This is a genomic window from Leptothoe spongobia TAU-MAC 1115, from assembly GCF_018739885.1.
GTDB classification, from domain to species: domain Bacteria; phylum Cyanobacteriota; class Cyanobacteriia; order Phormidesmidales; family Phormidesmidaceae; genus Leptothoe; species Leptothoe spongobia.
Genome location: NZ_JADOES010000028.1, coordinates 1 through 57,671, shown reverse-complemented (window position 1 = coordinate 57,671; position 57,671 = coordinate 1). Strand labels below are relative to the sequence as shown.

The following is a 57,671-nucleotide window of genomic DNA, read 5'->3' as shown; positions in this document are numbered from 1 at the left end:
TCACGCAATCAGCCGCTGCTCTAGTATCTGCAACTCGCGATCGCATCCGCAATATTCTCTACAACGAGGATCGTCGCCTGCTAGTGATTGTGGGGCCTTGCTCAGTACATGATGTTGCCGCCGCTCACGACTATGGGAAACGCCTCGCTAAATTGCGATCATCACTATCTAACCAGCTAGAAATTGTCATGCGGGTTTACTTTGAAAAACCTCGCACTAATATCGGTTGGAAGGGATTGATCAACGATCCACATCTGGATGGGAGCTATGACATCAACCAGGGTTTGAGATTAGCTCGCAAACTCTTAATTGACCTAGCTGAGATGGGTTTACCTGCCGCCACCGAACTATTGGATCCCATCACACCACAGTACATTGCCGATGTCATTTCCTGGACCGCCATCGGAGCCCGCACTACCGAAAGTCAAACGCATCGGGAAATGGCTTCTGGTCTCTCCATGCCCATCGGCTTTAAAAATAATACTGACGGCAGTTTACAGGCTGCTACCAACGCTATGTTGGCCGCCAGTCGAGCCCATCATTTTCTAGGGATCAACCACAGTGGTCTGGCCAGTATCGTAGCAACCACCGGCAACCCCGACGGACATTTAGTACTGCGAGGCGGCAAAAATGGCCCTAACTATGATAAAACAAGCGTCAAACAAGCAGTCGCTGAGCTCTCAAAAGCTGGCCTCAATCCTCGCCTTATGGTGGATTGCAGCCATGCTAATGCCAATAAGCAACATCAGCAACAAAGTGTGGTGATCGAAAATGTAGCAACGCAGCTCAATACAGGCTCACGTAACATTTTAGGGGTTATGATTGAAAGCCATATCCGAGCCGGTCGTCAGTCTATTCCTGAAAACCTGGATGATTTGGTATATGGTCAAAGCATCACAGATGCTTGTGTTGACTTTGAAACCACCCAAACTATGCTGGAAAAGCTGGCTACAGCCGTTGGCCCTCACCTATCAACTGCATCCCTCTAAAAGAGCGGAACATTCACATTAATACTCGCACCATAAATTGTGTCATCGAAGTTGATAACCGATAGGGATGAATCACCAAATCTAAACCCAGTAAACAAACTAAGACGTGTAGTACTCGATAGGTCATGACTCACCTGGGCAAGTACCTGATGATAAGTATCAAACCGAACAATTTCTGTGTAATCATCCAAAAATAATTGATACAGCAAACTGACACGGGTTTGAGGGTCAAATCCATAATTTAAAGAGCCAGTAGCAATATGGCTAAACCGGCTAAATGCTTTTGGATCGCTCTGACTTAACCGTGCTTGATAATAGGTATCAAGCCAGACACGATTACTCAAAATATCACGCCGACTAAGTAACAGCTCTATGTAGTTAGCCGTAAAAAAGGAGTCGCTACCAGGAGTACTGAGGTCTTGAAAACGCCAGTTGAGTTGGCCATAACTACTCCGACCCAAACGCTGACGAATACCTGCCTGAAACTGTAGCTCGTTATAATCAACCACTGACAGGTCTTCGTACCTAGCCAGGTTTGCTTCAGCACTGATTACCAAATTAGTGCGGTCAGAAAGCCGTGGAAAAGCAAAAATACCAACACCCGCTTGATAAATACGATCATCAATAGGGTTGGGAGTACGAAATAAATTATTTCCCCCATAGACATTAGACCGCGCAGTTAAAAAGACACTGGTTTGGCGGGTAGGCTCAGGCTCAACTTCTAAGGGGACCTCATTATTGGGGTTATTTTGGCGAACTCGCAGTAAACCTAGCTCGCTATCAAGACCAACGGGCTGCGCTCTAACCCGCAAAATGCCTAACTCATCATCACCTAACTCATCATTACCCTTATCGTCATCATCAGGCTGCTGGTCACCAGACGACTCTGGCTCACGATCCTCATCAGAATCTAAAAAACGTCTACCATCGCCATCATGGCCATCGGCCACTTGCCAGAACTTTTCTTGAGAAGCTTGCTTCTGACACTTGCAGCGACCAGCAGACGTCTCGATCAACTTTGATACGGATAAAGTAGTAGGTGTGGAAAAACTACGTCTATCTGTACATGTAGAATTTGGATCATATGTAGGCTCTGGTTCCAGCAACTCTGGTGATGACAAGCCTACAATCTGGTCATCTTGAACCAGTTCCACCAGTTCACTCGTCAAGTCAGTCAGAAGAATTGATTCCTGAGCAACCGCACTCGATGCCAAGGCTCCCCAACTACCCAGGCACATTGCTAAGAACTGTATTCTTCCCAATGGCCTAGAAAACAGACCCATCATTAATATTCCATAGTTCCAAAATCAGCCTATTTGCCGATGTACAGATAGTCCACTGTTATGCAATCCAGAACGCTGACAGTGTTTTGAGCAAAACATGGCATTTGTAACTATAGTCCAGAAGAACCATTGTCGTTAATGCCGTGCGCTCAAATACCTAAACCTAATAAGACATTTTTCCCAAAATCTGAAAAACGCTTACATATCAGGATAAAGACCGAATAAATCACAAAAACTAGGCTGCACTTTGAAGAAAGCGTAAACAAACTGTGGCCATGATGATAGAAAGTTGGGTAGTATTACTAGTGGAGCAGAGTAAAAGTTCCTGCTCAATGCATTTGCCCAGTACTTCTGCCCATGAGCCCCTATCTGACTATGCGCAAAGTTTCTGCACGCTGGTGCTCACTATTATTAGGTACCTCCTTTATTTTTGGTATCCCTGGTGCCGCCTTAGCCCAAACATCGCTTACCTCAGCTAGAGTGGAGCGATTACGCAATCGGGTACACCTTATCCCCAGCGGTCACAATGCACGCTTGGCGCGTGTTGCTGATGTGATGAATATTGGAGATGCGCTGCGTACCTCTTCATCGGCTCGCGCAGAACTCCGTTTCAATGATGGCTCTTTGGCACGGGTTGGCGAGCAAGCAACCTTCCGATTCACGCCTAACACCCGAAATTTTCAGCTTTCAAACGGTACGGTTTTACTCTTGATTCCACCTGGCCAAGGGCGTACCACGATACAAACGCCCAATGCGGTGACAGGAATCCAAGGGTCTGCTCTATTTGTTAGGGTAAAGTGCTTAGCTGAATTAACAGCTGAAGGTTATTGTAATTCCCCGATAACTTTTGTTGGAGCCCTAACCAATAATCCAGCAGGAGCTATGCTCGCCTACAATCAAAGCGGTTCGCAGCAGCAGCCTATCTACGCTGGAGAGATGGTTGTAATCGAAGGCGATACGATTACTCAAAGGCTTGAATTTGATCTCAAAACGTTCTATCAGACTAGTGGGCTGGTAGAAGGCTTACAGCTTGACAGCTCTACACCACCTGCAGAATTATCTGAGGATCTTCAAGGTGTGTGGCAGGAAATTCAGGATGCCCTAAAGCTACAAGGTGATTTTGATAATGACGTCCCAGCTGAAGAAATCGTTGAAAATCCTGGATTTATCGCTCTCAGTGGGATTAACGATACTTTTAATGAATTAGATGAGTCATCTAGCAGCAGTGTTTTTGCTAGCTTTCCTGGGTTTGCATCATCACCAGCAGCCTCCTTTCATGGTTTAGGTCAACCCATTACAACCGCCTCATCAGAAGGAACATCTTCAGTGGTTAATGCTCTGGCACCAGAGACGTTAGCTGGCGGTGACGCAAATATTGATAACACTGTCACAAGTGCCAGTATCAGAGAATCTCAGGCAGATTTAACACCTCCAGCTGCACCTGCACCTGTAGCAGTGACAAGTAGTAGTAGTTCTGCAACAACATCGACAGTTTCATCGATTTCCTCTACTAATACTAATCTTCCAGCAATTTCAACGGTAACGCCAACAGGAGCTGAAGCTTCAATAGAAACATCGACTCCCCCCTCGGTCGTGACCACCCCGAATACGGTTGAACAACCCATCACATCTGTTGTAAATACACCTGCTCCGGTCGAGCAGCCACCAACTCCGGTTGTAACCACCCCGAATCCAGTTGAGCAGCCCATCACATCTGTTGTAAATACACCTGCTCCGGTCGAGCAGCCACCAACTCCGGTCGTAACCACCCCGAATCCAGTTGAGCAGCCCATCACATCTGTTGTAAATACACCTGCCTCGATTGATAAGCCAGAAACGCCAGTCGTAAACACACCTAATCCAGTCGATACACCCACCGTTGCATCAACAATCCCTGAGGAAGTAGTCCCTACTTTAGAAGCTGACCAAATTCCAGAACGGCCAGAAGTTACAATTGAGGACTTTGAGCGACAACAGCCAGCTGGTGCAAATGATCCTGAAGTAGTACTACAGTCACCAGATTTATCAATCAATGGTCCTAATTCTGACCCAGCATCAGCTCCTAACTAGATACATAAAATTTGATAATTTTTGATGCTCTTTACGTATCTAGCGAGGTCTACTGCAATAAAGCATATGCAACTTATAAAATGCTTCTACTCACGTTAAACATTTAACTGATTTCTATTGCATCATTATCGTCGGGATCTATAGCAGTAGTAGCATCTGGGAGTTTATAGCTTTTATCCCAGTCCTTCGGTAAAATTACTGTCGAAAGCTTAGCATCTTGCTCGTTAACCAACTCTAGCTCAGGCACCACTTTTTCGAGCGATTCCTCAGACAATCCGTCTAGTTTTAACTCTCGTAGATCTTGAAGTACAGCTTGAGCCGTTGAATAACGTTGGTTAAAGTCATAGCGCACCATCTTACCAAGCACTGTAGCCAGGCCAGGATTTAAATCCGAGACCTTATCAGCCCAAAGAATTTCTCCATGCTTATCTCGCTGCAACGCATGGGGTGGCAACCCAGTCAAAGCCTCGATAGCAGTAATGCCAAGAGCATACAGGTCACTGCTAAAGTTAGGTAATCCAGCAGACTGCTCACTAGGCATATAGCCCTGGGTACCAATCCCAACCGTTGATGTAATGCGAGCATTAGTATCCGTCAAACGATTAGAAATTTGCTTGACTGCCCCAAAGTCGATCAGCACATAACTGTGATCATTATGGCGAGAAATAATGTTAGATGGTTTTATATCTCGATGGATAACACCTTGAGTATGAACCGCCTCGATCACCGGTAGGAGATCTAATAAAAACCGAGCTACTGATCGTTGAGACATCGGTCGCTGAGGGTCAAGCAAATCTTTGAGCAAAGTTCCTTCAATCATTTCTTGCACTAGATAGAAGGAATAGTTAGCTTCAAAGTATGCTAACAGACGTGGTATTTGATCGTGTTCACCTAGACGTTCTAAGGTGGCAGCTTCTGCTGCGAACAGACGCTGGGCTAATTGGTGAGCCCGAGGATTATCACTAACAATCTTCAACTGCTTAACAACACAAATTGGATTACCCGGTCGCTGGGTATCTTCAGCTAGATAAGTATCCCCAAAACCACCCGCTCCCAGAATTTTGCTAATCCGATAGCGATCGCTCAGGACAGTACCGATCATCTCACTCTCATGAACCGCCAATAGATCCTTGAAATCATCCTGTTGACTAATAATCTCTTGAACAATGGGAGAAGTGACATAACGAGCTAATGTACTGCGTAATGTCTTTTTCTGTAACTGCTCACTAAAGAAACCAATGGAAAAATCTGCAGTAGCAAAACCCAACACACTAAAGATTGGCACTGCCATGGGGATGATAACACCACCGGTTATAAAAACAACAAAAGCAACTATTCCCCATGCAGCTGATCCTGTGGCTGCCCAAACTAATCGATAAAATGGTCGGCGAGATGAGATTTTACTCATTACTATAACCATTCCACCCAACCATCCACCCACCACCAACGCACTCAGCCAAGGCTTTTGAGCTAGAGAATACAGAGCTAAATCATCACGTAATGTCGCAACAGTATTAGCCAGGATCTCTACGCCAGCCATCGGCGTAGAGTACAGTAAACTTTTAGAGAAAGGAGCTGCATGAAAGTCTTGATGAAGCGAAGCAGTAGAACCGACCAGAACAATTTTGTCCTCAAAGAAACGACCATTATCTAACTGAGATCGCCAAAGTTCATCATCTAATATGTACCAAAAGGGAACATGCTGAAAAGTCTTAGCAGGCCCATGGAAGAAGATATGATTGCCCTTAGTCTGTGTGTAATCGCCCTGAGCCGCAGTCAAAGTTGCTTCTGAAAAGCTCAAGACTGGCGGTTCAGTCTGATCTTCTGCAGGAAATTCTTCACCTAATAGATTGGACTCTACCTCTTTAAGCGTATTCAAAAATTCCCGACTAAGACGATGGATTTTACCATTGGGTTCCATCGGAAAGTTAATAGCTCCGACTTGAATCGGCATCTCACGAAAGTCAGGCAACGGTAGCGTTGGCTGTATCAAAGACCCCTGTCTCAGATCAATATCGCCATATTCTGCCGCCAGCACTACCTGTTCTCCATGTTTAGCAAGAACGTTAGCAAAGGCTATATCATCTTCTGGTCCGTAGCTACTAGGCTGAGCAAAAACAATATCTAAGGCAATTGCATCGGCACCTGCATCCAAAAGTTTTTCTATAGCAGAGGCATAGGTTGCCCGTGGCCATGGCCATGAACTAATCGCTGCTAGTTCAGGATAAGCTTCAGGCTGATCTAAATAATGCTGCCCCTGAGATAGAGATTCCTCATCAATGGCTAAGATAACGATATCGCTTGGAGCCGATACGACTCCTCGCAGCTCCCACATTAGAGCTTGCGCCTGATGCTCTAATGAACGAACAAAGCTAAGATTACATCCTGTAATTAATGCGGTTGTACCAATCAGCACTACATTCAGGCAAGCGCGCCATCGCTGTGCAAGATTGATGGTTGGCAAAAGACTACGCAGACGATCTTGAGATGTCAACGTAGCCGTGATATCAGCCCCATCTTGTTTCATCCGTATAAAAGTATTTAGACACCGTACAAATCAAAGCAATATGATGATGCAACCTGTATGAAATCAAGGATTTCCTTAGTTAGGCGAACAATTTGAATAATTTCAGTATTTAATAAAGTGGCGTGTATAAAATCACATAAAGTGTGGGATAGTGTTACGGTTATAAACTGGAATTAAAACCATAATAGCCTGAAGCTATCGCTAGTATCCCATCCTCATAATATGACGCTGGGTAAGTCGTTGATGTCAGTATGTGTATATTAAAGGTCAAACTTATAAGCTGGGAGATTTGAGCAAGGCGGCAGGAATAGAGAGAGGCGTCCGCACGATAGCCAAATCTGGCTTATAGTAGTAACTTGACCTATTTCAAAGAGAACTGACCATAGACTCCAAACATAATTTAGTGACAAATGTGACAACTTATTTAGATAACCACTACGGTTTGCTTGGCAAACAGTCCGTACAACGAAGCTAATTTATGTACTGAAACTGTCTATTCTAATTGAAAAGGTATGGATACAAAGCTCTATGAAATTTTATAAGTGCTCTACCAATATGGGGAAAATTGTAACCATCTAGCTAATCAGTCAATTTTAAGTTAAGAAACTCAAGGACATCTCCAGTTTTGATTATTTATATATCGTCACCGTCAAGCTCTTTATAAATTAGTTATGGTTACCTACCACTAATTAAATCCATGTATCATTTCATGCCTTAGTAATTGCGTCGTGATTTGGTAGGTAGTTGTATCGAAATTCGTATTTAGTTGCTTTTCTGCTCTTATATTTAGGTTTCGGACTATTTCTAAGTAGCTGTGCTGACTATTTACTTTGAGGCCTAGCTATTTAGTTTCTAGTTAATGTTATTGTTTTTACTTCTATGCATACGCAACCGTTAAGCCGACTTTCTATATTTGTAGACGGGAATAATATGTTTTATGCCCAGCAAAAAAATGGCTGGTTTTTTGACCCTAAGCGTGTTCTTGAGTACTTTACTAACGAAACAGTTCCTTCAACCTTAATCAATGCATTTTGGTATACAGGTCTAAAAGATCCACAAGATCAGCGCGGTTTTCGGGATGCTCTCATTAGTCTTGGCTACACCGTACGCACTAAGATTTTGAAAGAATATTACGACGATAACTCCGGACGCTATTCTCAAAAGGCAAACCTGGATATCGAAATCGTCGTTGATATGTTTAACACCGCTGCCCAATATGATCGAGTTGTCTTATTCAGTGGTGATGGTGACTTTGAGCGAGCAATTGAGTTGCTGCGTTCTAAGAACACCCATATTACTGTAGTGTCCACAGAGGGCATGATTGCTCGGGAGCTACGTAACGCAACGGATCGATACATCGATTTGAACTCGGTTAGACGTTACATCGAAAAAGATTGATGTTAAGTTCCTCGTCTATGGGGGACTGTCATACTTTCTAAGTCTGGTCCTAGAGGAATGATGCCACCTGGGTTGAGGGGAAATAAATTGCCAAAATAGTCTCGCTTAATGGCATCAACATCACAGGTTTTGGCTACCCCAGGAAGCTGATAAATATCTCGTAAATAGCCGCTGAGATGTTCGTATTCGGAGATCCGGCGGCGATTACATTTAAAGAGGCCATAGTAGGCTACATCAAAACGAATCAAGGTGGTAAATAAGCGTATATCTGCCAGAGTTATTGAACTACCACACAAATAGCGAGAGGTTGCTAGAGTAGTATCAATGACGTCTAAGGTCTCAAATAAATCGTTGCAAGCAGCTTCATAGGCGGCTTGGGTTTGGGCAAACCCACAGCGATAGACGCCGTTATTTACGGCACTATAGATTCGCTTATTCCATTGGTCAATGTCGGAACGTAGCTCAACAGGATAAAGTTCAAGGTTAGGTTGAGTGGCCCAGTTATTAAAGGCTGCGTTCAAAATCTCAATAATTTCAGAACTCTCATTATTGACAATAGTATTTGTCTGGCTATCCCAAAGGACAGGGACTGTAGCTCGACCCTGATATCCAAGCTGAGCCTTGGCATAAAACTGAGGCATGGTACGACAGTCGAGGGAGTCCTGTTTGGAAGGTTGATCAAAGATCCAACAGCCTTCATCACCCGACGGGGAAACAACAGTAATCGCAATAGCTGAATCTAAACCTTTAATAGCACGAACAATCAGGGTGCGATGGGCCCAGGGACATCCCATGCCAACAATCAACCGATAACGTTGAGTGCTTGCAGGAAATTTTTCGGAGGGGATGCGATCGCAAAATACACTTTTCGGTCTCTGATAAGCCCCTCCCTGGTCGCTAGGAGCCATCTGGGACATCATAGTCCGCCATAGAAGCGTCCAAATGGTTTTAGCAGTACGAATGAGTAGGCTAGGAGGAAGCGCCATGGGAAATAGTAGAAGAAAGGAGAACGGAGAAATACGGAGGTTGAGTAGACGATGCTCGCCAAACTACGCTCTTTAAATACGTTGTTTTGTCCAAGCTCCAAGAATTGGAATATTGGTAGTTTGATCTGGTTGGATCCTATCCCAATCAAGCCCAGTAGGTTTGGAATGGATATTGTCAGTCACCAAACACCGGGTTGGCGTCACCACCAAATCCAAGCCCCAATCATGGTCCTGCATGGGTAACTCTGATGCAGGAACGACTTGCAAGTCATGAACAGTCGTAACAATCGGCGTAGTTTCAGAAATTAGCTCACATTCTCGGAGCATCGCCAGCTCTAAATCGGCAAAGCCTGCTCCTTTGCCCATGCGACCACCGTTGGCAGCCACAGCCACACAACCAACGACGACCAAGTCAATAGCCTGCATTTCTTCAAAAGCCACCAGTCGTCCATGGACCATGGCTCCACGCATAGAAGCAGCCTCTCGTAGCATCACAGCTTTTGCCTCAAGGTCCGCAGCCTTTAACTCAACAAAACATTTTTCACAAGAGAGTCTAGGCACCGCCATATAAAGAATCTTGCCATCAGCCAAGGCTCGCAAACGTACAGCTGTATGAGGGGAATCAGGATTACATTTAATCACCTGAGCCTGTTGCCATATTTCAGTCTTGGCCAGACAATTCGCTGCAACATCAGCACCAATAAAATCAGGAATATGCCCCACTGGATCACGAGATACAGCATTATGGTGCTTGAGGGTAGACCACACCCGCTGACGGAGGAGGTCTTTAGCAATATGGCGACCGGACCAAGTTAACGTAGACATTGGCACACAGAAACAACCTTTTCTACTTATACATCAGTCATCACTTGCTAAATGTTTCCTAAATCTTTAGAGCTTGGGTCAGCACTGGCCTCTAAGGTTGATAAATCTACTGATGAGTCCTATGGCAAAGAAAACGAAGAAGAAAAAGAAACCAGTTAATCCCAGCCTTGGTTTTGGTAGTCAGTCGTTAACCACGGAGCTTGCCCATGCTGAAGCATTGCTGCGCCGAGAGCAATGGTCAGAGGCAAATTCTCTTCTCACTCAGCTGAAAGTTTCTCACCCTAAGAACTTAGATGTATTAGCCCATTTGTTAGAAGTGTATTACAAGCTGGGGCTGCTGTTACAGTATCAGGCCACCTGCGAAGATTTTTTGGCCATTAAACCCAACGATGCCAGGGTTAATTTTTTGCTGGGATATGCCTATGTGCTCAACTACTATCCGCTATTGGCTGTAAAACAATATCGCCATGCCATTGAACGTTGGCCCGACCATGTCGGCAGTATTGAGGGCAGAGAACATTTAGACATGATTGAGCCCAATTTGTCAGACGTGTTGGGATCCATGGGGCTACGTCACCCGGATGATTGGGAGGTGGGAATTCTCTATGAACAGACGCGAGCCTATACGGAGACCAGTCGATCGGCAAAGGCTATAGAGACAGCACAGTTGCTCATTGAGCTGCGTCCTGACTTTGTTGCTGGTTATAACAGTTTGGCTTTAGCCTATATGGCCAATGATCAATATGGGGATGCAGTCTCCCTACTTCAAACCACTTTAAAAAAGCACTCGGACAGTGTTCTCCTACGAGCAAATCTGATACGGTTTCTTTGCTTGCGGGGTAATTTTGCCGAGGCCGAGGCCCACAAATCACAGTTAATAGCTAACTCTAGTACTGACCTAGATGACTTAACCCGCAAGGCCGAGGCCCTGGCATATTTAGATGATATGGGAGCTATTGTAGACCTGCTGACAACAGTACCACCAGATCCAACCAAGGATGATCGTCCCTTGGTGTCAGGTCTCTTTCATCACTTAGCAGCGGTTGCCTTAGTACACCAAGGGGAACCAGTCACAGCCAGAAAACAGTGGAATATCGCCCTAGAACTACACCCGGACATGGAGGTCGCTAAGGAAAATTTAGATAATTTTGATATGACGTCTACCTTTAAGGAAGGGCCATGGGCGTTTGAGCTCAATAGCTGGGTGGAGAATGGTGCATATCAAGATCTACGGCAGGTGGCTCTGGCAATGACTCCGGAGAGGGAACCACAGCCTGCGCTAGTAGCGGCGGTGGATAAGCTGTTGGCCGACTATCCGTTTGTGAGTGAGATGGTATCAGTGTGGTTAAAGCGGGGCAGTCCCAGAGCACGGATGCTGGCGATGATAATTGCGAAGAGTTGTCCGCATGAGACTCATATTGCAGCTGTAAATGAGTTTGTGGCTGGTACTTACGGCAGTGATTCTCAGCGCTATCATATGGCGGCTTATTTATTGGGTCAACAGAAGTTAAAGACAACAAAGCTGTGGTTCAACGGTGAATGGTGTGACAATCCACCATTAGCGAGTTATGAAATTGTGCCAGAACCACCAGCGGTGGAGTCTCCTGAGGTAAATGAGCTGTTGGATAAAGCGATGAAGAAAATTGCTTTAGAATCTCCTAAAGCAGCGGAAACAGCTGAGGAGTATTTGAAACAGGCATTGATATTAGAACCAGATAATGCTGTGTTGTTGAATAATTTGGCATTGGCATATACACATCAGGGGCAGTTGGTGGAGTCTCGTCAGCTGACGCAGCGGATTATTGATGAGCATCCTGAAGATGTGGATAGCCGAGTAGCGATGGCTCAACTTTATTTACAAGAGGAGAATTTGGCGGCGGCTGAGACTATTTTGGATGGGTTATTACGGCAGCCGCAGTTGACCGAGGATAGTTTGGTAAGTTTGATGCTGACACGGAGTCGGTTGTTGATGTTGCAAGGGAAAGAAGAGATGGCCCGATTATGGTTTCAGGAAGTGTTACCGATGGTGAAAGAACATCCACTGATTCGACAGCTCGGGTTTGGGGTATCCGCGTAAGCCGGGAAATTCTGATCAGGTAAGGAAGTTAGTAGTTCGTGGTTGGTAGTTAGTCCCTAACTGGAGTTTAACGACTAACTACCAACCACCATCTTCCAGAAAACGTCCCGCATTAAGTTGATACCACGGGTTTGGACAAAGCAAATAAAACCATAATCGGAACATCACAAAGGGCGTAATCCTCATTGTTATATTTAGGATCGAGTTCTTTTTACGGACTAAAGATACGAGCAGGATTGGTGGTTGGGAAAAACTGACAAATATCTAGCAGAGGCTTATCAAGGGCCAAGGCAAAGCTTATCGATTTCTAACGCTTCTATAGCTTGCCGTCGCTAAACTAAGCTCCCAAAGGTGATCCCCAACATCGTAATATTATGTAACAGGTTAATTTTCTAGTTATCTCGAACCTTGAACTTTTGTATTCATGAATTTCCTACCGCCGAACGATTGTCTGTTCTGAAACAGGCTGTGAATCCATGAATAACTAATTGCACATCGGCTATATCCCTATTTAGCAGCTGCTCTCTAAAACAGCTAAACCTCATCTTCCTCGAACACCGCTTGTGAACGCTATGAACTCAACTAACTGGCGCTGGAAGCCACTATCAATTCTGCTCTTTGGATTTTCCTTATTGGCAGCGATTGCGCTACATACCATCAATCCGGCAATAGCGATGACCCGAACCACACCAGCCCAAGAGATTCGTGGAGTATGGCTCACCACAAACGATACTGATGTACTCATAGATCAGCCCAAGCTCCATAGTGCCATTGACCAACTGGCCGAGCTGAACTTCAATACCTTATATCCAGTGGTTTGGAATGGAGGCTATGCCTTCTTCGATAGCGGGACAGCTAAGCGAGCTAATATTCAACACTTTGTACGTCGTGGCATCCAAGATTACGACATTCTGACAGAGCTAACCACTAAGGCTCATAGCCAAGGGATGTCCGTCATTCCCTGGTTTGAGTTTGGCTTTATGGCACCGGCCACCTCTGAGCTAGCAACTGTCCATAGTAGTTGGCTGACTGAAAAGCGTAATGGTAGCCGCATAGACACCCGTAGAGACGGTGGCGATATGGTCTGGCTCAATCCCTACAAGCCAGAGGTACAGCAGTTTATTACCCACATGATCTTGGAGCTGATCAGCCGTTACGATGTTGACGGTATTCAGTTTGATGATCACTTTATCTTGCCAGTGGAGTTTGGCTACGATAGCTATACCCGCGCCCTATATAGAGAAGAAACTGGTAAAGATGTCCCCAATGATCCCCATAATCCGTCCTGGGTCAAGTGGCGCGCCGACAAACTAACTGCCTTTGTCAAAACTCTAAATGCGGATCTGAAAGCTCGACGCCGAGACATTATTTTCTCAGTAGCCCCCAATCCCTATGATTTTGCCTACAAAGGACAATTGCAAGATTGGCTAACTTGGGTGCGTCAAGGCTGGGTCGACGAACTGATCGTCCAAATCTATCGAAACAACCTGAACGATTTTCGTCACCAGCTCTATACGTCATCCATCCGGGAAACCCAGCAAAAAATCCCTACTGCAGCAGGCATCTTAACTGGACTACGGAATACCCCTGTGCGGATGAGTTTTATCGAATCAAAAGTTCGAGCAGCTCGATCTGCTGGCTTAGGGATGACATTCTTCTTTTACGAAAGTCTTTGGGAAGATGCACCTGAACCTGCAGATACACGGCAGGCCAGTTTCCGCAATCTGTTTGCAACGCCAACACAACGAGGAGATTATCGGGCAGCGGCGGCTTAACCCCTACGCCAACAACCACGCTATCCTAAAACCGGTAACCCTCCTTATCAGCGACGACTCAATGGCAGTATTAAACCAGCAGCGTGTTGTAATTTTGGGTGGCGGCTTCGGCGGCCTGTATACGGCTCTTGCCCTGAGCAAACTACCTTGGGATAAGACAGCCAAACCAGAGATTACTTTGGTCGATCAGCGAGATCGCTTCTTATTCGCACCATTGCTATATGAGCTGGTAACCGACGAGTTACAAACCTGGGAAATTGCACCACCCTACGCTGAGCTATTAGCAGGCACCGGTATTAAGTTTCATCAGAGTGGGGTGACGGGTATTGATACAACCGCTAATTCAGTCTTTTTAGAGGATGCTGCTGTACTGCCTTACGATCGGCTAGTGCTAGCTCTCGGGGGTGAAACACCGATGGATATGGCACCGGGGGTACAAGAACATGCGATCGCATTTCGCACCCTCAAGGATACCTATGCCCTCAAAGAACGCCTCCGGGAGATCGAAAGCTCCGACACCGATAAAATTCGGGTAGCGGTCGTCGGCGGTGGCTATAGTGGCGTAGAACTCGTCTGTAAAATCGCTGAACGTCTGGGTGAGCGAGGTCGGTTGCGGATTGTTGAACGCGGCACCGCTATCCTGCAAAATTCACCAGAGTTTAACCAAAAAGCGGCCCAAGATGCCCTCACAGATAAAGGCATCTGGATCGACTACGAAACTACCGTGACCGAAGTCGGCGTCGATACCATTTCACTACGATACAAAGATCAAACTGATGTTCTACCTGTAGATCTCGTGCTCTGGACTGTCGGCAACCGGGTCAATCCTCTAATCATGAGCCTGCCCTTCGAAAAAAACGAGCGTCAGCAACTCAAAATTCAACCTACTCTACAGCTGCAAGACCAAGACCATATCTTTGCCCTTGGGGATCTAGCCGATGGCAAAGATGCCGATGACAATACCGTACCCACTACTGCTCAGGCTGCACTTCAGCAAGCCGACTACACTGCCTGGAATATCTGGGCATCCCTCACAGGAAGGCCCCCCCTTCCCTTCAGATATCAGCATCTGGGAGAAATGATGACCCTAGGCAATGACACTGCCACACTCACAGGTCTAGGACTCAAATTAGACGGCACTACTGCCCACATCGTTCGACGACTAACCTATCTATACCGCATGCCCACCTTTGAACATCAGCTACGAGTGGGCCTAAATTGGATTAGTCAGCCTCTGAGAGAGCTATTGTCAGTGTCATAAAGACTGGTTTAATTTTCACTATTGCCACTTGCCCATGTCTAAGCCCAAAGTCATCTTCCTCGACGCCGTCGGCACTCTCTTTGGTGTCAAGGGTAGCGTCGGTGAGGTATATCAAACTCTGTCTAATCAAGCAGGGGTAGGTGCCTCAGCAAAGCAGCTCGATCAAGCATTTTACCGAAGCTTTGCTGCAGCCAATGCCATGGCATTCCCTGATGTGTCTAACGTTGAAATCCCACACCGTGAATATCTATGGTGGTTGGCCATTGCCAAAGATACATTCCAACGAGCCGGTATCTTTCAGGAGTTTTCGGACTTTGAGGGATTCTTTGAAGGGGTCTATCAATACTTTGCCACTGCTGAACCTTGGATAGTCTATGACGATACGCTGAGTTCACTACAGCGTTGGCAAACCATGGACATTTCCCTCGGCATCATTTCCAACTTTGACTCCCGCATATATGCAGTTTTAGAGGCCCTCAACCTCAAACAATACTTTGAGAGCATTACCATCTCCACTGAAGCAGGTGCAGCCAAGCCTGCCCCCCTGATATTTACCACCGCTTTGGAAAAGCATGGTTGCAGACCTCAAGAAGCATGGCATGTAGGCGATAGTCGCAAAGATGATGTCAAAGGAGCTGAAGCAGTTGGAATCAGGGGGATATGGCTCAAACGTCCCAGTCAAACTAAAATTCAAGCTCCTAGAATTGCCTAACTCAAGCCCATGATGAAAGGCTAAGGCTCTCCCCTCCCACTTGCCCTTTCACCTGAACTATGGTCAAACATAACCCGACCAATGACTGAAGTTAAAAGGGGCCAGCATAGTCCCTCAACCTATGGTTTCCGTCAACAATGTCAGTCCGACTCCAATCACCATAAAGCGCAGGCTATAAAACCTGTCCCCTGGCCATTTCGGCCATAAGTTTACTATGATCCTGCCAGGTCACCCTTGACAACAGTACATAGATTTATTCGATAGCTAATCTAAACTAAAGATTGAGTTTGTTCTGGAGAACCCACGACTCATCACAAGTTACGCTTGTCATTAACCCAATCCCATCGTTTCTAGTCGTCAACTGTGTCTCAAAAACAACAAAATCCCTGGATCGAAGGTCTCCAAACTATCGGCCTTAGCATTGCACTTGCTCTAGGTATTCGTCAATTTGTAGCCGAAGCACGCTATATTCCCTCCGAGTCCATGAAGCCCACCTTGCAGATTAATGATCGCTTGGTTATCGAAAAACTCAGTTATCGCTTTCAAGAACCCCAGAGAGGCGATATCGTTGTTTTTTGGCCCCCGTCAGAAATTGTGCCTGCCGGACAAAAGAAGGATGCATTTATTAAGCGAATTGTGGGACTGCCGGGCGATACCGTAGAAGTCACTGAAGGCATTGTTCTAGTCAATGGTGAGGCCCAGGATGAAAGCTATATTCAGTCTCCGCCTACCTATGAGCAGGATCCGCTAACCATTCCAGCAGGTAACTATTTTGTGCTCGGCGACAACCGCAATGCCAGCTACGACAGTCATGCATGGGATATTTCTAAACCCTTTGTGCCCGAGGATCAGATTATCGGCAAGGCCATTGTCCGGTTTTGGCCCCCCACTCGTGTTGGTGGTTTAGATTAATAAAATGTACTAGGGTGCTCCTATCTAACTGGGATCAATTGCCGTGGCTGATCAAAACCAAACCTCAAAAGACTCAAAAGATACGAACATTTGGATTGAAAGTCTGCAAACGATTGGTCTTAGCGTCGTGCTTGCTCTGGGTATTCGTCAGTTTGTGGCCGAAGCTCGCTACATTCCAACGGGGTCTATGGAACCCACTCTGCAGGTAAACGATCGACTGGTAGTCGAAAAAATCAGCTATCACCTTACTGTCCCCAAACGTGGAGATATTGTAGTTTTTTGGCCTCCTGAGGAAATAACTCCGGCAGGGAAGCCACGCAACGCCTTTATTAAACGGGTCATTGGTTTACCTGGGGATACAGTGGAAGTTGCAAATGGAAAAGTACTGATCAACGATGAACCCATTGATGAGAAGTACATCAAATCCCCTCCTAACTATCCATGGGGGCCCACAACGGTACCCGAAGGAAATTACCTCGTCTTTGGCGACAATCGTAATAACAGTGTTGATAGCCATGCCTGGCCGCGACCGTTTTTGCCAGAAGATCAAATTATCGGTAAGGCCGTTGTGAGGTTTTGGCCTCCAAATCGGATCGGGTTACTCAAACGGGATTAGAGGGCAACAAAATCGCATATCTAGATCCAAATATGCTTGGCATGACCGTAGATAGTTTGCTGACTATAGGGTGTATTGATGGCATCACAGCCCAGGGTCTCTGATGTCGCTAACCACTCGTAGTTTGGGTCAAAGAGTACTAAATTGGCAGGGGCACCCACTTCTATGGCTGCTGTTTCAAGGCCTAAGCACCGAGCAGGATGCAAACTAAGATAACTCCATAACTGCAAGGCAGTCCATCGGTTAGTGGTGACAAAGGCCCGCCAAAGGGCAGGCAATGCTAGCTGTAAGCCAATCGCCCCCGGAGGAGCAATACTAAATGGCACAGCTTTTTCTTCATAGGTATGGGCACAGTGATCGACTGCGATCGCATCCAACGTCCCATCTTCCAACCCGGCAATCAGTGCTTCGCGGTCTTCAGGCGTACCCAAAGGAGGAGCTAAACGTAAACTAGGCGCATAGCTATCCAAATCAGCCGTACTAAACAGCAAATGTAACCAAGTCACACTGGCAGTAATTGGCAGCCCCCGGTCTTTAGCATCCCGAATCAACTCAACACTACGAGCAGTGGAAATCCTCATGAGATGCACCGGGCGTAAACTAAGAGCCACTTCTTCTAGAAGGGCAGTTAACGGTCTTGTTTCAGACGTCATCGGTAAGGGCAATAGACCTAGACGAATAGCATCTGCACCGTCACGGCAAATACCCATTTGAGCGAGATCACATGGCCATAAGCCTAAAGGTAAAGACAGCGACTGCGCATATTCCAACAACCGCTGTACCATTCGCCCGTTACCGAGGGATTGACCATCGGACAATCCCACAACCCCAGTCATACTTAGTTCCAGCAAATTCGTTAGCCGTTCACCTTGGGTGCCCTGAGTAATCGCCCCCCAAGGGATCACTTGGGGCTTGCCTGGATCATTACTGGCCAACCGCTGCACCACCTGGGCCGGACTATCAACGGCAGGGATAGTATTCGGCAAAACTCCAACGCGAGTAAATCCACCTCGGGCAGCTGCCTGTTGCAACTGCTCTAGAGTTTCTCGGGATTCATGCCCTGGCTCACCGGTCTGACTATAAAGGTCAACCAAACCAGGCCCCAATAAACAGCCCTGACCATCAATCTCTGGAATATCATCCCCAGACAGATCAAGAAATGGCTCTATCGCCTGAATAAAACCATCTCGTATGAGTACATCCTTCAGATGATCCCCCTGATATAGCGGATCTAGTATGCGCACCCCTCGTATCCAACTATCCATGATTTTCAGGCCACGATTTTCAGGAATTCTCAATCGTTGACTTACAGCGCACCTGCTGCAGTCATATCAAACAGGCTGCCCGATAAGTGGGCCGTAATATTAGCCGCACTCAGCATTGGTTCACTATCCACCCCCTCTGGATAATCAATCACACTAACCGCGCCATTACCCTGCTTAAACTGCCAGAAAGCCTCTGGCCCCAAGCCAGTGACATAGCACAAAATCGCCTTATTAATAGCATCATGGGCCACCACAAGTACGGTTTTAGGTGTTTCTTGCTGACTGTACTGGGCCACAATCTCATGCCAAGCCTTAACCGCCCGGTCCCAAACATCCTGCAAATTTTCACCATCCGGCATCTGTACCGTTTCAGGCTTTGTTTGCCAAGCTGCCAACATGCCAGGAAAACCGGCCTCAATTTCATGTTCAAACTTGCCTTCCCATTGGCCATGGCTGATTTCCCATAGACCTTTGGTTACGGCCAAGGACACATCAGAATGCTGATTCAAAATGATCTCAGCGGTTTCCTTAGGTCGCATCATCGAGCTGGAGACTGCTCCATCAATAGGAATCCCTTTTAGGAATGCTCCCGCCTGAGATGCCTGGGCGCGCCCATTATCATTCAAAGGAATATCAATCTGGCCTTGGAAGCGCGATTCACGGTTCCACTCGGTTTCTCCGTGACGTACCAACAACAATCGCGGTCCTTTAAAACCGCTACGCAAGGCAGGTACTGCAGAGCCTACATGACTCGTAGAGTTCATTGATTCTAGCTGCGCACGCGCTTGAACCCCCTCTCCCCAACCCCCTGGAAAATTTAGAACACTAATACCACAGTTTGCCTGATACAGACGATTAAGGGACTCAGGCCCCAGACCAATAGCTGTGCCCACCAAGGCTCGATTAATTGCACTGTGGGCTACCACCAACAAAGTTTGTCCCTGATGCTGAGCGAGCAACTGCCGCCAAAAGTCTGCCGCCTGTTGCCATATTGCCCGCACCGGATAAAACGCCTGGGTCGATCCGTCAGCTTGGGGCACAGACATTTTAAGTGCCTTTGGATCGTGCCGCCATGCCTTATATTCTTCAGGATACTGAGCCTCAACATCAGTAAACGACATGGCCTCCCACAAAGGCAGACTAATCTCCTTGAGCAAATCAGTTGATTGAGGCGAAATACCACCAATAACCTCAGTAATCAGCGCTGCCGTTCGAGCCGCCCGCTTGAGAGGACTGCAATAAACTGCATCAATGGAAATACCTTTTATAAACTGGCCTACCTGACGAGCCTGATCTTCACCTTTTTCAGTCAAAAGTGACTCATCATGATGCCCTTGAATAATACGTTTCACATTAAATGTACTTTCACCGTGCCGAACAACGATCACACGTGTTTTCAAGGGTCTATCCTCTCTCGACTGTACTGGATTAGGTCAAACAGTGTTGATTGTACGTGATCTTAACCGGCCTATGGGTGAGATCATTCAAAGTAAAAACTCAAATAGGTCTATGACAATTTGCGTAGGCCAATCAGATGTCTGGCGGATGTATATAAAGCTTTTTGAAGTTGTCATGAGTTAAAGACGTCGAATCTTTGAGTAAGCTTAAAATTCTTGACTTTCTAAACTTCACACCTAGCCATTAGGATCAAATCAAGCAATATCAATATGACCTCAAAAGCCTTTATGTCAAGGCATTAGGGCCTTTACTTTTTTTTCTCAGAACAAAGTATCTAACATCCATGGTTTCACCCTAACGGTACTCGTTCAGTCTGATGAACAATTAAACATATGCTTACTGCAAGGCACTCATATGAAATCTGCGAAGACTCTTGTTAGTCAAAACAATCATGGCCAAGATAACGTTAACAGTCAGTCTGCTGCTGATACCCAAGCAAGCCAAGATAATACAATGGCGTTAGTATATCCCGACGGCCGCGTTACCAATGTCGAAGTACGTCAGAAAAAATCTTTTTCATAAAAAACTAGGACTCACATTCGCTACCTACAGATGTCCTTATCTAGCACTCTACGGCAGCTCATCCACTTTTTTCTGACACCTCCTTGCCCAATCTGTCAGCGTTCAGCATCAGAAATATTGTGCACCGACTGTCATCGACAAATTTTAGGTTACTCGTGGTCAGGCTCCACTCAGGGTAATACGCTTGGAGCAGCTGGCACATTAGCATTGCCCAACAACACGGCGCTACCTGTATTTGCATGGGGACAATACCGTGGGTTACTCAAGCAAACATTAGCTTTGCTGAAATATGGAAATCAGGACGAACTTGGGAATTGGTTAGGCTTTCAACTGGGCCAATATTGGCTTCGTAACGGATACCACAAGACATATCATCCACAGCCTGTGGTTATTCCAATTCCACTGCATAATCAAAAACTGCAGCAACGAGGTTACAATCAAGCAGCTCTGATAGCCAAAGGTTTTTGTCGAGTCACTGGATTAGCCCTAGCAGAACATGGCTTAATTCGAACCAAAGCAACCTCTGCCATGTATACCCTAGATGCTCAGGACAGACAAAAAAATCTCGCTAATGCATTTCAACTCGGCACAGCTTTACCCACCACCCTGAAACCCATTCTGATCATTGACGATATCTACACTACAGGTGCCACTGCTCATGCAGCCACCATTCCCTTGGTAAAAGCAGGCTATAACATCATCGGCATCACTACTGTGGCTCGATCGCTTTTTTCGCGCTCATAGGATTAGTTACGAGCACACTACCCTGGTCATCAAAAACTAAACTCGCATCCAAACCTGTAATTTGCTCAAACTGTCCAGGTGTTAATAGCGTGGTAATAGAATCAAACGTTAGAGAACGTGAATTGGCAGCTTTCACGCCTAAAGACGTAGTACTCACACACGTAGAATTGAGAGTACTCAATTCAGTCTTAGCCTGACTGGAGCATTCTGAATCCGACTGCCATAGACGCAATCTTTCATGCACACCCTGCAGAAAAGGCATTCCCCTCTGCATAGGCACCTCTGACCATCCTTTAACAATAGATTCAGTTAAGGCAAGTTCTATCAATGATTGGGGATAGACATCCAATAGCTGGGACAAACAAGCCGCAAATTTATCGTCGTCACCATCTAACCGATAGCTATCGACAATATGCTGTACTCGTTGCTGAGAAATACGTTCTTGAAAGTCCATATGTCGAAAGTTTAAATATCAGCAATGCGCTCAACCTGACATAACCAACAGATGAAACATAAAGATAAATGACATCCCTTAATAACAGCCGTTTTGCACCAACTCTGTAACAGTTAAAAATCAGAACATTTGTACTTTAGGGAAAACCACTTCAAGGATAATGGTTAGGAAAAAATAAATCTATGCAGAATGATTAGGTGATTTGGATGACAATTCTATTTCGTATTAGTTCGTATTAGAGGCAATAAGATTTCAGCATAATAATACTAATAGATATAGCTAATACCTTACTAAGAATTTATACTTTCTTTGGTTGCTTAGGAACAGCAAATAATCTTTTCTCGCTCCCCCTATCTTACCTATATATTATTTCGTTGCTCTGTTAGAGGGGCTCTCTTGAGAACAACGCAGTCAAAAAGAGCAAACAATCAAATAGTAATAGCTCCATTTTTCTGATCATTATTTCTTAAACTTCCATATTCATTAATGACTTTTTAACCATCATCACTGAATAGAATGGAGTGCTTTTATCAGGTAGCCGTTATCACATCTTGATGCGCGGGCAACTTAAGTGGGCAACCATAGACTTTTAGCCATTGGCACCTTATCTGGGAAAAGCTATGTTGCCTTGGTAACAATCCAAATCTGCTTATAGCGCTCCATCCTTTAGAGGGCATCTCTAATTTGCCATATTTATAAATGGTAATGGAGTATGCAAATCTCCCCATGGTCATAGATGTATTTATTTTTTCTGGGAGCTAAAATTTGCAGTTGGGTTATGGGTTTTTCGATTGTTTTTGCCGGTAAAACCATAGCCGGACATTAAAAATATGACTGAGTCTGTACTTACTATGCTGCCGTTAGAAAACGGTTTTTCAGTAGCTACACTGATTAAAACTGTCAAGGCAATTATTCAGGCCCAGACTAATGGATATATCCATTTACAAACATTGACCGGAGAACAATGGTGGCTTGATTTTCGGGTAGGACGTCTGCTATGGGCTGGGGGTGGTCAGCATCGCTTTCGCAGATGGCAGCGCCTGCTAAAGACCCATTGTCCAGATTTACAACCTAGTGATGTAAGACTGCGAGAAACAGACGTTTTTGACCATTGGGAATATGTGGCTTTGTCAGTGTTACTGCGCCGACAGCAACTGCATCGGGAGATTGCGATCGCAATCATCCAGGCCACACTCTCCGAAGTTCTCTTCGATATTTGCCAAGCAGTGGGCGATCTTACCCAAGTTGCTCACACAACGGATCGTCAATCACGATTAACCCAGCCAATGGCCATTCTTAGTAGTACGGCCTTGTTTTATAACGTCAAAACGGAGCTAGAGTCATGGCAACAGACAGAACTGGGCACCATCTCTCCAAATCTGTCTCCCATCATCATTGACAATCAACGGCTCAAACAGTGCACCCAGCCACGCACTTATCAAATTTTGAAACGATTACTTCAAGGGAATCGTTCACTACGAGAGCTAAGTCATATTACAGGGCGAGATATACCTTCATTAGCAAGTATGTTGGCAGGATATGTGGAACGAGGTATCGTCACCCTAAATCCCATTGACGACCTGCTCAGTCCTTATGCCTCCATATCACAAAAAGTCCCCCTCCAAGTTGCTAAGAAATTACCCCTGATCTTTTGTATCGACGACAGCCCTCAAGTAGGCTACCTGATAGAAGAAGCTCTACGCCCAGCCGGATATCGCTGCACTAGCATTCAAGACTCGATCCAGGCGTTAGCACAAGTCATCCGCCATAAGCCTGACATGATTTTTCTGGATTTGATTATGCCCGTGGCCAATGGCTACGAAATTTGTAAACAAATTCGTCGAGTCAAGACCTTCCGCAAAACACCTATTGTGATCCTAACGGGCAATGATGGGCTGGTGGATCGGATGCGGGCCAAAGCAGCAGGTGCTACAGACTTTATGGCTAAGCCTGTCGATCCGATCAAGGTGATTGAAATGGTGCGATATCAACTAGCCAATGTAGAAAATGAAACTGCAACACATCAAAAATAATGCCTTTCAGGGTCAACTTGCCTTACGCCTTAAATTGCTGCGCATAAAATTGCTCATACCGTCCCTGTTGTTCTAACAGCTCAAAATGAGTTCCTGATTCAGCAATCCGGCCATTTTCGAGAAACAAAATGCGATCTGCTTTACGAACTGTACTAAGTCGGTGGGCAATGACAAATACTGTTCGACTTTCCATCGCTCGTTCCAATGCCTCTTGAACTAAAGCCTCCGACTCAGAATCCAATGCCGATGTCGCTTCGTCCAAAATCAAAATGCGCGGGTTCAACAAAATTGCGCGGGCAATGGCAATTCTCTGACGTTGCCCCCCGGACAAGTTCACGCCCCGCTCTCCCACCCAAGTATGATACCCCTGAGAAAACTGCCGAATAAAATCATGGGCATTGGCCACTCGTGCGGCCGATTCCACCGCCTCATAGTCGAAATCAGTCTGCCCATAGGCAATATTTTGAGCAATTGTCCCCGAGAACAATGTTGTCTCCTGGGGGACAATACCAATTTGGCGACGTAAACTACGCAAGGTGACATCTCGTATATCCGTACCATCGACCAAAATTTCTCCTATTTGAGGATCATAAAATCTTGCCAACAGATTAACCAATGTGGTTTTACCAGCTCCCGATGGCCCCACTAAAGCGATAACATCACCTGGTTCTACAAATAAGGAGAGGTCCTGGAATACAGGCTTACCAGAGGCGTAGGTAAAACTGATATCACGATACTCTACCTTGCCAGTAATGGGAGGGAGCACCTTCGTATCTGATCGGTCCTGTAGCGTTGGCTCCTCCGCAAATAGCTCGAATACACGCTCAGCAGAGGCTTCGGTTTGCTTAAACGCATTGTAATGCTGAGTAACAAGATTAATTGGATCGATTAATAATGCCACTGCCACCAAAAAGCTCACAAACTCCTGGGGTTGCAGTCTTCCTAAGGCAATTTGCCATCCCCCTAGCAAAAACAAAAACATAATCCCCACGGCTTCTAAAAAACCCACCACAGGGTATTGAATAGCAGTCAGATGCTCTGTTCGATATTTGGCCATGCGATTTTCATCGGCCACCTCACTAAAGCGACCGACCTCATACTCATCTGCCGCAAATGCCTTTACTACACGAATGTTACTCAGAACCTCAGTCAACAACGAAGAGAGATTAGAGATCTCATTCTGACTACGGCGAGACAACGACAACATCCGATTCCCAAAACTACCAATCAGCCATGCCATTAGTGGAGCAATCAAAAATCCTGCCAGCGTCAGAGGCCAGTTGAGATAAAACATATAGATGGGAATAGCGATAAGCTGAAACACGCAGGAGATAAACTGCTGCGACATCTTATAAATCACTTCACCAATACGATCGATATCTTCAGTCAGACGATAGGAGAGATCTCCTGTCTTAGCAGAGGCAAAATAATCGATACTAAGCTTATGCAAGTGAGCATAGACTTTTTTTCTGAGTTCTAGGACCGCTGCTAGCGATGCACGAATAGAAAAAACTTTCTCCCCGTACTGAAAGAGATTTTGAATCAGAAACGCCAGGGTAGTCAGTCCCAACCATCTGGCAATATGCGGCACTTGTCCCTGGCTAATAAAATAAGTCACCTGACCTGCCAGGTAAGGCAGCATCACTGTGGCCAGAACATAGCCAACAATGCACACAAACGACCAGGCAAACAGCGGCCACTGGGGCTGAAGAAATGGCAGTAGTTGCCAATAAACTGATCGTTGTTTTGGGGACATAGGTATTTTATTTAAGAATCAAAGGGATAGTAGACATAGTTAAGTGGGGTAAACAAGGGCTTTGTAAAGATAGGCCAATATTGTCAAACCCTAGAGATTGATGGGGAGTCAACGGCATATCGTCTCTTCACTATCTGCTCTAAAAAAGCCTACCTGAATCCTTAAAGCGCCTTTCCTGCATCCAGCTTTTCTAAAGTGTCCAGTACTACCTTGGCAATGCGATAGGATGCTCCAAAAGGACCAAACCGCTCTTGCCCGTTGGCAATACAAGCTTTTAGATAAGCTTCATCCTGGATAGTTGCCACAGCATATTGGGCTGCTTCTTTGAGAATGGCAGGTGTCGCTGGTTCAGTACCCACCGTTTTTACCGAAAGCCCCAATAGCCGATCTTGGGCCTCGGCAAAAGCATAGGTAAACTGGGGACCAGCCCCAGGAATTTGCAAAATTGGTTTACCAATAGCCATTGCTTGATCTACCGCCAGCCCAGCCATACCAAGGACAAGAGTGGTGTTGCATACAATATCGCTAAAGGCATCACTAAAACATAGAACACTGACTATGGGCTCACCACTAGCAGGGAAGGTAAGTTTGCCTTCGTCGTGATGCCAACCGGCTTCGGCAGCGACAGTCCCTAGAGAGGCCATGACATCAGGCACTAGCGCAGCACGAAACTGTATATCAGGATTGAGTCTAGCAATTTCAGTAGCTAGCCCCATCAATAACTTGAAATTACGTATTGCCTCGGGAATGCGTGAACCAGGTAGCAGCGACATCATGGGGCGATTTGCATCCAACTGCAGATCCTTGCCCTTGGATTTCAAACGATCAAGGGAAGGGATACCGCCAAACTGAGCCTTGGTAAAACCTTGCTTTTGATAGTCCTTAGCCGTGTAAGCATCTCGAGAAAATAGGGTTAGGCATCGAGGGGACTTGAGTACCGCCTTGAGCACCATATCGATTTTGAGAGTGCCCTCGTACATGGCAGACAGCGGAGAAGTAAAGGAGATAAAGGGGCGACCACTGAGATAAGCAAAACACTGACCGACCACATCACCCGTAGCAAAAACAAGATCGCACTGAGGAACATAATGCTGCACAGCCCTAAGCTGCTTCCAAGTGGAGGTGAGCAATCCTGCTCGAATGTCGTTAATTAAGCGCAGACGATTGGTATAAGTAAATCCTCCTGAGGGGAGTGTTAGCGTTGGAGAAATAATGGGCACATCAATGTTGCGATAGGCATGGCCCTGACCAACAATGGGGGCAGCAGCAATGTCCAAATCTGGTGCAAGTTCCCGCAGACTGCGAATAATATGGGAAGAGTGGTTATCTTCACCGTGGCCGTTACTAATAAATAGGAGTTTGTGGGACATGGATAGATGGCCAACAGCCAGAAAATAGCCCTGCCCAAGAGATAAATAACTCTAAAATGTGAGTTAGGCAGAGATTTAATTGAATCTATAGTACAACCTAGGGACAATTCACCAGTGGTAAGTAAATATGTGTCTTTGTATAAAAATCAGTACTTACCCTTGATGTAAATAATTAGCAACAGGTGGGTGCTCCATACTCAACAGCACAGGCACATTTTTTTATGGGGCTCCTCCTCTTAGGGATAAGCTAGCATCGTCAGAATCTAAAAAAACCGCTTAGGAATTCCCAAGCGGCAAAGGTGATAGTCGTTAGTCGTTCATGTTCTTAAGCCCTAGGCAGATCGTTTACGTTTGATACCCAATAGAGCAGTACCAGCACCCAGCAGACCTAACATAGTGCCAGGTTCCGGTACAGCCTGATAGACAGAAATAGTTGCACTTTCTTCATTACTGACAACCAGTAGAGGCTCACCGTTGGGGCTATCTTCACGATTAATGTAGACCAACCCCTCAGGACTGATATCCTCACTAAAGCTGGGTTCATAGGTGACAAAGCTTGGAGCAGTGGGGTTAGTGATGTCGTACACCATCACACCACCAGAACGCTCTAACCCAATAAAGGCTAGGGTACGTCCATCGAACATACCAATAGTGACCCCTTCGGGTTCTGGACCTTTGTCATCACTGCGGTCATCAAACTCTTCAGGGTCACCATCATTGATGTTAAAGAACTCGGGGAAATCAGCCGCAATGATTTGCTCAAAGTCATCACCGCTGTCAAAGACTAGGTTGCCTGCAGCATCGAAAATGGAAAAGGAGCGAGCACCATAGCTGTAGATTTGGTCAACATCACCATCACCATCGGTATCACCTAAGGTATTTGTGGTTTTGAGACGACCCAGGTTTTCGTCTTGCTGAAGTTCATCTGCATTGGGATAAGCGGTTGGATCGAGGATTAGATCCTTAACGCGCTCTTCTTCAGAGAACCCATCATAGTCTCGAGCATCACCTTCGTTGGCAGTAACTACATAGGTTTCACCATTAACGGTATAGGTTGCGATCGCATCCGGCTGATACAGACCCAACACCGGATGAGTCTGAATATTAATGCCACCATCTTCATTACTAGCATCAAAGCCATTACCCTTAAGGCTGTGATCCTTAAACCCAAGGCTCTTCACAGCTGTAAAGGTCTCAGTATCGAGATCTAGAATACCGAGAGCATTATTCTCCTGAATAGAAACATAAGCAGTCGATCCATCTTCAGAAACTGCAATATACTCAGGTTCCAAATCTTGCTCGGGAGTCGCACCAGGGCCAAAGATACGGACTTCAGGGTCAATAGCCACACCACCAAAGCCAATGGTGTTAACTGTGCCGTTAGCCACATCGATAATGCTGACTGACCCCTCAGGATCCACATCGTAATCATCGTTAGGCTCACCTTCGTTAGCCACCAGCGCTTTACTGCCATCAGGCGTAAATGTGACCATGTCAGGCAGAGCACCTACATTAAATTTGATTTGGAAATTTCCCTGAGCATCAAAGAAGGCAACAATACCATCGTCTTGCTTAGTATCAGCTTCAATAGCTGCCGCCAAAATACCCTTACTAAAGGCCACGCTATTCACACCACCACTTTCAAATCCACCAATATTAGATGGATTAGTTAAATCAATAGAGCTGACAAATGTAGGTGTACTAGGTGTGGTGAGATTAAAAATCTCAATAGTGTCACCAGTAGTAACAAACAAGTTAGCAGTTTCGGCATCAAACGCAGAAATCTCTGCACCACCCTCAACCTGAGCACCACCCAAACGGTTAAGACTAAAAGCAGAGGCAGGAACAGCCATCGCACCGGCCAAAACGATTGCCGGGACGACCGCCCCTAACGTGTATTTAAGTGTCATAGTGTCGTTTTTTAGATCAAGATCAATTGAAGTTGTCAATAAGTCGTACCCCCAGGGCATCCTACTGCAGCTGCCTCAGTGCACTAACCAAGGCGCAGACCAGACCGCAGAAAGGATTTAATTTGAAAGTAGAGTAATTGCCTATGCCAAAGGTTAAGGGAGGGTAAAAGCCCAGGATCCTTTCAAAAAGTTTTATAGAGCCTCATCAGGGATTCATCTTTGTTGGGATACATACATTTTTGTTAGCTTATTGCCCAGGACAAAGCTGCATTAATTCCATATCCATTAATGTCGATCTGCCCTCTCCCCATACCTTATTTACCTTGAATTCCGCCCAACCCCTCACTACTCTGGCACAATGAAAGGGGCAAGCTCTCTGTTCAGCAAAGGTCCCCAAGGATTTTGGTCTTAACGCCTGACGAATTATTTCCGTTTAAGCTCGATCCGTTTCAAGTGGAAGCCATTGATGCACTCAATCGAGGGAAATCTGTGGTTGTTTGTGCGCCTACTGGCTCTGGGAAAACGCTAGTCGGCGAATATGCTATCCACCGAGCACTGCATACCAACCAGCGGGTTTTTTACACCACCCCCCTTAAAGCCCTGTCCAATCAAAAATTGAGGGACTTTCGTCACCTCTTTGGAAACAACAAGGTAGGACTACTCACAGGTGACACCTCCATAAATCGTGACGCGCCGATCCTGGTGATGACCACGGAGATCTTTCGCAATATGCTCTATGGCACCACCATGGGAGAGGTGGGAGATGCTGTCAAGGGATTACAAACAGTGGTCCTGGACGAGTGTCACTATATGAATGACCGTCAACGTGGCACCGTATGGGAAGAGTCCATCATCTACTGCCCACCAGAAATTCAACTCGTAGGACTATCGGCAACGGTCGCTAATGGCGATCAGTTGACTGATTGGATCACCAAAACCCACGGGCCAAGCCAGCTAATCTATTCAGATTTTCGTCCCGTCCCCTTAACGATGCATTTTGCAACGGGGAAAGGGCTCTTTCCGCTGTTAAATGACAAAAAAACAGCTCTCCATGGCCGTCTAAAAAGACACCGTAAACCGCCTCGACGACAAAAAGGTCAAAAGAAAAAACCAGCCACAGCCAATAACGCATTTATCGTCTCCCAGCTGCAGCAAAAAGATATGCTGCCATCCATTTTCTTTATTTTTAGTCGCAAGGGATGTGACAAGGCCGTTCAAAGTGTTAGCAATCTATCCTTGATCAATCCCACTGAATCCCTCGTACTCAAAGAGCGTATCGATGAATTTCTAGCCGCCAATCCTGAAGCAGCCCGTGCCGGACAAGTGGCCCCTCTATACAACGGTATCGCCGCTCACCATGCCGGACTTCTACCCGCCTGGAAAGGATTGGTGGAAGAGCTCTTCCAAGCAGGGTTGATTAAGGTGGTTTTTGCCACAGAAACTCTGGCCGCAGGCATTAATATGCCTGCTCGCACCACCGTAATTTCTAGCTTGTCAAAACGTACTGATAGTGGTCACCGTCTACTTCATGCCTCCGAGTTTTTGCAGATGGCAGGACGGGCAGGTCGTCGCGGCATGGATGACGAAGGCCACGTAGTCACCGTAGAAACTCCGTTTGAAGGAGCGCAGGAAGCAGGCTATCTAGCCCTGGCTAAACCCGATCCGCTAGTAAGCCAGTTCACGCCTAGCTATGGCATGGTTCTTAATCTGTTACAAACCCACTCCCTGGAAGAAACTCGCGATCTGATCGAGCGCAGTTTTGGCCAATATCTTTCCACCTTACATCTCAGGCCTCAGCAACAAGCCATCGATGATGTGGAAAAAAACATTGCCCTGATTCGTGACCAGTTAGCCGCTATTGGCGAAGACATTCTTGCAGAATACGCTAAGCTCCGAGAACGTCTCCGTGAGGAACGTCGTCTGCTCAAAATTTTGGATAAACAAGCCACTGATGTCCTGGCTAGCGATATGAGCACAGCGGCTAACTTTGCAGTCCCTGGCACCATATTATCTCTCAAGGGTAAACATATTCCTGTTGCAAACCCTTTACCAGCAGTTATCGTCACCAAAGTGGAGGGACCGGGACAATTTCCCTATTTGGCTTGTCTCACCTTTGATAACCAATGGATGGTGGCAACACCGCGCGATGTTTTTGGTCTGTATGAAAAGTACGGTCGGCTTTCAGCGGTCGATGACCTGACTCTGCCAACTGCACTGACAATGAAAGCAGGGAACAAGTTTCCTGGAGATGAAAACAGTGGCCCTGTTGCTGAACTCATTCCTCAGCAACTGCCCACTCTGGATGAACTGGCTCCTGAGGTCAAGGAGCAGCGAGACCGCATGCATGCAGTTGAAGCAACACTAGCCAGCCATCCGCTCAATGAATTTGGCAAACCCAAATCATTATTAAAAAAACAGCAGCGTCTCCAACTGCTGCAAGCAGAACTCAGCGATCGCAAAACTAAATATGTAAAATACGCAAGCCGCTACTGGGAAGAATTTCTCAATCTAATGGCTATTCTCGAGAACTTTGGCGGACTCACCAATAATCAGCCGACCAACTTTGGCAAAATGGCTGCTGCCATCCGAGGTGAAAATGAACTATGGCTCGCTTTAGCGTTAGGGTCTGGAGAATTTGACACCCTCCCCCCCCATCAGTTTGCCACTGCCTGCGCCGCTATTGTCACCGAAATCAGTCGTCCTGATAGCTGGACCCACTACCGCACATCCCCCGCAGTCGAAACAGCCCTGGAAGGGTTACGTTCCATTCGTCGTCAAATGTTTCAACAGCAGCGTCGTTACCAGGTCACCTTGCCTGTCCCCCTGGAATGGAATCTGGTCGCCCTCGTCGAACAGTGGGCTCTAGAAACCGAATGGAATGAACTGTGCCAAAACACCAGCCTGGACGAAGGCGATGTAGTCCGAATCTTACGCCGCACCCTCGATATCCTGTCACAAATTCCCCACGTTCCATTTTTGTCTAGTACGGTGAAATCCAACGCCCGCCAAGCCGCTTACTTGCTCAATCGATTCCCCATCAACGAAGTTGGCGAACACACTAACATTAATCCATTGGCTGACGATGATGACCTGGATACTGACGATAGCAACAACAGCAATGAACAAGAATAATTAGAAAAGGTTGGCAATATCCACTATGCCCATTATTTCATTGTCTAATCAAATGACCACGGCTTCTTCATTACCCATCCCCGCCAAAACCCTCTGCCGTGCACAGCGGGCCGTTCGCTGTGCACCGTTTTATATGAAATTACTAGCAGCAATGCGCTCCCAAAGCGTTTCCCTCAGAGCCATCAGTGACGATCGCGGTATGCTCAATGGTTACACCCGCCAACCTCTATCAGACGTTGCGGTCGATCATCACTTAGGATGGCTGATGTCCGTTGGCATCGTCCGCCGAGAAGTCGACGGACAAGGATTGACCGATAGCTTTCGCCTGACACCGATTGGTCGTCAATTAGTTGAACAATGGGAAGAAACAGGTCGTCCGGATTCTACAGGTAGCCTGCCGGATTATGTACTCAACGCCAAGAACCGTTGGGTCAGACTACCAACCTGGCTACAGTAAGTAACCAGGTTAATTTTAAGACCTTACTGTAAACACACTAGAGCGTTAACAACAAAGATCCTTAAAGTCTGGAGTTTGGGTATGGTTATGCCATAATGCACACCAATCTACAATTTCTAGCTTGACGCCGTACGATTACCAATACTTTGTATTGAACAGCCGTTATTCCAACTTGATATTTCAACTCGATATTTCAACCATTAAAAATGAAATTGGACCGGGAGACGCTCTAGCATGAAGGCCATTATGGTAGTGGGGACCACCTCCCACGCAGGGAAATCTCTACTCGTTACAGCACTTTGTCGTATGCTCAGTCGCCGTGGCTGGCGAGTGGCTCCCTTCAAGGGACAAAATATGGCCCCCAATGCCTACGTCACCCCTAATGGGGCTGAAATTGGATATCCCCAAGCAGTCCAGGCCTGGGCAGCAGGTGTCTCCCCCCAAGCGGAGATGAACCCAGTCCTACTGAAACCCCAAAGCAACACAACTTCTCAAGTGATTATCAAAGGGCGGCCCGCTGGTCACACCACAGCCGCCCAATATCATGAAACCTACTTTGAGAGTGGTTGGCAGGCAGTCCAAGAAAGCCTGGCTCGGCTGGGACAAGAATTTGATCTATTAATTTGTGAAGGGGATGGCAACCCTGCCGAAATTAATATCAAGCATCGCGATCTGGCTAATATGCGGATTGCCAAAACCCTCAATGCCCCTACAATCCTAGTAGCCGATATTGATCGTGGCGGCGCATTTGCCCACATTATAGGCACCCTTGAACTGCTTGACCCCGATGAGCGTGCCCTAGTCAAAGGCATTATTATCAATAAGTTTCGCGGCCAGAAAAGTCTACTGCAACCAGGCATTGAATGGCTGGAAGAACGCACAGGCATCTCCGTACTTGGCGTAATCCCATGGATTGACAGTGCCTCTCCTGCTGAGGATTCTCTCTCACTAATGGAACGACCAGTAGAAAAACATTCAGCAGAACTCAATATTGCCGTTATTCGACTACCCCGGATTTCCAACTTTACAGACTTTGATCCATTAGAAGCTGAACCTTCTGTCAACGTTAGATATCTCAGCCCCAAAGATGACTTAGGACATCCCGATGCCGTTATTTTACCTGGCACCAAAACCGCTATTGCTGACCTCCTAATTTTGCAACGTACTGGCATGGCAGAGGCTATTCAGAACTATGCTGCAGCAGGTGGTACTGTCCTGGGGATTTGTGGTGGCTTCCAGCTGATGGGGCAAATGCTCGCCGATCCAGAAGGCTTAGAAGGTCAAGAAGGTCGCTTTAGAGGATTAAGTATTCTACCGTTGCGTACAGTCATTACTCAAAATAAAGTGGCACGCCAGCGATCAGTCAGTTCCAAATATCCTCAAGAAGGTCTGCCTGTAAATGGTTATGAGATTCACCACGGTCGCACTCAGCTCGTCATGACGCCCGAAGGCGGGGAGCCAGGCCCTAAATTTCAACCAATCTTTGATGACCGCAGTCTAGGTATTGTGGATGAAACCGAATCCCTCTGGGGTACTTACCTTCATGGCATCTTTGATAATGGTCCCTGGAGACGAGCTTGGCTCAATCGGTTGCGACAGCAGCGTGGTTTAGGCTCTCTACCTACAGGTATTGCCAACTATCGCGAACAGCGTGATGCCATGCTCAACGATTTAGCTAATACAGTCGAGCAATATATCAATCTAGACCCGATCCTTACTCAGTCTTAATGATGATGCTTGCCCAAAAAACCTAACGTCCATTACCCTCACCGCACTTGAGGCTGACTGTGGGACTATATCCTAGTCCTCTCAAAGTTTTTTGCCATGCCTCTTATAGATGTTGCCTTGCTAACTTTAGGAGGTTTAACTGCAGGGATATTGGCAGGGTTGCTTGGTATTGGAGGAGGGGTATTGATGGTCCCCCTCCTCCTCTTATTTGGCATGAATGTGGAGCAGGCTGCGGCCACAAGCTTATTGGCAATTTTGGTGACGGCCACTACCGGCAGCCTCCAAAATTGGCGCATGGGATATCTGCGTCCCAAAGACATATTCATGCTGGCAATACCAGCTATTGTCCTAGTTATTATCGGAACAGAATTTGGAGACATCCTGGCAGAACATTGGCGACGTGCTGCATTTGGCAGTCTACTGATAGCTAATATTTATCTAGTAGGGCTGAAAAAACGCGTTGCCACACGAGAAACAGATACTCCTAAGTCAATCACCCTCGTCGCTGCCCGCATCATTACTGGCGGCACATCAGGCTTCATGGCTGGACTGTTTGGTGTAGGTGGTGGGGTGATTATGGTGCCACTACAGGTATTACTGCTCAATACTGACCTCAAAAACGCCGTACGCAATAGTTTAGGCGTCATTGTGCTTACATCTCTAGTAGCCTGTATCCACAATGGCGTCAAAGGAGACATCGTCTATGATGCTGGCTTAAGCCTGGGCCTAGGGGGCCTGATCGGAGTACAAATTAGCACCCGCTTTCTACCCAAGCTCCCAGACCATGTCGTCAGCAGGTTATTTCGGACATTATTGTGCGTATTAGCCGCTTATGTATTTTGGCAAGCATGGCACGCCTACATCAGCAATCTATGAGCAAGAAGTAATCGACAAAAAAGAGCACTAACCCATAGCTAGCGCTCTTTACTAACTTTAAAAAGCTAGCATCAAGCATATTCAATATTTTCAAAAACCTACAGGCTGCCCACAAGGAATGAAGCGAAAATACTTACCTCACTAGACTCAAGTGTTCATAACTCCTGCCCCAAACACTAATCTTTGGTCTGAATGTAAAGAATGAGCAGAAATACAGTTGGAACGAAGACAAACAAGATGCTGGCTACAAACCCTAGATTATTGACTTCCATAGGACTTAGCTATTAATTCTCTCAACAACAAACCACATGGCTAAGCATATCACCCTGCTTCAACTCAATGAACCGATAAACTCTACGACTGCAATCATTAATACATTGGCCATTAGCATCAGAGAGCAACGATAAGTTGTGTATAGCAACGTGTTAACGATTCTTCTTAGGTTTAGTCACGACACTGACTGGTCCATTGACCAGGGTCTGACAAGCCAATCGACAGTTATGAGGACGTTTTTTAAGCCGCTTCTCCTCAACAGCGGTCCGGGGCGATAAATTACCTAATCCTTCAGCAATTTCCACAACACACAAGGCACATTGGCCATAGCCGCCGCAGTTCATCATCTTTCCGGTCAAGGTATATATATCAATCCGATTGTCTATAGCCTTCTGACGAAGATTCGCACCGTCCGTTGCTGTGATCTCAACATCTTCTTTAATAAACTTAATAGTGGCCATCAAATAGCTCCAAAAGCAATTGCTATAAAGTCGGTAAAGCCTTGAATGGCATAATCCCAAGTAATCCAACTTGCATTGGATTATGAACTCTAGTTACACTTCTTTATACACTTTAATCTTAATATTTGAGTGGATTAGTCCGTCGGGAATCGTCTGGATTCATTACCTCATCAGGCTACTTACCCACAATCTCTGATTTGCACTGCCCTTAAGGAAAATTCCTTAGATGTTTATTTTGGAGTCAATGGGGGGATCTGGTAGCCTGTTTGTATCGGTATTTTAATGTACGGCTAACATTTCCAAACTAGGAGGAGGCGCGTAGTCAATGGGACTACCCTGGTACCGGGTACATACAGTCGTGGTTAACGATCCTGGACGACTGATTTCTGTACACCTGATGCATACTGCACTTGTAGCAGGCTGGGCTGGCTCTATGGCCCTGTTTGAGCTTGCTACATTTGATCCAAGTGATCCTGCTCTGAACCCCATGTGGCGTCAGGGTATGTTTGTTCTTCCCTTTATGGCCCGTATTGGTGTAACCGGGTCTTGGGGAGGCTGGAGTGTAACTGGAGAAACAGGCGTTGATCCTGGTTTCTGGTCATTTGAAGGCGTTGCACTTGCACACATCGTGCTATCTGGCTTGCTATTCTTGGCAGCTGTTTGGCACTGGGTTTTCTGGGATTTAGATCTATTCCGTGACCCTCGAACTGGTGAGCCCGCTTTGGACTTACCCAAGATGTTCGGTATTCACCTGTTCTTATCTGGTTTACTTTGTTTCGGTTTCGGCGCGTTCCACCTGAGTGGAGCTTGGGGACCTGGGATGTGGGTATCTGATCCATATGCCCTGACTGGCCATGTGCAGCCAGTTGCCCCAGAATGGGGGCCTGGTGGATTTAACCCCTATAACGCTGGTGGCATTGTGGCTCACCACATCGCAGCCGGTATCGTCGGCATCGTGGCAGGTTTATTCCACCTGACAGTACGTCCCCCTCAGCGTCTGTATAAGGCGTTGCGTATGGGTAATATTGAAACCGTACTTTCGAGTAGTATTGCAGCCGTATTCTTTGCTGCCTTTGTAGTTGCTGGCACTATGTGGTATGGCAACGCTACTACTCCAGTCGAGCTGTTTGGCCCGACCCGCTTCCAATGGGATGGTGGCTACTATCAGCAAGAAATTGAACGTCGTGTTCAAGCTGATATGGCTGACGGGCTGAGCCGTGAGGAAGCTTATGAGAATATTCCTGAAAAGCTGGCTTTCTATGACTATGTGGGTAATAGTCCTGCAAAGGGTGGTTTATTCCGCGTAGGTCCCATGGATAGTGGTGATGGTATCGCTACTGGCTGGCTGGGTCATCCTGTATTCAAGGATGCTGAAGGCCGTGAGCTATCAGTTCGCCGTCTACCCAACTTCTTTGAAACATTCCCTGTTGTCTTGACTGACTCCAGTGGTGTGATTCGAGCTGATATTCCCTTTAGACGTGCTGAGTCTCAATTCAGTATTGAGCAGACTGGTGTATCAGTTTCTTTCTACGGTGGTGAACTTGATGGTCAGACCATTAAGGACCCTGCTCGTGTGAAGCGTTATGCCCGTAAGGCATTACTAGGTGAACCATTCGAGTTTGACCTTGAGACCCTGGATTCTGACGGTGTATTCCGTTCTAGTCCCCGTGGTTGGTTTACCTTTGGCCACGCAGTATTTGCATTACTGTTCTTCTTTGGCCACATCTGGCATGGTTCCCGGACTCTATACCGCGATGTATTCGCTGGTGTGGATCCTGATCTCTCTGAGGAGCAGGTCGAATGGGGATTCTTCCAGAAAGTGGGAGACAAAACTACCCGCGCAACAAATCGTTAAGTGCGAGGCGTAGGCTAAGGAAACGGCCCAGCGGAATATATTCGCTGGGCCGTTTTTTTGGAATAATGGTAGCTAATAGCAGCCATTGCTTGTGTCTACATCAATGGCAATCAACGTTGATTAAGTAGGACTAAATCATGGAAAGTGTTGCTTACATTCTGATTTTCACTTGTATTATTGGTACGCTCTTTTTTGCGATCGCATTTCGTGAGCCGCCCCGAATCAAAAAAGACTAGTTGTTTAACACTTAAGCCAGATTAATAATTACATCAAGAGCTTAAGTGAAATTAGCATCTAGTGCCCTTGGCGACATGAATGACATAATAGAGGCATTAACTTCTTTGCATTTAACGAAGTTAGCCTCTATTTTTATTTTAAGCGTGGTCTAATGATCGAGGCCCGCTTAAATGATTTCGGGTTTAGACTCTATGCAGTGTCCCTTCTGCCAACATCCCAGTAACCGCGTCTTAGAATCTCGATCAGCTGAAGCTGGTCGTAGTATCCGTCGCCGTCGGGAGTGCCTAGAGTGCAATTGCCGATTTACCACCTATGAGCGCATCGAGTATGTGCCCATCACAGTGATCAAACGCAATAGCGATCGTGAACTCTTTAACCGCTCGAAACTTCTGAGGGGCATTATTCGAGCATGCGAAAAAACCGGTCTCGAAGCCGCTCGTTTAGAAAATTTAATTGACAATATCGAAGCCGATCTACAGCAACGCTCATCCAGAGAAATTACCAGTGCTGACATCGGCGAGCTAGTTTTACAGCAGCTCAAGCCTTTGAGCGAAGTAGCCTATGTCCGATTTGCTTCTGTATACAGACAGTTCACAGGCATTCGTGATTTTGCAGAAACCTTAAATCATTTACAGGCTAACGATAGTACGGCTGAACCTCACTCTTACAGCACTAACGGCAGCCGGAATGGCTCTGCCCTAACGGTCTAGAGCTTTCATCACAGCTTATAGCGACGCTCTTTACAAATAGCAATCTGAAAATAATAACGTCATACTAAGTGACAGTATGGCTAAATTCACTTATCATAAATAGTCTTGCGAAGGTTTGTGTACGTTACTTAATCTCAGCCAGGGTTTCCATGTTCAGCCCTACTGCGGTTAAGTTTTGCCTACTTTGCAAGGCTCTAAGTTTTGGGCCTAGTTCAGGTTCATGCCAGGATTACAAGCTGGCTACTCAGAGTTATTTATCAGGGGTAACGGTAGGCACAATCTAAATGATGCCCTTAGCCTTGTCTGAGATAAGATCTGGATTAATGTAGGGGCGGCACACAGACGCACAACATGTCCACTCAATTATGGAGAAACCGTAGGAAACATCTAGCATGGTCAATCTTGAAACGACACAAGCCGATATAGGTTTTACTCATGAAGACTTTGAAGCTTTATTAGATAAATACGATTATCATTTTAGTCCTGGCGATATTGTTCCAGGGACAGTTTTTAGCATCGAGCCCCGAGGCGCTCTGATTGATATTGGTGCAAAAACCGCTGCTTATTTGCCCATCCAAGAAATGTCGATCAATCGCGTCGAAGCGGCTGATGAAGTGCTTCAGTCCAATGAGACTCGTGAATTTTTCATCCTGACAGATGAAAATGAAGATGGCCAGCTAACCCTCTCCATTCGACGCATCGAATATATGCGGGCATGGGAGCGTGTACGTCAACTCCAAAATGAGGATGCAACCGTTCGTTCGGACGTATTTGCTACCAACCGTGGTGGTGCCCTCGTCAGAATTGAAGGTCTTCGCGGCTTTATTCCTGGCTCCCACATCAGCACCCGCAAACCGAAAGAAGATCTAGTGGGTGAAGCATTACCTCTTAAGTTCTTAGAGGTTGATGAAGAACGTAACCGTCTAGTTCTTAGCCATCGTCGTGCGCTAGTAGAGCGTAAGATGAATGGTCTTCAGGTCGGTGAAGTGGTCATCGGTGCGGTCCGTGGTCTCAAGCCATACGGTGCATTTATCGATATTGGTGGTGTCAGCGGTCTGCTACACATCTCTGAGATTTCCCATGACCACATTGATACTCCAAACACGGTGCTCAATGTGAATGATGAAATCAAGGTCATGATCATTGACCTTGATGCTGAGCGTGGTCGGATTTCACTATCCACGAAGCAGCTCGAGCCCGAACCCGGTGACATGGTCAAAAACCCCGATATCGTATTTGAGAAAGCCGAGGAAATGGCTGAGCGCTATCGTCAGCAGTTACTGAAAGCAGCAGAAGCAGAAGCTGCTGCTGCCGCTGGTGAAGTAGATGATATTGGTGAGGGTGAAGTTGAGGAAGAAACCTACACAGAAACGGAAGAAGAGGATGATGCAACTGCTATGGCAGCTGTCGCTGAGTAATCAGGCAGACAGCTAGTAAGATAGCTAACCGGCATCTGCTGCCAAACTAATCTCGTTTTTAACTGTAATGTGGGGCTTCTGGTCCCACATTTTTTTTGATTATGAAACTGTTCAAACTAGAGCTGTGAGTATCGTTTCCTGCAACGGACAAATCTTTAATAACGTCCAAGTAATATTTCTAGATAAAGATGGCACTCTGGCTAATGTTGCCGCCTATCTCAGCCAGCTGGGGCGTACCCAGGCAGAATTGATGGAGCAACAGTTACCGAGCACGTATAACCCCGTCCTAAAGATCTTAGGATTTAGTGATCATGGGTTAACCGCTTCTGGACTCTTAGCAGTCGGTAGTCGTCACGAGACCATCATCGGTACCGCCGCTGCCGCCGCCATGGTGGGTTATCCATGGATACAAGCAGTAGAAGTAGCAACAAGCACTTTAGAGACAGCGGACCACCAATGCTCGCCCAAGGCTGCGTATACCCCTCTATTACCAGGGGTCTTAGATTTTTTGAAACGGCTCAAGCAAACCGAACTCAAAGTCATCATGGTGTCAGCTGATACCCAGAGTAATCTGAAAAATTTTGTTGACTACTATGGGCTGCAGCCTTATTTTGATAATTTGCAGGGTGTGAGCAGCCAACATCCGTCTAAAGTTGCGCCTAGTTTTTTACAGACTGCCTGCAAAAGTTTAGATATTTCCCCTCAACATGGAGTGGTCATTGGCGATGCCGCGAGCGATTTACGTATGGCAGCATCAGCCAAAGGATTTATTGGCTTTTTGGGAGGCTGGTCACCCTATATTTCCCAAACAGATATTATCCATGGCCATGACTTAAACTCAAACGATTTACCTCGTCATGCCTTCACCAAAGACTTTAGCCAGATTCGTTTAGGCTAAAATCATCCAAAAATAAAAATAGAGGTGACAAATAGCCACCTCTAAATTCAACCTTGATCTGCACATGTGCGTGTTTATTAAGCCCCATTGTGTTCGGTGTTCTTAAAGAACTCAAGTGACATGCTGTCACAGTTTATAGAGTCATGCTCTAGAGGACATATCACAATTTGTAGAGTCATGACATAGGGCGCGGCTAACGACCAATGGCATGATCCAACGCGGTACACTAGTCTAGAAAGCAGCCGAGACTAGCTGATGTCACCATTTCCAACACATCGCCCTAAACGCTTATCTTTAGGCCCCTTAGAAGCTGAAATTTTGAACATATTGTGGGAAGTAGGCACCACATCAGCAACGGTCATTCACAATCAAATTTTGGAAGATATTGACCGTGATTTGACCTATTCATCAGTCGCCACTGTACTGAGACGTTTAGAGTCAAAAGGCTGGATTGCTAAACGACGGATCGGACGCGCTTACCACTGGGAGCCATTACTCTCCTCAGATAGTGCCAAAATCCTCAAGTCTCATGAGCACCTACAACAGTTCTTGGCGGCCAGCAATCCAGATATTGTGGCCGCTTTTGCAGACACCCTTGACCAAGCAAGCTTAGATCAGCTAGAGGCGATTACTCAACGCATTCAGGCAGCCCGGCAAGCCGAGGCCAACCATCAACGAGGGCAGCAGCAGACATGATGCATGCGAGTTTAATGGTAGGTGCGATCTCAACTGCTCTCCTACTTCGCGTAGTGTTTGCTCACCGCTGCCTACAAAACGCCCACTGGTTAGCTGTCTTGTCCCTGCTGATCGTCTCACCATTACTATTATTGACAACAGCAGTTGCCATTATTGTTATGGGTCCCCATGGCCATATGGTCAGTCCCATAGAGGGATGGATTAGCTATGGGGCAGCTTGGTCATTTATCACAGCTAGTCTAGGGCTACTCGTCTACCTTGGCTGGCAGGCCCAGGCAAGTATCACCCATGTTCAACAGTATCCTCAAAAACTGGTACAAAATACGTCCAGCCGAGTGATAGATCAAGGTACTGTATTCAGTGCTCAAATTGGTCTTTGGTCATCGGAATTAGTCATCAGCCAAGGTCTAATCAACACATTGGACAGCGAACACTTAGCAGCTGTCATTGCCCATGAAAACGCCCATGCTTACTATCGCGATACCTTCTGGTTCTTTTGGCTAGGCTGGCTGCAACGTCTGAGTCGATGGCTGCCCTACACCGATGATCTCTGGCAAGAACTATTGCTACTTAGGGAAATTCGAGCCGATAACTGGGCCACCCATTCAGTTGATCGAATCACCCTTGCAGAATCCCTTGTGCAAGTGATTGCTGCCCCCCTTGCACCGATCGCAGTCGCTAACTTTAGCTGTATCGCCCCTAGTAGCCGCTTAAGTCGTCGAATTGATGCTTTATTATCCGACCAACAGGACTACGGATTTCAGCCCCAGTGGTCGTTAATGACCTATGGATGCCTTGCTAGTCTGGTCTTAGGATTATTTCCCCTATGTTCAATTCCCTTTCACTATTGACCATTACATCCACCAAAAGAGCCCTTCAAACTTAATCAAAAAGGAACGTCAGGTCCAGGTTCTGTAGACAGTTGAGAAGAGTCAGCATCAGACGTTACGGCGTTGGTAGATTCATCATCTAAGTTAACGATCTGTCCGCTAAAGAACTGGGCAAAGCTTTTAACACTGCGCTCTAAATCGCTTTCTGTTTGCCAACTCGTTGCTGCTGGTTCAGGCACATTTATCGAAGGGGATGGCGCAGCAGAGGGTGATTTGGAAGGGGATGGCGCTGAGGACGAGGGCGCTGAAGGCGAGGGCACTGAGGGTGAGGGCGCTGAGGGCGAGGGCGCTGAAGCAGGTGAAGGTTTAACTGACTGTGGACTCAAAGCCTGCGGGTGAGACGGCTTGAGTGGAGCAGATGGCATCTCAGCAACTGGACGCGACGGTATTTGCAATGGGGATGAAGCCGCCACCTGATCGGTTGTCTTAACAGTAGTCACTACCATAGTGACTCGAATATGATGACCAAAGACTTTCTCAAAGGCAGTTTCTACATTACTTAAGCGGTCCTGGGCCATGCGCATCAGCTTGTCATTGGTAATACCAACACGAGCTTCAACACCATCACAGGCAAGTAAATGTCCATGCTGACGCATCAGCACCTGGGTTCCCATTGGCGTCAGCTGAGCAACTATTTTGGCCCAAATATCGCTGAGGCTACCCATAGCCGGTGCATCTGCAACCGATGACGAGCCACTGGGCGGAGGTACTGCTACTCCTGTGGCACTGATTTCGGCGGGTTGGTCTACTAGTGGCTTATTATCTGCGGGTGCCTGATTTGCAGAAGGTTCAACTGCTGCTGGCTGAGCCCCAGACTGAACTGGCAGTCTGGGAGCTGGAGTAGTAGAAGGCTGCGACTGCTGCCGAACTGATGGCACAGCAACAGGCATGCTAGGCCTCTCAGGAGGAGCAGACTGCCCTTGGGCGGACGGCAACAGTCCCATGAGAGTAATTTCCAGCCACAGTCTGGGCTGCGTTGTATTTTTGACCTGGACCTCAGCAGTACGTAAATGCTGCTGACTGGCTAACAACCATGACAATGGCAGTGCATGGGCAAAGGGCACCATCTCTGCCCAAATAGGTGGAGTAATGGCGACTAGATCCCGCCGCTCCCCCGCAGTCTTCGCAATCAGTAAATCACGATAAAATGCCACCAGGCTCTGCAAAACCATCAACGGTTCTCGCCCTCGATCCATGAGTTGACGAGCTAAAATCAGCACCTGGGTAGCGTCATCGGCACCAACCGCCTGTACCAGTGCAAGCAAGTCTCGCTCGGACACCGCCCCCACTAAGTCCCAAACGGAGTCAATCGTAATCTCTCCATCCAGCAGTCCTAACTGATCAAGCAAACTCTCCGCATCACGCAGTCCTCCTTGGGAAAGCTGAGCCACCAGCTGTAAGGCATCCGGTGCAATCGCAATCGTCTCTTGTTGGGCAATGTAGTCTAAATGCTGCACCATCGCGTCCAGGGGAATGCGCCGAAAATCAAACCGCTGACAGCGGGAAATAATCGTCGGGAGCACCCGTTGGGGATCGGTGGTGGCTAAAACAAAAACCACATGGGGAGGTGGCTCTTCCAGGGTCTTGAGCAGGGCATTAAATGCCGCTGTACTCAGCATGTGCACTTCGTCAAGCACATAGAGCTTATGACGACACTGGACCGGCGCAAACTGAGCTCGTTCAATCAGTTCACGAATGTTGTCCACACCGGTATTGCTGGCGGCATCAATCTCAACAATATCAAGGGAAGCACCAACGGTAATTTCTCGACAGACCTGGCATTCACCACAGGGATCTGGAGTGGGCACAGCACTGTTCAAACAGTTAAGAGACTTGGCTAAAATCCTAGCACTGGAGGTTTTACCTGTGCCCCTGGGACCACAGAATAGATAGGCTGGGGCAATCCGGTTTTGCTGAAGAGCATTGGAGAGGGTGGTTGCGATCGCACCCTGGCCAACCAACTGAGCAAATGTTTGAGGACGATACTTGTGATGTAGCGGTTCGTAGGCCATAGACACCATGTCCTACTCTAGTAACAGGCTCAGGATCAAACCCAACGGATCATCCCTAAGCAAAGTAGTGAGCAAGTTAATTATAAAAGCTTCAGTACCCTTCAGCTGATTGCCATTGTATCTTTAGAGAACCATATTCCCTGACACCAAGTCAGCCAGTTTGACCAACGGCTAAAGCGCTTGCACAACAGCACTTCATTACCCTTAGAGGACCAGTGCACCTGGTCAAAGATCTGATGCAATATAAATAGACCACGACCGCAGTCACCCATAACATCAATGTCAATCCCATCATCCGGGCAAACACGACATTCACGAGGAATCTCAAAACCACTACCCTGATCAGTAATTATCCACCAGTAGGCATCGTGAACCTTGGCATACTGGACAGACACATGCTTGCTTGGGTCTAAGCTATTTCCATGCTTGGCTGCATTCACTAACGCCTCTTGCAAACCCAGTTGCAATTCGTCACGTATTGCAACTGGAGCATGCTCCAGCAAGGTATCAATAATTGGATACAGATATAGAGTCGAGGCAAAACTTAATTTGTCCCACTTTACTCCAGTGGATGATGTCATCACACTTCCCATAAAATCAATCCCCAACACCGGGCCAATACCTCATAAATGGCAGCCCATAAGTCAACACAAATCGTAGCCTTTAAATCAAGTTGAACTAATTTATACGAGATTAAAAACCGTGTCTTTTTAACGGGTGTATGTAATACGTACTAAAGGGAATTAATAACCATTCTTGCTCTTCCTAATATATCAGATATGCAATAAGTCGAACCAAAAAACAGGAAAAACAACTGAGTAAATTGCTAATTTTATATTTCTTCTAGACTAGAAGAAGACATCTTTTATCTTGCTATTGCTTTAAATTCATCCTCTAGAACTTAGCTAACTTAAAAGATACACCCTATATGGAGAATCACTTTGACGACCACGGACGTCCTTAAAGACGACACTTAATCAAATATTTGATGTATGAACAAAGACTATAGATGTGATCAAGAACTTTGATCATTCTTACTATTCAATTATCTTTAAAGGCATAGGATTGATTGAAAGTATCTTTCACTCTATAGGGTTGATCCTATTAGTGAGGCAAATGTGTATCCCTCAGAAACATTAAATTTCAACATAAATGTGACATACAAACAGACTGATACATCAAGATGTTCGCTATAAATGGAAATCATTATTTAATCTCTGATCACCAGCAAATACCATCTCAATGACGGACTACCACGACATTACTCTGAGCAAGTAATGCAATATTCAGTAATTTCAACTAGAGAGTCTGTTCGTTATATTGGGCATGCTTTAAAAATTAAGTCTCTACAGGCTCACTCAAATATTGCTCGCTTATTTTTAGACTCAACCTTCAAGTATTCCCCGACAAGGCATATAGTTTCTCAGGGTTCCTTACAGATGCTGACTGGCTGCCTGAGCAACTATCTCTGACTCATCTTGTGCCAATGTAGCTAATGTAGACCTGACATCATCGGCTTGAGGAGTTTGCAAATAATTGCTCAAGGCTTGGGCCAAACGGTGGCGTACTTGCCAGTCATCGCTCTCTACAAAGGGTAAAAGTAACGGTACCCCTCGCGGATCTTTGAGCTCTCCCAAAGCACCAATGGCAGTCAAAGAAACCAAAGCGCTCTCAGATTGCAAGGCCTGCTCTAGCAGTTCAAACCCACGACTAAAACCCAGTTCGCCCAAACAAGCAATAATACTCATTTGCACAATCCATTCTGATGTGTTGTTATAAGCAACGACCAAGTCATCATAGGCCTCTATCAGCTGCAGGGCACCGATAGAGTCAGCTGCTGCCGCCTGCACATCAGCTTCTGGATCGTGGTAAAGCGCAGCTCGCAAAATAGTCAATGCGGTTTCTTTATTCTGGGTACCTAGATTAGAAAACTGACTGATGGCTGCATAGCGAACTCGGGAACTGCTGTCATTGATAACAGTTTGTATTAACTCAAAAGCCACGGCTGGTTCCAGTTCACGCAGCAAATTGACAGCTCGCAATCGCTGCCCTAGGTCCTCCGATGCTAGCTGTTGTTTGATTTGATCTATAGAAACGGCCATAGCCTAAGTGGGTGACAGCGTTAAATACATGCATGAGCATTAGATCATGCATGTTAGGTGTACTGCTGCGCAAGCTCACGCACAATGTCACCACGGGTCAAAATTCCAATCACGTGTCTGTCATCATCAACCACCAGCAATCGACGAATTTGCTTGTCATGCATAAGCTGAGCAGCGCGCTGTAAATCATCATCGGCATGCACCAGGGTAACCTTGCGGGACATCACATCAGCAACAGTCTGCCCCAGGGCCTTGTGTAGTTCCTGGCTGTAGCGAGCTGGATTGGTCAAGTACACAACACTATCGAGCAGCATGACATAGGCTGGCAACGAGGCTCCACTCACCTGCCACATCAGATCAGTTTCAGAGATTTCACCAATAGCCTCTCCTTGATCGTCAACCACTGGCAACCCACTGATGCGATGGGTGGCTAGCAACTGAACTGCATCCTTGAGGGGCATATCCGCCGTGGCCGTCAAGGTTGGTGATGTCATCATCTCACCAACGGTTTTAGTCGCCGTTGTCATCAAGACTGTTTTGCTGGCCATAAGCGCGATCGTGTTAGGAATGCTTGTGTATCTGCGTGTATCTATTGTAGGAAGGCTTTCTGAGGACAACACAGCTGGTTCAAAGGTCGTTACATAGAGATATATAGCTGCAACAAAATAATCTATAAGGTTTAGATTAGTAAAGTGTTGCCGATCTGCGGCATGGGTTGTTCTGTGAGGCCAACAGCAGCTGATACAGACAAAACTAAAATTGTTTCTTAAATCAGCAACGACAACATAACCCTCCCTTTAGCTATGGCCTGCTGACTGGCTGTAGAGTTCTGTGCATATTCTTAAGTTCTTGAATCACCCTGTAACGACGCCCATGGCAATGCCATGGTAGAAATCACTCAAACCGTTTCTCAGACATCCCATTCCCCAGCATTTACATCCGCATCACAGCCACCATTTAGCAAGTGGGCTTTATGGAATATGAGTTTTGGCTTCCTGGGCATCCAGTTTGGCTGGGGCTTACAGATGGCTAATGGCAGCGCTATTTTTGAATCGTTGGGCGCAAATCCACATCAGCTGCCATTACTGTGGTTAGCGGCTCCCATGAGTGGCCTCCTGATACAGCCCGTAGTTGGCTATTGGAGCGATCGCACCTCTACCCCTCTAGGCCGCCGCCGCCCCTTCTTTTTAGTAGGAGCCTTGTTGAGTTCAGTCGCGCTGGTGCTGCTCCCAAATGCTCCTAGTCTATGGATAGCAGCAGGACTGCTATGGCTCTTGGATGCTTCGGCCAATGTGAGTATGACGCCCTTTCGCTCCTTTGTAGCGGACTTGGTACCTGCCCAACAGCAAACTCGGGGGTTTATCGTCCAGAGTCTGCTCTGTGGGTTAGGAGCCGTACTAGCGTCAGCCATGCCATGGTTGATAGCACATTTGTATCGGGCCACCCCCACGCTGGGGGAATTAGATCTTGTCACCCTGGCACCGACGGGTAGCATACCCTCGTCGATCAAGCTGTCATTCTATCTGGGGGCAGCCGTCTTTTTAGGTACTGTGATTTGGACGGTGGTCACGACACCCGAGTCTACAGAAATTGCGCCTGCATCCGTTTCTGAAGACGGCATGGTGCAGGAAATTTGGACTGCGATCGCAACCATGCCTCCCACGATGCGTCAGCTGGCCTGGGTACAAAGCTTTAGCTGGTTGGGAGTATTTTGCATGTTTCTCTACCTACCTCCAGCTATTGCCCATCATATTTTTGGTGCAGTTCCTGGGACACCACTGTATGCCAAGAGCGTTGAGTGGTCAGGGCTGTGCCTGGCTGTAGACAATTTGGTATGTTGTGTAGCGGCCCTAGGCATTTATGCTGTTGTTGCTCGCTTAGGAGAACGGCATACCCATAGCTTGAGCTTGCTATGTGGGGCTGTTGGCCTGATCTCCATTAGCTGGATTCATCAACCAGGTTTATTATTATTACCCATGGTCGGTGTGGGAATTGCGATCGCAAGTATGCATTCATTGCCCTATGCATTGTTAGCAAAGTCAATTCCCGCAGATCAGAACTGCCTTTATATGGGTATCTTTAACTGTTTTATCGTCCTGCCAGAAATTGTCGCTTCGCTGGGTTTAGGCTGGGTGATGGAATGTGTGGGTTGCGATCGCATCAGCATCGTTGCTCTAGGCGGTTGCGCCATGGGTATTGCCGCTTTGCTGGCTCAAGGCATTCCTGACCACAGGCAAGACCTGATGGCACCAGGTGGGCAATGCCCACCCAACCCCCAAGAGGCATAACACCTCCCCTATATTTTCTTGTGTTAACTCTTTAGGAAAGCCACTAGCTCCTCTAACTTGTCCCAAGCAGCACCACTGGCAATAATCTCTTGCGCCTGGATCACCCCATAGGACCAAGCTTCTGCCACCGTGTCGCCAATGACGGAACCACCCACCTGCAAAGCCAGGGCCGCATTCAATGCAACTGCATCTTGCTGGGCCTGAGTCCCCTTACCCTGGAGGACATTCCGCAGAATGGTCATATTTTCTTCCAGTTCGCCACCACGCAGGGCGGATACATCCGCCTTGGCTAGGCCTAAACTTTGAGGATCGAGCACCTGAGTGGAAACCTGGCCATTAGACAAGACTGCCACGTCGGTTTTATCCCCCAAACCCGCTTCATCCAAACCTTCACGACCATGAAGCACAACCGCTTGGCCCATACCCAGCTGGTTAAGTGCTTCCGCCATCGTAGAGATAACCGAAGGGTCAAATACACCAATCACCTGGCCCGTAGGTCGTAACGGGTTTACCAAAGGACCCAATAAATTAAATACAGTCCGAATTTTCAAGGTGCCACGAATAGGCGCTACGGCTTTCATCGCGGGATGCCAACCACGAGCAAATAGGAACGTCACACCGACTTCGTTGACAGCAGCTTTGGCCTTTTCTGGCGACGCATTCAGATCTACGCCCAGCCCTTCCAACACATCGGCGGAGCCCACTTTGCTGGATGCGGAGCGATTGCCATGCTTGACAACCGGGATACCTGCTGCTGCTGCGACAAAGGTAACGGCGGTAGAAATATTAAATGTAGAAGCCCCATCGCCGCCGGTGCCACAGGTATCGATACGAGGGGTGGGCAAGGAGTCATCCGCCTGCATACCGCCAAGGGACTGGCCTTGCAACACACGAGCCATCCCGGCTAACTCATCTGCGGAGAAACCTTTTGCCTGCAGTGCGGCCAGGATCGCCCCCGACATAATGGGATCGATGGATTCGGTCAGCCATCCCTGCATAAGCGATTCTGCTTGTTCGACGGAAAGGGATTGCTGATCAATGAGCTGCTGTAGGAGACTGGGCCAGTTGGTGGTCATTGCAGTGGCGCATTTACGACTTTAGTCAATAACGCTACTACAGAATGCGACTAACGCTTCTTCTTTTGCTTTTTCATCTTAGACCGTTGAGAACCAAATCCAGATTTTGGCCTAGAAGACTTAGACTTTATAGCCCCCAGGGACCCTTTGCCAAATTATGGTATCTCCAATTCTTTGGCACCCACTTTGCCCAATATCTCTGACAACCGTTCCCTAGCGATTGGCAAACCAAACCACATAGTCTTTCACCGCTGAGTAATTAGCCGATTTAGAATTTGTTGCCTCTAAGTCACACAGAGGAAAATGAAGAATCCGATGTTTGCGCTTAACTGCTACCAGGACACCATACATATCATCGACGTCGATAATCTCTTGCACCATGACCTTTTGCCCCGCGTGTAAGGGACCCCGTTCTTGAAACTCAGCCACCTCGGCTTCGAACGGAAACTGCAGAGATTTCTCCAGGTGATCCTCCCAGGCTTTCCAAATAGCGACTTCATCATTGGGGTTAACTCCGGCCAGCACCTGCCGAATCCCAGCACCGTCTGAACTTAGATGATCAAAAGCATGTTGCCCTTGACGGGTTTCGTATACCTTTTCCGCATCCGCTGGTATATCCCGCGCAACGGCTAGTTCAACCTCTGTGGCATCTAAATAAATTTGCTCCCAACCCAAACCATCCTCTTCACAGCGAGCAATCATGTCATCTGGCATCCTTGCCAGTGTCTGACTATCCCAATCAATACAGAGAATCGTCTCGTCGTTGTCGGTCTGAATCTTTGAAATCCAGCCTTGCCAGCCGCCAATATCCATTCCAAAATCAGGATCTTTAACATGGGCCTTGACGATGACCGAAGCACCAATTTTGAACGGAGACAGTTTTGTCATGAAGCAAACTCCCATCAAGATTACGGAGACAGTTTTGTCATGAAGCAAACTCCCATCAAGATTATAGAATTAGCCTTGCACTTTTTTGCATTTTGATTCGGGACAAAACTGCACTAATCAAATCCTTCAATCGGAGCAAATCCCTGGCGCTGAATGTTTTCTGTAACTACGCGGGGTTCCATAAATTGGAGGAGATAATCTACACCTCCTGCTTTGGAGCCGACACCAGAGAGTTTGAATCCACCAAAGGGCTGTCGAGCAACCATGGCACCCGTGATACCTCGATTGATATAGAGATTACCAACTTCAAAGGTAGTTTGGGCTTGTTCTATATGGGCAGGCGTACGAGAGTAGAGACCGCCTGTGAGGGCATAGTCAGTGTCGTTAGCGATGGTGAGAGCTTCTGAAAACGTCTTTGCCGTCATCACAGTAATGACAGGACCAAAAATCTCTTGTTGAGCCATTTGGGCATCGGGAGAAACGTGGGTAAATATAGTAGGGCCGATAAAATAGCCAGTACTTGGGGGATCCATTGAGAGAGCTACGTCTCCTTCTCGTTTACCAATCTCAATAAAGTCTTGAATCCGCTGCTGCGCAGTGGCATCAATTACTGGGCCAACCTTAGTGTCAGGAGAATCTGCTGACCCCACATTGAGCGAGCGGGTAGCCTCTGTCAGACGCTGCACAAAAGTCTCGTAAATATCCTCTAGGACAATCACCCGTGAGCAGGCAGAACATTTTTGACCGCTATAGCTAAAGGCAGACTGAACAACACCTTGAACTGCCTGATCCAGATCAGCACTGGCATCAATGATAATGGCGTTTTTGCCCCCCATCTCAGCAATCACTCGCTTCAGGTGGGTTTGACCAGAAGTAAGCTGGGCAGCATCTGCATAGATGCGACAGCCGACGTCCCTGGAACCGGTAAAGGCTATGAGATGAATATCGGGATGTTTAACGAGATGGGCTCCCACGGTGGAGCCTTGGGCGCATAATAACTGGAAGACACCGGCAGGAAAACCAGCTTCGATCAAGGTTTCGGCTAGTTTAGCGGCAACGACAGCAGAGTTTTCGGCAGGTTTAAGGAGGGTGCAGTTGCCGGTGACAAGGGCAGCAACGGTCATGCCGGTTGCGATCGCAAGCGGAAAATTCCACGGAGAAATCACCAGCGCAATCCCCCGAGGGAAATAACGATACCGATTTGTCTCACCAGGCAAATCAGTATCGTTATTTTCCTGATCCAGACGCCCCATCTCATCAGCGTAGTAATAACAAAAATCAATCGCTTCTGATACTTCCGCATCCGCTTCTCGCAGAGGTTTACCCACCTCTAGAACAATCCAGGCAGCAAGTTCGGCTCGGCGAGCTGCCATTAATTCACCAGCTCGGCGTAGACAAGCAATTCGCTCTGAAGCGGGCGTATGTCGCCAGGTAGAAAAGGCAGTTTTCGCTGCGGCAACAGCAGTATCTGCCTGAGTGGAGTTCAGTAAACCAATGTGGCCAATGATTTCGTCAGGATTGGAAGGGTTAACTGACGGGACCAGGGTTTCTGTTTGTAGATATTGACCGTTGACCCAAGACCAATAGGTTTGGCCTAACTGGCTATGCACCTGAATTATTGCTTGTTGCGCTGTCTGCCTGGCCGTTTGCTGAGCATAGTCAGTATTAGGAGTATTGGCAAACTGTTGGACAAGAACTGGTGCGGCAGGCTGAGTGTCGATGTCGGTAAATGTTGGCTGAGCTAAAAGATCTTCTGTAGGTGTTGCTTCTAAACTTTGTCGCAAGAATGAGGTGTTGGCAGTATTTTCTAACAGGCGACGAATCAGATAAGCCATGCCGGGAATCAGATTGCCGTAAGGACAGTAAACGCGAACGCGATAGCCGCGATTAGCTAGAGCAACGGCTAGTTTATCGGCCATCCCATAGAGAACTTGTAGCTCGATGCGATGCTTGGGGATTTGGAGGGCGTCAGCGATGGCAATGGCGTGGGCTTGCGATCTCACATTATGGCTACCAATAGCGGTATATACTACGCTATGGCTTTCTAAAAGCAGCCGGGTCATGCGTTCAAAATTGGCATCGGTTGAGACTTTGTGACGATAGACGGGTGGTGCCCAGCCGTGCTGAATCGCCTTGATCATCTCCTGGTCCCAATAGGCTCCTTTAACAAGCCTGACGGTGAGGGGGGTACCGCGCTCAGTGACCCATCGAATAATATCTTCTAAGTCTTGATAACTGTCTCGCAAGTAGGCCTGTTGGGTAATGCCAATATCGCTGCGCTGGCGGAATTCAGGTTCCATCAGCACCTCTTTCAAAATTGCCAGGGTGAGATCTTTGTAGGTATATTGCTCCATGTCAAAATGTACGGCGATGCCTAGCTTTCCGGCTTTGCGCAACAATCTTCGCACCCGTTCACTGACTTTGGCTTGAGTGCCAAGAGGATCCAAGGAATCAAACTGAGAATAAAAGGCAGTTAGTTTGACTGACACTTGAGCGTTGGGAAGCTCGGCCTCATTCTTTTTAGGAAAGCGATCTGCTAATTGTTCCATTAGCAACAGATAGCGATTTAAGTAGTCTTCGGCTTCTGTTTCAGTAACAACCGCTTCGCCTAACAGGTCTAGGGTAAAGGTGAGGTTTTGTTTCTTGAGGTGTTTTAGGGTTTTGAAGACCTGATCGATGGTTTCGCCTGCGATATATTTTTTGGCTAGGGTGGCAACAGCGGCGGAGAAGGTGGTAGCAGCCAGATGACCAGGGACTGAGTCAGGATTGGTAAAGTTGAGTAATGCTTTGAGCGGTCCGGGCAGCTCAACGATGTCTTGGCCGAGATAGTCGCGTAGGTGGCGAGCGATTTCGGTTTTGTTGGGCAGACCAGGGAGACAGTCGATCAGGCGGAATAGTTGGACGCGGAGGCCGGGGTTGGCCATGGCGAAACCGAGGAGTTGGTCGTGGAGGTGGATGCGATTGTGAAGCTGCCCTAGCCAGCCTTGATGATCTTTGGTCTGGGTAAGCAAGTCTTTGGCAATAGACTGGGTGACCGTTTCGTAGGTAGACGCATTGATTGCTCGGATAGATGCACCTTGGACAACCATGAGATAACCTCCGATTACGCTAGTCCTATTCTTATTGTGTTAATTAGCTAAAGTTTTGTTTGGGGATTTTGCGTCTTTGTTGCAAACAGATAATTTTATTTACAGTCATATCTAAACCACGTCCAAGTTGAAACCTGTAGTTTCTCCCACGATAAAACTCTAGTTCTGGACGTGGACAAGGTTTATAATTCAGTCGACTGAAAAATGTCATCTGTCATCAGCTCTAGTTCAGGAAAAATAGATGAGCGTAACTGCTGTCCAGCCACTAACCGCTCTAGCTGATATTCTCCATCGATTAATCGGCAGATGGTAATCGTTGGTTGTTTCGGCTGACCGATGTAGCGCACGGCACCCAAAGCACGAAAATCTACCAACCAATATTCTGCAATGCCCATGGCTTCGTATTCAACTAACTTATGGGCATAGTCATCACGCCAATTAGTACTGACCACTTCAACGACCAGTGGAATGCTTTTGCCAAATTGAACGGTGGAAGCACTTTTCCAGAGAGGTTCATTGACTAGCTCTGCTTTGTCTAAAACTGCAACGTCTGGGCGATAGCCGGAGTCTGGCAAGCGGGGTTTGAGCAAACAACTTTTAGGAATCGTGTAGGTAAGTTGGCGCTGACGAATAGCCAAGGTCAGTTCTTCGATAATGAATGCACCTACGAGTTCATGGGGGCCTGTTGGTTGCATTTCGACTACCACGCCTTGATGTAGTTCGTAGGTTTTGCCATCGTCAGGAACCCACTGAATGAAATCATTAAATCCCATTCGTTGAAAGTCAATTGCCTGGACCATGGGTCATTCATCAAGTTAGAACATCTAACAATAGTCTAGCTGGCGCATCCAAGTTTATCGATACTGGAACATCGGACTTACGACCTATAGAATAGAACTGACTCAAACTGTCTGACCTTTGCCCATGCCAACTCCTTACTCACCCCAGGCAGCCGCCCAAGAACCATTTTTAGGAACCATTCGGGAGCTAGTGCGGGCATACCAGGCATTTTCCAACTATTCAGAATCCTTTGTCCGGCAGCATGATCTCACCCCAGCCCAATTCGACGTAATTGCCACCCTTGGCAATACCCAAGGCATGAATATGGGCGATATCGGCGACAAAACTTTGATCACCAAAGGCACCCTGACCGGCGTCGTTGATCGCCTGATAAAAAAAGGACTCGTCACCCGTGAAGTCCCTCCTGAGAACCGTCGCAGCGTTATCGTCAAACTTACCCCTGACGGTGAATCCCTGTTTGAGCAGGTATTTCCAGCCCATATCATCGATATGAAGGAACACTTTGAAGGATTTAATCCATCAGAACTAGAACTCCTCAAGGTCCTCCTCAGCCGACTACGCCAGGCATTCTAACTCCCTAAAACCGTCAACTCCTCAAATGTGTTGTCATTTCTTCGAGTAGGATGCTATCTTTGATCTCAAATAGTTCTAGTTAAAACTATTTGAGATCGAACCAAATGATCTTATGACTCAGCAACCATCCCCCCAAGTCCTCACCCTGGAGGCCGGTACCCACTGGCTTTGTACCTGTGGGCAGTCGAAAAAATCCCCCTACTGTGACGGCAGCCACCAGGGCACCTCGTTTCAGCCGCTGGCCCTAGAGCTGGAGGCTCCGAAACAGGTGGAGATTTCGGCATAGCTAGCTGTAAACCATTCACCGGAAGTCACCATGGGCAAGCAAGTTGTTATTCTCGGTGCTGGGTTTGCTGGACTGACAGTGGCTCAAAAGTTGGCCAATACAGACTTTCAAGTTCTGTTGATCGATCGTCAGAATCATCATGTCTTCCAACCGTTGTTACATCAGGTTGCAACCGCTGAGCTCGAACCCAGTCAAGTTGCCTACCCGATTCGCTGGGCAATTCGGCATGCAGCCAATATCCGGTTTGTGCTGGCTGATGTCATGCAGATCGAGAGGTCACAACGCTATGTGAAGACCACCGCTGGTCGGTTTGATTATGACTTTCTGGTGGTGGCTACGGGGAGTAAGCCTAAATTGGCTAAGATACCGGGCGCAGCCCTGTAAAGGTCAAATGAATACTTTTAATAATTCTGAAAAGCCTTTCTATTTAAGAGATCTAGCTTTTCAGAGCTAGAAAAGTATTATCTACAAATCAAAACTTCCTGATAGCAATAGCTGATTTGTTTAGGATATTTTTTCTGAAATAGTCTTAAACTGCCTGAATCCTCCTGGATTTAGTACATCTAAACTAGCGGGCTAGATGACAAAGTTTGGTCCTAATCCATGAACAATAATGGTTTTGTCCAAATATAAAGCTCATTGCTAGTACACCTTGAAAGGGCTGGATACCGGGCGCTATGCATCATGTTTTGCCATTGAAGACGGTGGCGGATGCGATCGCAATCCGCACCCACGTCTTGCAATCCTTTGAACGAGCATTCCAATCATTCTGGTCAACACGACCTAGTCAATAGTTCTAATTAGTACAAAATTAGGAGACCACTATGAAATTAACGATTCGCGATATCCCCAACACCGCACCTCGCAATCAACGGCTGACTAAACCAACCATTGAATTAGAGACGGCCCCCTACGCCATTACCCTACTGCGCGTTAGCCTGGGCATTCTCTTTTTGGCCCATGGTCTACTAAAGGTAACCGTCTTTACCTTGCCGGGGACAGCACAATTCTTTCAAAGCGTTGGTCTGCCAGGATTCATGGCCTATATGGTCACGCCCATAGAGATTGTTGGTGGACTGTTATTGATCCTGGGTTTGTATACCCGCTGGGTTGCTTTAGCACTGTTCCCTATTTTGTTAGTAGCCACTTTTAAGGTACATGGTGGCAGTGGTTGGTTGTTTACCAATGAAGGTGGAGGTTGGGAGTTTCCAGCATTTTTCGCCATCACCACCATCATCCAATTCCTTCTTGGCGATGGTGCCTACGCCCTCAGCTCCCAATTCACTAAACGATAAACTATGCCATCTCTGCCATCCTTATTTATCTCCCATGGAGCACCCGATTTACCCATTCGCACGGGGCCAACTCAAACTTTCCTCAAGGAGCTTGCTAGCACAATACCGATTCCGAGAGCCATCTTAATTATCTCGGCTCACTGGCTCACTAATGAGCCCAGCATCAGCACAGACAAACAACCCGAAACAGTGTACGACTTTGGCGGATTTACCCCTGAGCTATATCAGCTCAACTATCCAGCCCCTGGTGAACCCGCCTTAGCTAAACGGGTGGCAGAGTTACTCGCTGCAGCAGATTTACCTGTACAAACTCGTGCTAAACGAGGATTTGATCATGGCGTCTGGACACCTCTAATTCTGATATACCCAACCGCAAAGATCCCAGTTGTCCAAATGTCTCTGCAACCATCCCATGGTCCCGACTATCAATGGCGTCTAGGGAAATTGCTTGCTCCCTTGCGGTCAGAGGGAGTACTAATTATCGGTAGCGGAGCTGCCACCCATAACCTCAGCGCCTTCGCTGGTTATACAACCCCGCCGCCTCAGTGGGTAACGACCTTTGACGATTGGTTAGCCACAACCATTCACAACAACGACCTAGCCAGCCTATTAGACATCTCCAAAATATAAATTCGGATAAAAAAAGGAGGTAAAACTCTAAAAGTAGAGCTTTACCAACCAAATGAA

General features: G+C 46.9%; 49 protein-coding genes (1 of these 49 running past the window's edge). 29 read left to right on the top strand and 20 right to left on the bottom strand.

Features of this window, described 5'->3' with window-relative positions:
* A protein-coding gene (locus IXB50_RS14195; RefSeq protein WP_215609635.1) for a 3-deoxy-7-phosphoheptulonate synthase crosses the window boundary here: on the top strand, positions 1-989 show its 3' portion. The gene continues 79 nt to the left of window position 1, outside the view; the window shows 989 of its 1,068 coding nt (coding positions 80-1,068); the start codon falls outside the window, past its left edge; its stop codon occupies positions 987-989.
* Here the strand turns inward: IXB50_RS14195 and IXB50_RS14190 are convergent.
* Entirely contained in the window at positions 986-2,227 is a 1,242-nt protein-coding gene (locus IXB50_RS14190) for a hypothetical protein (protein ID WP_215609634.1), read from the bottom strand. The two genes, IXB50_RS14195 and IXB50_RS14190, sit on opposite strands and share 4 nt — an antisense overlap.
* Positions 2,228-2,647: 420 nt before the next feature.
* On the opposite strand from IXB50_RS14190, the gene IXB50_RS14185 reads away from it, so the two are divergent.
* The gene (locus tag IXB50_RS14185; RefSeq protein WP_215609633.1) at positions 2,648-4,342 is read left to right on the top strand and encodes a FecR family protein; all 1,695 of its coding nucleotides are present in this window, start codon (positions 2,648-2,650) and stop codon (positions 4,340-4,342) included.
* A gap of 103 nt (positions 4,343-4,445) precedes the next feature.
* Here the strand turns inward: IXB50_RS14185 and IXB50_RS14180 are convergent, their stop codons facing one another.
* A complete protein-coding gene (locus IXB50_RS14180) occupies positions 4,446-6,869 on the bottom strand; it encodes a serine/threonine-protein kinase (protein ID WP_215609632.1) in 2,424 nt (807 codons plus the stop codon).
* A gap of 879 nt (positions 6,870-7,748) precedes the next feature.
* Here IXB50_RS14180 and IXB50_RS14175 point away from each other — a divergent pair.
* The gene (locus tag IXB50_RS14175; protein ID WP_215609631.1) at positions 7,749-8,267 is read left to right on the top strand and encodes a LabA-like NYN domain-containing protein; all 519 of its coding nucleotides are present in this window, start codon (positions 7,749-7,751) and stop codon (positions 8,265-8,267) included.
* A gap of 2 nt (positions 8,268-8,269) precedes the next feature.
* Here IXB50_RS14175 and IXB50_RS14170 read toward each other — a convergent pair whose 3' ends face one another.
* Both IXB50_RS14170 and IXB50_RS14165 read right to left on the bottom strand, forming a co-directional pair.
* Positions 8,270-9,253 carry a glutathione S-transferase family protein gene (locus IXB50_RS14170; RefSeq protein ID WP_215609630.1) on the bottom strand — a complete coding sequence of 328 codons (984 nt, stop codon included), beginning with the start codon at positions 9,251-9,253 and terminating at the stop codon, positions 8,270-8,272.
* 72 nt (positions 9,254-9,325) lie between these two features.
* Positions 9,326-10,078, bottom strand: coding sequence for a 5-formyltetrahydrofolate cyclo-ligase (locus tag IXB50_RS14165; RefSeq protein WP_215609629.1), 753 nt, complete (start codon positions 10,076-10,078; stop codon positions 9,326-9,328).
* A 121-nt stretch (positions 10,079-10,199) separates the two neighbouring features.
* On the opposite strand from IXB50_RS14165, the gene IXB50_RS14160 reads away from it, so the two are divergent.
* The 6 genes from IXB50_RS14160 to lepB (IXB50_RS14135) all read left to right on the top strand — a co-directional run bounded on the left by IXB50_RS14160 (position 10,200) and on the right by lepB (IXB50_RS14135) (position 17,431).
* Complete coding sequence (locus IXB50_RS14160) at positions 10,200-12,155, top strand: tetratricopeptide repeat protein (protein WP_215609628.1); 1,956 nt, start codon at positions 10,200-10,202, stop codon at positions 12,153-12,155.
* A gap of 572 nt (positions 12,156-12,727) precedes the next feature.
* A complete protein-coding gene (locus IXB50_RS14155) occupies positions 12,728-13,930 on the top strand; it encodes a glycoside hydrolase family 10 protein (protein ID WP_215609627.1) in 1,203 nt (400 codons plus the stop codon).
* A 61-nt stretch (positions 13,931-13,991) separates the two neighbouring features.
* Positions 13,992-15,191: an NAD(P)/FAD-dependent oxidoreductase gene (locus IXB50_RS14150; protein ID WP_215609646.1), complete on the top strand. Its 1,200-nt coding sequence runs from the start codon at positions 13,992-13,994 to the stop codon at positions 15,189-15,191.
* Between the two features lie 34 nt (positions 15,192-15,225).
* Positions 15,226-15,903 carry an HAD-IA family hydrolase gene (locus IXB50_RS14145; protein WP_215609626.1) on the top strand — a complete coding sequence of 226 codons (678 nt, stop codon included), beginning with the start codon at positions 15,226-15,228 and terminating at the stop codon, positions 15,901-15,903.
* Positions 15,904-16,266: 363 nt separating this feature from the next.
* A complete protein-coding gene (lepB, locus tag IXB50_RS14140) occupies positions 16,267-16,815 on the top strand; it encodes a signal peptidase I (protein WP_215609625.1) in 549 nt (182 codons plus the stop codon).
* A gap of 37 nt (positions 16,816-16,852) precedes the next feature.
* A complete protein-coding gene (gene lepB, locus IXB50_RS14135) occupies positions 16,853-17,431 on the top strand; it encodes a signal peptidase I (protein ID WP_215609645.1) in 579 nt (192 codons plus the stop codon).
* 20 nt (positions 17,432-17,451) lie between these two features.
* On the opposite strand, the gene IXB50_RS14130 is transcribed toward lepB (IXB50_RS14135), so the two are convergent.
* The gene (locus IXB50_RS14130) at positions 17,452-18,696 is read right to left on the bottom strand and encodes a dihydroorotase (protein ID WP_215609624.1); all 1,245 of its coding nucleotides are present in this window, start codon (positions 18,694-18,696) and stop codon (positions 17,452-17,454) included.
* Positions 18,697-18,737: 41 nt separating this feature from the next.
* A complete protein-coding gene (locus IXB50_RS14125) occupies positions 18,738-20,096 on the bottom strand; it encodes a histidine phosphatase family protein (RefSeq protein ID WP_215609623.1) in 1,359 nt (452 codons plus the stop codon).
* Positions 20,097-20,508: 412 nt separating this feature from the next.
* Between IXB50_RS14125 and IXB50_RS14120 the strand changes: the two genes are divergently transcribed.
* Complete coding sequence (locus IXB50_RS14120; RefSeq protein ID WP_215609622.1) at positions 20,509-20,676, top strand: hypothetical protein; 168 nt, start codon at positions 20,509-20,511, stop codon at positions 20,674-20,676.
* A 30-nt stretch (positions 20,677-20,706) separates the two neighbouring features.
* A complete protein-coding gene (locus IXB50_RS14115) occupies positions 20,707-21,420 on the top strand; it encodes a ComF family protein (protein ID WP_215609621.1) in 714 nt (237 codons plus the stop codon).
* Here IXB50_RS14115 and IXB50_RS14110 read toward each other — a convergent pair.
* On the bottom strand, positions 21,386-21,874 hold the full coding sequence (locus tag IXB50_RS14110) for a hypothetical protein (protein ID WP_215609620.1): 489 nt from the start codon (positions 21,872-21,874) through the stop codon (positions 21,386-21,388). The two genes, IXB50_RS14115 and IXB50_RS14110, sit on opposite strands and share 35 nt — an antisense overlap.
* A gap of 830 nt (positions 21,875-22,704) precedes the next feature.
* Between IXB50_RS14110 and IXB50_RS14105 the strand changes: the two genes are divergently transcribed.
* Positions 22,705-23,907, top strand: a complete 1,203-nt coding sequence (locus IXB50_RS14105; RefSeq protein ID WP_215609619.1) for a response regulator — start codon at positions 22,705-22,707, stop codon at positions 23,905-23,907.
* Positions 23,908-23,929: 22 nt separating this feature from the next.
* Here IXB50_RS14105 and IXB50_RS14100 read toward each other — a convergent pair whose 3' ends face one another.
* The 3 genes from IXB50_RS14100 to IXB50_RS14090 all read right to left on the bottom strand — a co-directional run bounded on the left by IXB50_RS14100 (position 23,930) and on the right by IXB50_RS14090 (position 28,943).
* Positions 23,930-25,663 (bottom strand): ABC transporter ATP-binding protein, encoded by a 1,734-nt coding sequence (locus tag IXB50_RS14100; RefSeq protein ID WP_215609618.1) that lies wholly within the window; start codon positions 25,661-25,663, stop codon positions 23,930-23,932.
* 161 nt (positions 25,664-25,824) lie between these two features.
* Positions 25,825-27,033: a lipid-A-disaccharide synthase-related protein gene (locus IXB50_RS14095; protein ID WP_215609617.1), complete on the bottom strand. Its 1,209-nt coding sequence runs from the start codon at positions 27,031-27,033 to the stop codon at positions 25,825-25,827.
* 332 nt (positions 27,034-27,365) lie between these two features.
* A complete protein-coding gene (locus IXB50_RS14090) occupies positions 27,366-28,943 on the bottom strand; it encodes a choice-of-anchor I family protein (RefSeq protein WP_215609616.1) in 1,578 nt (525 codons plus the stop codon).
* A gap of 402 nt (positions 28,944-29,345) precedes the next feature.
* Here IXB50_RS14090 and IXB50_RS14085 point away from each other — a divergent pair, with 402 nt between their 5' ends.
* The 4 genes from IXB50_RS14085 (at position 29,346) to IXB50_RS14070 (ending at position 35,136) form a co-directional block, all read left to right on the top strand.
* A complete protein-coding gene (locus tag IXB50_RS14085) occupies positions 29,346-32,075 on the top strand; it encodes a DEAD/DEAH box helicase (RefSeq protein ID WP_215609615.1) in 2,730 nt (909 codons plus the stop codon).
* 52 nt (positions 32,076-32,127) lie between these two features.
* Positions 32,128-32,532, top strand: coding sequence for an Npun_F0494 family protein (locus IXB50_RS14080; protein ID WP_215609614.1), 405 nt, complete (start codon positions 32,128-32,130; stop codon positions 32,530-32,532).
* A 234-nt stretch (positions 32,533-32,766) separates the two neighbouring features.
* On the top strand, positions 32,767-34,260 hold the full coding sequence (cobQ, locus tag IXB50_RS14075; protein WP_215609613.1) for a cobyric acid synthase CobQ: 1,494 nt from the start codon (positions 32,767-32,769) through the stop codon (positions 34,258-34,260).
* A 96-nt stretch (positions 34,261-34,356) separates the two neighbouring features.
* On the top strand, positions 34,357-35,136 hold the full coding sequence (locus IXB50_RS14070) for a sulfite exporter TauE/SafE family protein (RefSeq protein ID WP_215609612.1): 780 nt from the start codon (positions 34,357-34,359) through the stop codon (positions 35,134-35,136).
* A gap of 176 nt (positions 35,137-35,312) precedes the next feature.
* Here IXB50_RS14070 and psbM read toward each other — a convergent pair whose 3' ends face one another.
* Together psbM and IXB50_RS14060 are read right to left on the bottom strand one after the other, a co-directional pair.
* Positions 35,313-35,408: a photosystem II reaction center protein PsbM gene (psbM, locus tag IXB50_RS14065; RefSeq protein WP_215609611.1), complete on the bottom strand. Its 96-nt coding sequence runs from the start codon at positions 35,406-35,408 to the stop codon at positions 35,313-35,315.
* 153 nt (positions 35,409-35,561) lie between these two features.
* A complete protein-coding gene (locus IXB50_RS14060) occupies positions 35,562-35,870 on the bottom strand; it encodes a 2Fe-2S iron-sulfur cluster-binding protein (RefSeq protein WP_215609610.1) in 309 nt (102 codons plus the stop codon).
* 325 nt (positions 35,871-36,195) lie between these two features.
* Here IXB50_RS14060 and psbB point away from each other — a divergent pair, with 325 nt between their 5' ends.
* The 7 genes from psbB (at position 36,196) to IXB50_RS14025 (ending at position 42,535) form a co-directional block, all read left to right on the top strand.
* Entirely contained in the window at positions 36,196-37,725 is a 1,530-nt protein-coding gene (gene psbB, locus IXB50_RS14055; protein WP_215609609.1) for a photosystem II chlorophyll-binding protein CP47, read from the top strand.
* Positions 37,726-37,862: 137 nt separating this feature from the next.
* Positions 37,863-37,961, top strand: a complete 99-nt coding sequence (locus tag IXB50_RS14050; protein WP_006516453.1) for a photosystem II reaction center protein T — start codon at positions 37,863-37,865, stop codon at positions 37,959-37,961.
* A 192-nt stretch (positions 37,962-38,153) separates the two neighbouring features.
* Positions 38,154-38,672: a transcriptional regulator NrdR gene (gene nrdR / locus IXB50_RS14045; RefSeq protein WP_215609644.1), complete on the top strand. Its 519-nt coding sequence runs from the start codon at positions 38,154-38,156 to the stop codon at positions 38,670-38,672.
* A gap of 392 nt (positions 38,673-39,064) precedes the next feature.
* A complete protein-coding gene (locus IXB50_RS14040) occupies positions 39,065-40,090 on the top strand; it encodes a 30S ribosomal protein S1 (protein WP_215609608.1) in 1,026 nt (341 codons plus the stop codon).
* Between the two features lie 124 nt (positions 40,091-40,214).
* Positions 40,215-40,988 (top strand): HAD family hydrolase, encoded by a 774-nt coding sequence (locus tag IXB50_RS14035; RefSeq protein ID WP_215609607.1) that lies wholly within the window; start codon positions 40,215-40,217, stop codon positions 40,986-40,988.
* A gap of 255 nt (positions 40,989-41,243) precedes the next feature.
* Entirely contained in the window at positions 41,244-41,684 is a 441-nt protein-coding gene (locus IXB50_RS14030; RefSeq protein WP_215609606.1) for a BlaI/MecI/CopY family transcriptional regulator, read from the top strand.
* Complete coding sequence (locus tag IXB50_RS14025; RefSeq protein ID WP_215609605.1) at positions 41,681-42,535, top strand: M56 family metallopeptidase; 855 nt, start codon at positions 41,681-41,683, stop codon at positions 42,533-42,535. The genes IXB50_RS14030 and IXB50_RS14025 overlap by 4 nt, the downstream gene beginning before the upstream one ends.
* Positions 42,536-42,570: 35 nt before the next feature.
* Here the strand turns inward: IXB50_RS14025 and IXB50_RS14020 are convergent, their stop codons facing one another.
* From IXB50_RS14020 to IXB50_RS14005, 4 genes are all read right to left on the bottom strand, one after another.
* Positions 42,571-44,586: a DNA polymerase III subunit gamma/tau gene (locus IXB50_RS14020; protein WP_215609604.1), complete on the bottom strand. Its 2,016-nt coding sequence runs from the start codon at positions 44,584-44,586 to the stop codon at positions 42,571-42,573.
* A 101-nt stretch (positions 44,587-44,687) separates the two neighbouring features.
* Positions 44,688-45,167: an ATP-binding protein gene (locus IXB50_RS14015; protein ID WP_246564511.1), complete on the bottom strand. Its 480-nt coding sequence runs from the start codon at positions 45,165-45,167 to the stop codon at positions 44,688-44,690.
* Positions 45,168-46,019: 852 nt separating this feature from the next.
* Positions 46,020-46,688: a phycobilisome degradation protein NblB gene (nblB, locus tag IXB50_RS14010; RefSeq protein ID WP_215609602.1), complete on the bottom strand. Its 669-nt coding sequence runs from the start codon at positions 46,686-46,688 to the stop codon at positions 46,020-46,022.
* 53 nt (positions 46,689-46,741) lie between these two features.
* Positions 46,742-47,236 (bottom strand): CBS domain-containing protein, encoded by a 495-nt coding sequence (locus IXB50_RS14005; RefSeq protein ID WP_215609601.1) that lies wholly within the window; start codon positions 47,234-47,236, stop codon positions 46,742-46,744.
* 336 nt (positions 47,237-47,572) lie between these two features.
* Here IXB50_RS14005 and IXB50_RS14000 point away from each other — a divergent pair, with 336 nt between their 5' ends.
* A complete protein-coding gene (locus IXB50_RS14000) occupies positions 47,573-48,976 on the top strand; it encodes an MFS transporter (RefSeq protein ID WP_215609600.1) in 1,404 nt (467 codons plus the stop codon).
* 23 nt (positions 48,977-48,999) lie between these two features.
* Here the strand turns inward: IXB50_RS14000 and trpD are convergent, their stop codons facing one another.
* The 4 genes from trpD to IXB50_RS13980 form a co-directional block, all read right to left on the bottom strand.
* Complete coding sequence (gene trpD / locus IXB50_RS13995) at positions 49,000-50,052, bottom strand: anthranilate phosphoribosyltransferase (RefSeq protein ID WP_215609599.1); 1,053 nt, start codon at positions 50,050-50,052, stop codon at positions 49,000-49,002.
* 213 nt (positions 50,053-50,265) lie between these two features.
* A complete protein-coding gene (locus IXB50_RS13990; protein WP_215609598.1) occupies positions 50,266-50,940 on the bottom strand; it encodes a calcium-binding protein in 675 nt (224 codons plus the stop codon).
* A 113-nt stretch (positions 50,941-51,053) separates the two neighbouring features.
* Complete coding sequence (gene pruA, locus IXB50_RS13985) at positions 51,054-54,029, bottom strand: L-glutamate gamma-semialdehyde dehydrogenase (protein WP_215609597.1); 2,976 nt, start codon at positions 54,027-54,029, stop codon at positions 51,054-51,056.
* 182 nt (positions 54,030-54,211) lie between these two features.
* Positions 54,212-54,829 carry a Uma2 family endonuclease gene (locus tag IXB50_RS13980; protein ID WP_215609596.1) on the bottom strand — a complete coding sequence of 206 codons (618 nt, stop codon included), beginning with the start codon at positions 54,827-54,829 and terminating at the stop codon, positions 54,212-54,214.
* A gap of 124 nt (positions 54,830-54,953) precedes the next feature.
* On the opposite strand from IXB50_RS13980, the gene IXB50_RS13975 reads away from it, so the two are divergent.
* The 5 genes from IXB50_RS13975 to IXB50_RS13955 all read left to right on the top strand — a co-directional run bounded on the left by IXB50_RS13975 (position 54,954) and on the right by IXB50_RS13955 (position 57,614).
* Complete coding sequence (locus IXB50_RS13975; RefSeq protein ID WP_215609595.1) at positions 54,954-55,403, top strand: MarR family winged helix-turn-helix transcriptional regulator; 450 nt, start codon at positions 54,954-54,956, stop codon at positions 55,401-55,403.
* Positions 55,404-55,515: 112 nt separating this feature from the next.
* Positions 55,516-55,689, top strand: a complete 174-nt coding sequence (locus IXB50_RS13970; protein ID WP_215609594.1) for a CDGSH iron-sulfur domain-containing protein — start codon at positions 55,516-55,518, stop codon at positions 55,687-55,689.
* Positions 55,690-55,719: 30 nt separating this feature from the next.
* Positions 55,720-56,073 carry an NAD(P)/FAD-dependent oxidoreductase gene (locus IXB50_RS13965; protein ID WP_215609593.1) on the top strand — a complete coding sequence of 118 codons (354 nt, stop codon included), beginning with the start codon at positions 55,720-55,722 and terminating at the stop codon, positions 56,071-56,073.
* Positions 56,074-56,513: 440 nt separating this feature from the next.
* On the top strand, positions 56,514-56,984 hold the full coding sequence (locus IXB50_RS13960) for a DoxX family protein (RefSeq protein WP_215609592.1): 471 nt from the start codon (positions 56,514-56,516) through the stop codon (positions 56,982-56,984).
* 3 nt (positions 56,985-56,987) lie between these two features.
* On the top strand, positions 56,988-57,614 hold the full coding sequence (locus tag IXB50_RS13955; RefSeq protein ID WP_215609591.1) for a DODA-type extradiol aromatic ring-opening family dioxygenase: 627 nt from the start codon (positions 56,988-56,990) through the stop codon (positions 57,612-57,614).
* Positions 57,615-57,671 lie beyond the last annotated feature (57 nt).

Excerpts from the sequence above, each read along its gene's own strand:
- IXB50_RS14115 (WP_215609621.1), top strand. The coding sequence starts at position 20,707 with ATGTCCTTATCTAGCACTCTACGGCAGCTCATCCACTTTTTTCTGACA.
- IXB50_RS14070 (WP_215609612.1), top strand. The coding sequence starts at position 34,357 with ATGCCTCTTATAGATGTTGCCTTGCTAACTTTAGGAGGTTTAACTGCA.
- IXB50_RS14015 (WP_246564511.1), bottom strand. The coding sequence starts at position 45,167 with ATGACATCATCCACTGGAGTAAAGTGGGACAAATTAAGTTTTGCCTCG.
- IXB50_RS14040 (WP_215609608.1), top strand. The coding sequence starts at position 39,065 with ATGGTCAATCTTGAAACGACACAAGCCGATATAGGTTTTACTCATGAA.
- IXB50_RS14160 (WP_215609628.1), top strand. The coding sequence starts at position 10,200 with ATGGCAAAGAAAACGAAGAAGAAAAAGAAACCAGTTAATCCCAGCCTT.
- trpD (WP_215609599.1), bottom strand. The coding sequence starts at position 50,052 with ATGACCACCAACTGGCCCAGTCTCCTACAGCAGCTCATTGATCAGCAA.
- IXB50_RS14000 (WP_215609600.1), top strand. The coding sequence starts at position 47,573 with ATGGTAGAAATCACTCAAACCGTTTCTCAGACATCCCATTCCCCAGCA.
- IXB50_RS14080 (WP_215609614.1), top strand. The coding sequence starts at position 32,128 with ATGACCACGGCTTCTTCATTACCCATCCCCGCCAAAACCCTCTGCCGT.
- IXB50_RS14130 (WP_215609624.1), bottom strand. The coding sequence starts at position 18,696 with ATGGATAGTTGGATACGAGGGGTGCGCATACTAGATCCGCTATATCAG.
- IXB50_RS14170 (WP_215609630.1), bottom strand. The coding sequence starts at position 9,253 with ATGGCGCTTCCTCCTAGCCTACTCATTCGTACTGCTAAAACCATTTGG.
- IXB50_RS14025 (WP_215609605.1), top strand. The coding sequence starts at position 41,681 with ATGATGCATGCGAGTTTAATGGTAGGTGCGATCTCAACTGCTCTCCTA.
- IXB50_RS13990 (WP_215609598.1), bottom strand. The coding sequence starts at position 50,940 with ATGACAAAACTGTCTCCGTTCAAAATTGGTGCTTCGGTCATCGTCAAG.
- IXB50_RS14165 (WP_215609629.1), bottom strand. The coding sequence starts at position 10,078 with ATGTCTACGTTAACTTGGTCCGGTCGCCATATTGCTAAAGACCTCCTC.
- IXB50_RS13960 (WP_215609592.1), top strand. The coding sequence starts at position 56,514 with ATGAAATTAACGATTCGCGATATCCCCAACACCGCACCTCGCAATCAA.
- IXB50_RS13965 (WP_215609593.1), top strand. The coding sequence starts at position 55,720 with ATGGGCAAGCAAGTTGTTATTCTCGGTGCTGGGTTTGCTGGACTGACA.
- pruA (WP_215609597.1), bottom strand. The coding sequence starts at position 54,029 with ATGGTTGTCCAAGGTGCATCTATCCGAGCAATCAATGCGTCTACCTAC.
- IXB50_RS14185 (WP_215609633.1), top strand. The coding sequence starts at position 2,648 with ATGCGCAAAGTTTCTGCACGCTGGTGCTCACTATTATTAGGTACCTCC.
- IXB50_RS14155 (WP_215609627.1), top strand. The coding sequence starts at position 12,728 with ATGAACTCAACTAACTGGCGCTGGAAGCCACTATCAATTCTGCTCTTT.
- IXB50_RS14145 (WP_215609626.1), top strand. The coding sequence starts at position 15,226 with ATGTCTAAGCCCAAAGTCATCTTCCTCGACGCCGTCGGCACTCTCTTT.
- IXB50_RS14095 (WP_215609617.1), bottom strand. The coding sequence starts at position 27,033 with ATGTCCCACAAACTCCTATTTATTAGTAACGGCCACGGTGAAGATAAC.
- IXB50_RS13970 (WP_215609594.1), top strand. The coding sequence starts at position 55,516 with ATGACTCAGCAACCATCCCCCCAAGTCCTCACCCTGGAGGCCGGTACC.
- IXB50_RS14120 (WP_215609622.1), top strand. The coding sequence starts at position 20,509 with ATGAAATCTGCGAAGACTCTTGTTAGTCAAAACAATCATGGCCAAGAT.
- IXB50_RS14030 (WP_215609606.1), top strand. The coding sequence starts at position 41,244 with ATGTCACCATTTCCAACACATCGCCCTAAACGCTTATCTTTAGGCCCC.
- nblB (WP_215609602.1), bottom strand. The coding sequence starts at position 46,688 with ATGGCCGTTTCTATAGATCAAATCAAACAACAGCTAGCATCGGAGGAC.
- cobQ (WP_215609613.1), top strand. The coding sequence starts at position 32,767 with ATGAAGGCCATTATGGTAGTGGGGACCACCTCCCACGCAGGGAAATCT.
- psbM (WP_215609611.1), bottom strand. The coding sequence starts at position 35,408 with ATGGAAGTCAATAATCTAGGGTTTGTAGCCAGCATCTTGTTTGTCTTC.
- IXB50_RS14110 (WP_215609620.1), bottom strand. The coding sequence starts at position 21,874 with ATGGACTTTCAAGAACGTATTTCTCAGCAACGAGTACAGCATATTGTC.
- IXB50_RS14150 (WP_215609646.1), top strand. The coding sequence starts at position 13,992 with ATGGCAGTATTAAACCAGCAGCGTGTTGTAATTTTGGGTGGCGGCTTC.
- psbB (WP_215609609.1), top strand. The coding sequence starts at position 36,196 with ATGGGACTACCCTGGTACCGGGTACATACAGTCGTGGTTAACGATCCT.
- IXB50_RS13980 (WP_215609596.1), bottom strand. The coding sequence starts at position 54,829 with ATGGTCCAGGCAATTGACTTTCAACGAATGGGATTTAATGATTTCATT.
- IXB50_RS14180 (WP_215609632.1), bottom strand. The coding sequence starts at position 6,869 with ATGAAACAAGATGGGGCTGATATCACGGCTACGTTGACATCTCAAGAT.
- IXB50_RS14090 (WP_215609616.1), bottom strand. The coding sequence starts at position 28,943 with ATGACACTTAAATACACGTTAGGGGCGGTCGTCCCGGCAATCGTTTTG.
- IXB50_RS14060 (WP_215609610.1), bottom strand. The coding sequence starts at position 35,870 with ATGGCCACTATTAAGTTTATTAAAGAAGATGTTGAGATCACAGCAACG.
- IXB50_RS14005 (WP_215609601.1), bottom strand. The coding sequence starts at position 47,236 with ATGGCCAGCAAAACAGTCTTGATGACAACGGCGACTAAAACCGTTGGT.
- nrdR (WP_215609644.1), top strand. The coding sequence starts at position 38,154 with ATGCAGTGTCCCTTCTGCCAACATCCCAGTAACCGCGTCTTAGAATCT.
- IXB50_RS13955 (WP_215609591.1), top strand. The coding sequence starts at position 56,988 with ATGCCATCTCTGCCATCCTTATTTATCTCCCATGGAGCACCCGATTTA.
- IXB50_RS14190 (WP_215609634.1), bottom strand. The coding sequence starts at position 2,227 with ATGTGCCTGGGTAGTTGGGGAGCCTTGGCATCGAGTGCGGTTGCTCAG.
- IXB50_RS14100 (WP_215609618.1), bottom strand. The coding sequence starts at position 25,663 with ATGTCCCCAAAACAACGATCAGTTTATTGGCAACTACTGCCATTTCTT.
- IXB50_RS13975 (WP_215609595.1), top strand. The coding sequence starts at position 54,954 with ATGCCAACTCCTTACTCACCCCAGGCAGCCGCCCAAGAACCATTTTTA.
- IXB50_RS14050 (WP_006516453.1), top strand. The coding sequence starts at position 37,863 with ATGGAAAGTGTTGCTTACATTCTGATTTTCACTTGTATTATTGGTACG.
- IXB50_RS14105 (WP_215609619.1), top strand. The coding sequence starts at position 22,705 with ATGACTGAGTCTGTACTTACTATGCTGCCGTTAGAAAACGGTTTTTCA.
- IXB50_RS14020 (WP_215609604.1), bottom strand. The coding sequence starts at position 44,586 with ATGGCCTACGAACCGCTACATCACAAGTATCGTCCTCAAACATTTGCT.
- IXB50_RS14175 (WP_215609631.1), top strand. The coding sequence starts at position 7,749 with ATGCATACGCAACCGTTAAGCCGACTTTCTATATTTGTAGACGGGAAT.